Source organism: Ruminococcus sp. YE282 (genome assembly GCA_900101355.1).
In the GTDB taxonomy this organism is placed as follows: domain Bacteria; phylum Bacillota; class Clostridia; order Oscillospirales; family Acutalibacteraceae; genus Ruminococcoides; species Ruminococcoides bromii_A.
Window position 1 is genome coordinate 1 of record FMUV01000011.1, and the last position, 57,671, is coordinate 57,671.

At 40.7% G+C, this 57,671-nt stretch carries 43 protein-coding genes and 2 other annotated features; of the genes, 21 read left to right on the forward strand and 22 right to left on the reverse strand.

The window, feature by feature from the left end:
- Window positions 1-257, reverse strand: a 257-nt coding sequence (locus BLP46_RS13295; protein ID WP_318259481.1) for a helix-turn-helix domain-containing protein, incomplete at its 3' end; no start/stop codon positions are given.
- A 217-nt stretch (window positions 258-474) separates the two neighbouring features.
- The gene (locus BLP46_RS05190; protein WP_092976677.1) at window positions 475-888 is read right to left on the reverse strand and encodes a response regulator; all 414 of its coding nucleotides are present in this window, start codon (window positions 886-888) and stop codon (window positions 475-477) included.
- A 308-nt stretch (window positions 889-1,196) separates the two neighbouring features.
- Here BLP46_RS05190 and BLP46_RS13005 point away from each other — a divergent pair, with 308 nt between their 5' ends.
- From BLP46_RS13005 to BLP46_RS05210, 5 genes are all read left to right on the forward strand, one after another.
- Window positions 1,197-1,346 (forward strand): hypothetical protein, encoded by a 150-nt coding sequence (locus tag BLP46_RS13005; RefSeq protein WP_167669187.1) that lies wholly within the window; start codon window positions 1,197-1,199, stop codon window positions 1,344-1,346.
- A gap of 20 nt (window positions 1,347-1,366) precedes the next feature.
- A complete protein-coding gene (locus tag BLP46_RS05195) occupies window positions 1,367-1,915 on the forward strand; it encodes a LytR/AlgR family response regulator transcription factor (protein ID WP_143000455.1) in 549 nt (182 codons plus the stop codon).
- Window positions 1,908-3,227, forward strand: a complete 1,320-nt coding sequence (locus BLP46_RS05200) for a sensor histidine kinase (RefSeq protein ID WP_092976680.1) — start codon at window positions 1,908-1,910, stop codon at window positions 3,225-3,227. The genes BLP46_RS05195 and BLP46_RS05200 overlap by 8 nt, the downstream gene beginning before the upstream one ends.
- A gap of 119 nt (window positions 3,228-3,346) precedes the next feature.
- Entirely contained in the window at window positions 3,347-4,639 is a 1,293-nt protein-coding gene (locus BLP46_RS05205; protein ID WP_092976683.1) for an FAD-dependent oxidoreductase, read from the forward strand.
- Window positions 4,632-5,447, forward strand: coding sequence for a tocopherol cyclase family protein (locus BLP46_RS05210; protein WP_167669188.1), 816 nt, complete (start codon window positions 4,632-4,634; stop codon window positions 5,445-5,447). Before BLP46_RS05205 ends, BLP46_RS05210 begins: the two co-directional genes overlap by 8 nt.
- A gap of 252 nt (window positions 5,448-5,699) precedes the next feature.
- On the opposite strand, the gene BLP46_RS05215 is transcribed toward BLP46_RS05210, so the two are convergent.
- Both BLP46_RS05215 and alaS read right to left on the reverse strand, forming a co-directional pair.
- Window positions 5,700-6,770: an LPXTG cell wall anchor domain-containing protein gene (locus BLP46_RS05215; protein ID WP_092976689.1), complete on the reverse strand. Its 1,071-nt coding sequence runs from the start codon at window positions 6,768-6,770 to the stop codon at window positions 5,700-5,702.
- Window positions 6,771-7,031: 261 nt separating this feature from the next.
- Window positions 7,032-9,665, reverse strand: a complete 2,634-nt coding sequence (gene alaS / locus BLP46_RS05220; RefSeq protein WP_092976692.1) for an alanine--tRNA ligase — start codon at window positions 9,663-9,665, stop codon at window positions 7,032-7,034.
- Between the two features lie 99 nt (window positions 9,666-9,764).
- Window positions 9,765-9,977: a binding site (T-box leader), on the reverse strand.
- A gap of 145 nt (window positions 9,978-10,122) precedes the next feature.
- Window positions 10,123-10,335, forward strand: a binding site (T-box leader).
- 47 nt (window positions 10,336-10,382) lie between these two features.
- On the opposite strand from alaS, the gene pheS reads away from it, so the two are divergent.
- The 6 genes from pheS (at window position 10,383) to BLP46_RS05250 (ending at window position 17,289) form a co-directional block, all read left to right on the forward strand.
- Window positions 10,383-11,435: a phenylalanine--tRNA ligase subunit alpha gene (gene pheS / locus BLP46_RS05225; protein ID WP_092976696.1), complete on the forward strand. Its 1,053-nt coding sequence runs from the start codon at window positions 10,383-10,385 to the stop codon at window positions 11,433-11,435.
- 11 nt (window positions 11,436-11,446) lie between these two features.
- The gene (gene pheT, locus BLP46_RS05230; RefSeq protein WP_092976699.1) at window positions 11,447-13,819 is read left to right on the forward strand and encodes a phenylalanine--tRNA ligase subunit beta; all 2,373 of its coding nucleotides are present in this window, start codon (window positions 11,447-11,449) and stop codon (window positions 13,817-13,819) included.
- A gap of 63 nt (window positions 13,820-13,882) precedes the next feature.
- Window positions 13,883-14,128, forward strand: coding sequence for an IreB family regulatory phosphoprotein (locus BLP46_RS05235; RefSeq protein WP_015523616.1), 246 nt, complete (start codon window positions 13,883-13,885; stop codon window positions 14,126-14,128).
- Window positions 14,129-14,143: 15 nt separating this feature from the next.
- Entirely contained in the window at window positions 14,144-14,449 is a 306-nt protein-coding gene (locus BLP46_RS05240) for a hypothetical protein (RefSeq protein ID WP_092976702.1), read from the forward strand.
- A gap of 218 nt (window positions 14,450-14,667) precedes the next feature.
- Window positions 14,668-16,125, forward strand: a complete 1,458-nt coding sequence (locus BLP46_RS05245; protein ID WP_092976706.1) for a GHKL domain-containing protein — start codon at window positions 14,668-14,670, stop codon at window positions 16,123-16,125.
- A 39-nt stretch (window positions 16,126-16,164) separates the two neighbouring features.
- On the forward strand, window positions 16,165-17,289 hold the full coding sequence (locus BLP46_RS05250) for a hypothetical protein (protein WP_092976709.1): 1,125 nt from the start codon (window positions 16,165-16,167) through the stop codon (window positions 17,287-17,289).
- A gap of 217 nt (window positions 17,290-17,506) precedes the next feature.
- Here the strand turns inward: BLP46_RS05250 and BLP46_RS05255 are convergent, their stop codons facing one another.
- The 14 genes from BLP46_RS05255 to BLP46_RS05325 form a co-directional block, all read right to left on the reverse strand.
- The gene (locus BLP46_RS05255) at window positions 17,507-18,646 is read right to left on the reverse strand and encodes a cation diffusion facilitator family transporter (RefSeq protein ID WP_092976712.1); all 1,140 of its coding nucleotides are present in this window, start codon (window positions 18,644-18,646) and stop codon (window positions 17,507-17,509) included.
- Window positions 18,647-18,876: 230 nt separating this feature from the next.
- Window positions 18,877-20,289, reverse strand: coding sequence for an aminopeptidase (locus tag BLP46_RS05260; protein ID WP_092976715.1), 1,413 nt, complete (start codon window positions 20,287-20,289; stop codon window positions 18,877-18,879).
- Between the two features lie 29 nt (window positions 20,290-20,318).
- Window positions 20,319-20,921, reverse strand: a complete 603-nt coding sequence (locus BLP46_RS05265) for a lytic transglycosylase domain-containing protein (RefSeq protein ID WP_092976718.1) — start codon at window positions 20,919-20,921, stop codon at window positions 20,319-20,321.
- A gap of 5 nt (window positions 20,922-20,926) precedes the next feature.
- Window positions 20,927-21,532, reverse strand: coding sequence for a dephospho-CoA kinase (gene coaE, locus BLP46_RS05270; protein WP_167669189.1), 606 nt, complete (start codon window positions 21,530-21,532; stop codon window positions 20,927-20,929).
- Window positions 21,519-22,562, reverse strand: a complete 1,044-nt coding sequence (locus BLP46_RS05275) for an L-threonylcarbamoyladenylate synthase (protein WP_318259479.1) — start codon at window positions 22,560-22,562, stop codon at window positions 21,519-21,521. Before BLP46_RS05275 ends, coaE begins: the two co-directional genes overlap by 14 nt.
- Before the next feature lie 4 nt (window positions 22,563-22,566).
- A complete protein-coding gene (prfA, locus tag BLP46_RS05280; protein ID WP_092976727.1) occupies window positions 22,567-23,640 on the reverse strand; it encodes a peptide chain release factor 1 in 1,074 nt (357 codons plus the stop codon).
- A 9-nt stretch (window positions 23,641-23,649) separates the two neighbouring features.
- Window positions 23,650-23,829: a DUF951 domain-containing protein gene (locus BLP46_RS05285; RefSeq protein ID WP_092976730.1), complete on the reverse strand. Its 180-nt coding sequence runs from the start codon at window positions 23,827-23,829 to the stop codon at window positions 23,650-23,652.
- A 388-nt stretch (window positions 23,830-24,217) separates the two neighbouring features.
- Window positions 24,218-25,402, reverse strand: a complete 1,185-nt coding sequence (locus BLP46_RS05295; protein WP_092976736.1) for an LL-diaminopimelate aminotransferase — start codon at window positions 25,400-25,402, stop codon at window positions 24,218-24,220.
- Between the two features lie 37 nt (window positions 25,403-25,439).
- Window positions 25,440-27,065, reverse strand: coding sequence for a CTP synthase (gene pyrG, locus BLP46_RS05300; RefSeq protein WP_318259480.1), 1,626 nt, complete (start codon window positions 27,063-27,065; stop codon window positions 25,440-25,442).
- A 2-nt stretch (window positions 27,066-27,067) separates the two neighbouring features.
- Window positions 27,068-31,123, reverse strand: a complete 4,056-nt coding sequence (gene carB / locus BLP46_RS05305; RefSeq protein ID WP_092976739.1) for a carbamoyl-phosphate synthase large subunit — start codon at window positions 31,121-31,123, stop codon at window positions 27,068-27,070.
- A 36-nt stretch (window positions 31,124-31,159) separates the two neighbouring features.
- On the reverse strand, window positions 31,160-32,239 hold the full coding sequence (locus BLP46_RS05310; protein ID WP_092976742.1) for a carbamoyl phosphate synthase small subunit: 1,080 nt from the start codon (window positions 32,237-32,239) through the stop codon (window positions 31,160-31,162).
- A 35-nt stretch (window positions 32,240-32,274) separates the two neighbouring features.
- Window positions 32,275-32,844, reverse strand: a complete 570-nt coding sequence (locus BLP46_RS05315; RefSeq protein ID WP_092976745.1) for an ANTAR domain-containing response regulator — start codon at window positions 32,842-32,844, stop codon at window positions 32,275-32,277.
- A 430-nt stretch (window positions 32,845-33,274) separates the two neighbouring features.
- A complete protein-coding gene (locus BLP46_RS05320) occupies window positions 33,275-34,975 on the reverse strand; it encodes an ammonium transporter (RefSeq protein ID WP_092976748.1) in 1,701 nt (566 codons plus the stop codon).
- Window positions 34,976-35,093: 118 nt separating this feature from the next.
- Entirely contained in the window at window positions 35,094-37,187 is a 2,094-nt protein-coding gene (locus BLP46_RS05325; protein WP_092976751.1) for a glutamine synthetase III family protein, read from the reverse strand.
- A 682-nt stretch (window positions 37,188-37,869) separates the two neighbouring features.
- Between BLP46_RS05325 and gltB the strand changes: the two genes are divergently transcribed.
- From gltB to BLP46_RS05355, 5 genes are all read left to right on the forward strand, one after another.
- Entirely contained in the window at window positions 37,870-42,414 is a 4,545-nt protein-coding gene (gene gltB / locus BLP46_RS05335; RefSeq protein ID WP_092976812.1) for a glutamate synthase large subunit, read from the forward strand.
- A gap of 14 nt (window positions 42,415-42,428) precedes the next feature.
- Window positions 42,429-43,913: a glutamate synthase subunit beta gene (locus BLP46_RS05340; protein ID WP_092976757.1), complete on the forward strand. Its 1,485-nt coding sequence runs from the start codon at window positions 42,429-42,431 to the stop codon at window positions 43,911-43,913.
- Between the two features lie 174 nt (window positions 43,914-44,087).
- Window positions 44,088-45,539 carry a 23S rRNA (uracil(1939)-C(5))-methyltransferase RlmD gene (gene rlmD / locus BLP46_RS05345; RefSeq protein ID WP_092976760.1) on the forward strand — a complete coding sequence of 484 codons (1,452 nt, stop codon included), beginning with the start codon at window positions 44,088-44,090 and terminating at the stop codon, window positions 45,537-45,539.
- Between the two features lie 123 nt (window positions 45,540-45,662).
- A complete protein-coding gene (locus tag BLP46_RS05350) occupies window positions 45,663-46,034 on the forward strand; it encodes a TnpV protein (protein WP_092976764.1) in 372 nt (123 codons plus the stop codon).
- Complete coding sequence (locus BLP46_RS05355) at window positions 46,031-46,672, forward strand: hypothetical protein (RefSeq protein WP_092976767.1); 642 nt, start codon at window positions 46,031-46,033, stop codon at window positions 46,670-46,672. Before BLP46_RS05350 ends, BLP46_RS05355 begins: the two co-directional genes overlap by 4 nt.
- A gap of 351 nt (window positions 46,673-47,023) precedes the next feature.
- Here BLP46_RS05355 and BLP46_RS05360 read toward each other — a convergent pair whose 3' ends face one another.
- From BLP46_RS05360 to BLP46_RS05375, 4 genes are all read right to left on the reverse strand, one after another.
- Window positions 47,024-47,560 (reverse strand): hypothetical protein, encoded by a 537-nt coding sequence (locus BLP46_RS05360; RefSeq protein WP_092976770.1) that lies wholly within the window; start codon window positions 47,558-47,560, stop codon window positions 47,024-47,026.
- An 81-nt stretch (window positions 47,561-47,641) separates the two neighbouring features.
- Entirely contained in the window at window positions 47,642-50,230 is a 2,589-nt protein-coding gene (locus BLP46_RS05365; protein ID WP_092976773.1) for a DEAD/DEAH box helicase family protein, read from the reverse strand.
- 3 nt (window positions 50,231-50,233) lie between these two features.
- On the reverse strand, window positions 50,234-51,982 hold the full coding sequence (locus BLP46_RS05370) for a DNA methyltransferase (RefSeq protein ID WP_092976776.1): 1,749 nt from the start codon (window positions 51,980-51,982) through the stop codon (window positions 50,234-50,236).
- 233 nt (window positions 51,983-52,215) lie between these two features.
- On the reverse strand, window positions 52,216-53,409 hold the full coding sequence (locus BLP46_RS05375) for an ATP-binding protein (protein WP_092976779.1): 1,194 nt from the start codon (window positions 53,407-53,409) through the stop codon (window positions 52,216-52,218).
- Between the two features lie 307 nt (window positions 53,410-53,716).
- Here BLP46_RS05375 and BLP46_RS05380 point away from each other — a divergent pair, with 307 nt between their 5' ends.
- The 5 genes from BLP46_RS05380 to BLP46_RS05400 all read left to right on the forward strand — a co-directional run bounded on the left by BLP46_RS05380 (window position 53,717) and on the right by BLP46_RS05400 (window position 57,208).
- Window positions 53,717-53,926, forward strand: coding sequence for a hypothetical protein (locus BLP46_RS05380; protein ID WP_092976782.1), 210 nt, complete (start codon window positions 53,717-53,719; stop codon window positions 53,924-53,926).
- A 201-nt stretch (window positions 53,927-54,127) separates the two neighbouring features.
- Window positions 54,128-54,430, forward strand: a complete 303-nt coding sequence (locus tag BLP46_RS05385; RefSeq protein WP_092976785.1) for a hypothetical protein — start codon at window positions 54,128-54,130, stop codon at window positions 54,428-54,430.
- Window positions 54,431-54,442: 12 nt separating this feature from the next.
- Window positions 54,443-55,285, forward strand: coding sequence for a ParB/RepB/Spo0J family partition protein (locus BLP46_RS05390; RefSeq protein ID WP_092976788.1), 843 nt, complete (start codon window positions 54,443-54,445; stop codon window positions 55,283-55,285).
- Complete coding sequence (locus BLP46_RS05395; protein WP_092976791.1) at window positions 55,282-55,461, forward strand: hypothetical protein; 180 nt, start codon at window positions 55,282-55,284, stop codon at window positions 55,459-55,461. Before BLP46_RS05390 ends, BLP46_RS05395 begins: the two co-directional genes overlap by 4 nt.
- Window positions 55,462-55,534: 73 nt before the next feature.
- On the forward strand, window positions 55,535-57,208 hold the full coding sequence (locus BLP46_RS05400) for a recombinase family protein (protein ID WP_092976794.1): 1,674 nt from the start codon (window positions 55,535-55,537) through the stop codon (window positions 57,206-57,208).
- The last annotated feature ends 463 nt before the right edge of the window (window positions 57,209-57,671 follow it).

Genomic DNA, 57,671 nt, shown 5'->3' on the forward strand with positions numbered 1-57,671 from the left:
AAATCAAATATTCTGATAACAGTACTAACGGAGAGGTTAACCTCTCTTGCAATGCCGGAAAACGAGGTTACATCTGTTAATCGGTCAATGATATATGCCGAAAGTCTGTTAGTCATACGGTGATAACGAGGAAGAAACGAATTATTTTCAGCAAAGCGCTTACCGCAGGAACAACGGTATCTTCTCTTTTTAAGATGAATAAAACATTTCTTTCCAAAAGCAGGAATGTCTTTAATAACTTGTAGAGACCGCCGAATGTCTCAGTAACTTCGCAGGCAACACGCATTCCGATATCATACAACTTGTCATAAAGTTTATCTGTTAAAAATCCGGCAGATACACTAAAGAGCGAAACCGAAAATACAGACACCGTTATACACAATACGAGTACAACTGAAATCAAACTCTTAGATACTTTTTTAAACATTTGATTCATCACCTTCTAATTTATTTTGCAATTTTGGACGGTTCTAATCAAAGTAATTCCCGTTTTTCAGAACTAAATGTTCTTTTGAACCGTGCTTTTCCGTGTTTTATCCAAACAGACAATCCGTCGCACAAATTACTTGTTGTCGGCGGATATTCAAAAAAGTAATCCGCTCGCAGCCGATAAGCTTGCAACGAAAAATCCAAATCGCTGTACCATATTAATCCACAGTTTGGGCAAAGCAGCCGCAGACGTTCTGATGCATTAAGTCCTGCAACCCCGGGCAATGCAATGATTACACCTGTCGGTTTCTCCGTCTTCAGCGCATTGCAAAATTCCTCTGAATTTTCAAACTGCCTTAATATCGGAAAACTTCCGTTTTGTTCGCAATATTTTTTCGTGTACAACCCCAGTTGCTGTCCAAGCTTCGTATCATCCGTAAGGATAAAAATACGGTACATATTTACACCTCCCTTGTGTCACAGCCATTACCGATAAACCTCTGTGCTGACTGTTTACATCATTATATTGGATTATGACTTTTAATTCCATAGGTTTTGCACAAACTGTAAAAATCCGTCACGAATTGTCGATATATGTAATGATTTTTCTGATTATTTGTGATATAATACATAGTATCAATAAACATATTTTAAATTTTAGTAAAATTATACTACAACTAATAGTATAAGCGGCACAATTTATAATCACCGACTTGTTCAGCGATGTTTAGAGTATGCAAAATTAATTCTATATCGGAGGTGTTCATATGCGTATTGCTATTGTTGATGATAATGTTCGGGAACGCAATGAGCTTGACAAAAGAATAAAAATATTGCTCAGCCGCTCTGCGCTAAACGCCGAGACAGTTGAGTTTGGCGGCGTAAAGGAGTTTATTGCCGAAGCAAAACAACTTTGAAGTAGTATTTTTGGATATATATGGAAGACGAAAACGGTGTTGAAGTGGCAAAGGAACTGCGAAGTTTTGACCGAAACTGCATATTGGTCTTTACCACTACCTCTACCGACCATGCACTTGACGGATTTAAGGTAAGGGCACTTCAATACCTTGTAAAGCCGTACGCCGATGAAGAATTAAATGCCGTATTCAAAGAAATTATTGAAAAAATTCCGACGCCTGACAAATATATTGACGTAAACGTGGTTGGAGGAGATGTACGAATAAGGCTTTGCGAAATTATTTTTGCGGAACATTTTCAGCATTGCATACATATTCACACTTCCGACGGTCAGACAACGATTACACGCAAAACATTTTCGGGCTTTATGATTGAACTTGAAGGTGACGAAAGATTTTTTATGTGCAGCAGGGGTGTTCTGATAAACCTTGAATACGCAAAAGATTTTAACGGCTCTGTTTTTACATTAAAAAACGGTACTGAAATTCCTGTAAGCAGAAGCCTTGCAAAATCTGCCCGTGTTGCTTTCGGAGATTTTTTGTTTAGGAGGGGACAAAACAATGCCTGATATTATAAATCCGATTATTCAATTTTCAGTTTACATTCCCGGCGCATTGCTTGCATACTGTCCAATGAAACATCATTTGCGAATATCAAGCCGAAAATTGGCACTCATAGGTATCCCTCTTTTGATACTTTTGTGCATTGGTTGCGGCAGTTTATGTTACATTTTAAGAATTAAAACTCTATGGATTTCCACTCCCTTGATTATTGCGTTTACTGCGGTTTATTGCAGTACAATTAATGTAAGTAAATGGAAATCAATAAGCGTTATTCTGGCAATATGCGGGGTTTTTGCCTGTCTGGACAGCATCGCAAAGGCAACCAATTCTATGCTGTCAGACAACAGCTCTGCTCCTTGGTACTGCTTTGAATCTGCGGCGATATACAGCATAATGTGCTGGGTGTTTTTCTTATTTGCCCTGTATCCTGCAACACACGCCGCACGCGAATTGCTTGACGACGAGGGAATCGCTCAAACCTGGTACGTGTTCTGGCTTTTGCCCGTCGTATCCATCGGTGTAAATTTATTTATTATACCTTTTGACCCAGAAATTTTACTTCAAGGAAGATTATTGCAGGGATATATTGTAATAAGCTGCACACTTTTGCTCTTGCTTTTGTTGTCATATGCTTTTTTATATTTTATAGCAAGAAGTCTCAGCCGAAATGACCGACTGAGACAGGAAAATCGGTTTTTGTCAATGCAGCAATCTCAATATGAAAGACTGTGCAAAGCAATTGAGGAAACAAGACAGGCAAGACACGATATGAGACATCACTTTTCGGTTCTTTCCGCATTGGCGGAACGTAAGGAATGGGAGGAACTAAAGGACTATCTGGGAAATGCTTGGGAAAGCATACCGAATGTTGAGCTTAACCTTTGCGATAACCAAGCTGTTGACGGCGTGGCAGGACATTTTTGCCTTAGGTTTAAGGAAAATCAAATTCCGTTTTCAATTGACATTGACCTTCCGCGCAAACTTCCCGTTTCTGAAATTGATATGTGCTTGATTATGTCTAACCTGCTTGAAAACGCACTTGAAGCAAGCCTGCGTACCGAAAAAACAAAGCGCTATATAAAATTTCAGGCATATCTTCACTCTGACAACGTTGTTCTTATAACAGTTGAAAACAAGTTTGACGGTATAATAAAAGAAAAAAACGGAGTATTTCAGTCGTCAAAACGCAAAGGCGACGGAGTGGGGCTTCAATCGGTGCGGAGTATGGCTGAAAAAAACGGCGGTTATTGCAGATTTACGCAATCGAACGGAGTGTTCTGCGCAAACGTTATGCTCAGAGGTGAAAAAGCGGATTAACAAAATATCGCATTTTTTAACAGTCGGAATATAAACAAATATGCATATCTTTTCCAATTCGGCTGATAATAAGTAAATACCGATATCTACTTATTACTGCCGAAAGGAGCATAACTGATATGAATTACTTGTGGACCGAGGGTGTACATCCTGCAACACATAAAAAACTTGAGGGCGAAATCAGCACGGAAGTTTGTGTTATAGGCGGCGGAATGGCCGGGATACTCTGCGCAGCCCGACTTACGGAATGCGGAATTGACAACATACTTGTTGAAGCCAAAGAAATTGGCAGAGGAATAACCAAGGGAACAACTGCGGTGCTTACTGCACAGCACGATTTGCCATATGTTGAGCTTGCAAAAAAGTATGATGAAGAACGTGCAAAACAATATTTAAATGCAAATCTTGAGGCAGTCGAAAAATTCCGAAAATCGGCTGAAAAAATTGACTGCGATATGGAAACCTGTCCGTCGGTTATGTATTCTCTGACAGGAGAGGACAACCTCAGAGAAGAAGCGGAATTTGTAAACAGTCTGGGATTTCCCGCTGTTTACACCTCAAATCCAAAACTGCCTTTTGCCGTTGCCGACGCAGTAATATACCCCGATATGGCGCAATTTCACCCTCTTAAGTTTCTTAATGCAGCGGCAAAAAATCTGAATATTTATTCAAATACGTTTGTAAATAAAATTGACGGAAAAACCGCATTTACCGATGACGGAAGAATAAATGCAAATAAATATATAATTGCCACACATTTTCCATTTATTAACCAACACGGTATGTTTTTTATGAAACAATACCAAAAATGTTCCTATGTTATTGCCTACAAAAATGCACCGCAGATTCATTGCACGGCAAATATGCGAGGTGGATTTTACTTTCGCAACTACAAGGACCTTTTGCTCATTGGCGGAGGCGACCACAGAACGGGCAAAAAAGGCGGCGGATATGAGGCTGTTGAGGAATTTGCATTAAGTCATTTTCAGGGTGCAAAAGAAGCATATCGCTGGTCAAGCCAAGATTGTATGACGCTTGACAACATCCCGTACATCGGAATTTACAGCAAATCTCTCCCAGATGTTTATGTGGCAACAGGATTTAATCATTGGGGAATGACAACATCAATGGCAGCTGCCGATATTCTGTGCGACATGGTGCAGGGAAAAAGCAACCCCTATTCAAAAGCTTTTGCACCTGACAGAAGCGTTATGCATCCGCAGCTTTTCTGCAACTTGGGCGCAACCGTTGCAGACTTTGTTATTCCCACGACAAAACGATGCTCGCACCTTGGCTGTGCGCTTAGATACAACAAGGCTGAACACAGTTGGGACTGCCCCTGTCACGGTTCAAGATTTGACGAAAACGGTTCTCTTATAGATAATCCTGCAATGAGGAATGCCAATGTATAACAAACATTTTGAGGGTTGGTATTATAAGCAGCGCAGTGAAAATTATATGTTGGCATTTATCCCGGGCAGGGCGGAAAGCGGCGCGTTTGTACAAATGATAGACAACAGCGGCACCAAAAACTTTGAAATGCCCGATTTTTATGTAAACGGAAACACCGTACGCACAGGAAATTGCATTTTCTCACCGTCAGGTGCAATAGTACAGCTCCCTGGAGTTGTCGGAACATTAAGCTACGGCAACACAACACCGCTTTGCTCAGATATTATGGGTCCGTTTGCTCATCTGCCTATGCAGTGCAAACACGGTGTTGTAAGTATGTATCACACGGTTAACGGCAGCATAATTATAGACGGAGAAAAGCACATTTTTAACGGCGGAAGCGGATACACAGAAAAGGACTGCGGACGTTCGTTTCCTAAATCATATATTTGGCTTCAATGCAACGACTTTCCCATTCCGTGCTCGGTTATGCTGTCAATTGCGCACATACCGTTTCTCGGCTTTTCATTTAGCGGATGTATCTGCGCTATAATATATCAAGGGCAGGAATACCGTTTTGCAACTTATAATGGAGTAAAAATATTAAAAGCGGAAAATAATAAAATTTGCTTGAAACAAGGAGACCTTGTATTAAAGATTAAAATCCGCCCCAACAACAGCGGTCACAGCCTTTTTGCACCCAAGAACGGAAAAATGTCTCAAGTAATACGTGAAAGTTGTGATGCATATATCAGTCTTCATCTTACACGTTCAGGACAAACCATTGTTAAATGCGAAAGTCAATATGCCACTTACGAAAAACGCTAAAATGCGCCGTATCATACTTGAAGGGCAAGATACGGCGCATTTCTATGTTGCTTTTTGCAAATAAAAAGATTACTTACAGTAAAGCAAAGACAGTATTATTTCGTTATAAGGAAATTATAATAAATAACAAATACTTTTGAGTCTACAAATTTGGGTTTCTGTGATAAACACAAAACAATTGGAAAAAAGCACAAAAATAAGCGCTGCAAAACGACAGCGCTTAAAATTTGAAATTTAAGTTTTAACTTAAAATTAGTCCATCTTTCTCTTTCTTGAAAGGAATACTACACCGGCAGCTGCTGCCATAACACCGCCAAGAACAAAGAAGATTGTTGTTTCCTGACCTGAGCTTACAGACTTTGAGCCTGATGATGAGCTACCTGATGAACTTGATGAACCTGAACTTGATGAACCGGAACTTGATGAACCTGAACCTGAGCTTGATGAACCGCCGCTTGTTGTGCCGTTTGCACTTGTCTTAGCGCTGGAATCAGAAGTCTTAGAAGCTGATGATTTAGCAGCTGTCCAAGAAGCTTCTACGCCGGCTTCCTTGATTGCCTCAGGAATGAGGTCCTGACCAAGGCCAAGAGCCTTAGCTGTGTCATCGATAAGAGTCTGATCGTCTTTGCCTGAGAACTGTCTTGCATTGTTAAGAGTATCCTTAAGGAACTTAACAAACATGCCGTATGCTGAATCAGCAGGGCAAATCTGCTCACCAACTATGTTACCGATACTTGTAACAAGCTTCATCGGCTGGCAGTCAGTATTTGATTTCCAATAAGCAACGTTAGAAGACTTATTTGAGTCTGATGTATTCTCATATTTCTGGCTCTGGTCCTTAACATAAGCTGTATCGCCAAAGCACTTTGTTGTTAAAAGAAGGTCAGCAGTCTGCATACCAACGTCATTTGAGAAAAGAACGCCGTAATATTTGCTGCTGTCAAGAGTAATGCCTGCTTTATCAAGGTCGTATGTCCATACGCCGTCGCCGTCATCATCTTTCATACGAGTAGCCTTTACGCCCCAATCTTTGAAAGCGTCTCCGGCATATTCATAGATGTAGCACATACAATACTTAAAGTTTTTCCAGCCTGTGCTGTTTGCATCAAAGTTAATTACGTTACCTGAACCAACTTCTGATGAACTGTCAGCACCTACTGATGAATCGTCTGCTCCGACTGATGAATCATCTGCACCGACTGCTGCCTGCTCAGTAGCTGCAACTGCTGCGTCGTCTGTTGTTTCAGCGGCACTTGCTGCGATAGCTGCTGTACCTGTCAGCATTGTTGCTGCAAGAGCAATGCTTGCTAATTTTTTAAACATTTTAGTTTCCTCCTAAGATTATCGTTCAGCCGAGAAATATAATTCTCAGTGAACTAATTATACAATAATTGTTACAAAAATTCAATGGTTTTTAATGATTTGTGACTTTACTAATTGCACAAGGATTTCACAAAAGTTTGTAAGTTATGCACAATTTTGTAAGTTATTGGAATAATATGCCGATGATTTAACATTCCAAAATGCTCTTTTTATCCTCAAATATGTTTTTCTCAACATATTAAGAATATATCACGGAAAGCATTATTTCAACATTGAATATACTGTATCTTTAACAATAGAAAGAGCCTTTTCTACCTTATCGGGGTCCTTTGCACCTGCCATTGCAAGGTCAGGCTTTCCGCCGCCGTTGCCGCCTGCTGCCTGTGCAACAGTCTTGACAATCTTGCCTGCGTTTGCGCCCTTTTCAAGAGCAGCCTTTCCGCAAGCTGCGGCAAATGTAACTTTATTATCGTTTACTGCTGCAAGCACGATTACAGCGTTTGGCGCCTTATCTTTGCCGCGTTCACACATTGAGCGAAGAACATCGGCGTTAACGTCGCTGAGCGAACCTGTAACGATTCTTACACCGTTTTCAACCTCTGTGTTTGCAAAAAACTCCGCAAGCTTATTAACGGCAAGTTTTGAGTTAAGCTCTGCAATTTCTTTTTGCTGAGCCTTGATAATCTCGCTTGCCTTTTGTGCTCCCTCAACAACGGCCTTCGGATTTGCTATCTTCAAAGCAGTGCAGGCACCGACAATTGCGGCATTTACCTTGTTGATATAATTAAGCACTCCGTAACCTGTCAAAGCTTCGATTCTTCTTACACCCGCTGCAACCGAACCTTCCTGTCTTATCTTGAAAAGTCCGAGATTTGAAGTGTTCTTTACGTGAGTACCTCCGCAAAATTCAACCGAAAAATCTCCTGCGCTTACAACACGTACAACGTCGCCGTATTTTTCGCCGAACAAAGCCATTGCACCAAGCTTTTTGGCTTCTTCAATCGGCATTTCACGTGTGTTGACCTCGATAGCCTCAAATATTTTTTGGTTAACAAGGTTTTCAACCTCAATCAGCTCTTTTGCGGTCATTGCTTCAAAATGTGTGAAGTCAAAACGCAAAGTTGTGTCTGAAACAAGCTGACCTGCCTGTTGAACGTGATTGCCCAGCACTTGTCTGAGAGCAGCCTGAAGCAAGTGAGCGGCTGTGTGATTACGGGTTATGTCTGCACGGCGTTCCTTATCAATAACGCAATTAACCTCTGAGCCGACATTGACTGAACCGCTCTTGATTGAGCACTCATGCAGGAAGAGCTTACCCGAAGTATCTTTGGTTGTGTCAAATACATCGGCTGAAAAGCTTCCGCTTTCAATTACGCCTGTGTCGCCAACCTGTCCGCCGCTCTCGGCATAAAACGGAGTTTTGTCAAGCACAAGCACAACACTTTCGCCCTCTCCTGCGCTTTCAATTCTGATTCCGTCCTTTACAATTGCAAGTACCTTTGACTTACATTCAAGGTCTGTATAACCGACAAATTCTGTCTTTTCAACATCCGACAAATCTGTGGAATCTGAAATCCAAGCGTCTGCACCTGCATTTTTGCGGGCGTCACGAGAACGCTTTTTCTGTTCTTTCAAAAGTTCACGGAAGCGGTCAACATCAACCTTTATGCCCTTTTCCTCAAGAATTTCTCTTGTAAGGTCAATCGGGAAACCGTAGGTATCGTTGAGCTTAAACGCATCTTCGCCGCTGAGGGTTTTAACGTCTGCGTCTTCAATAATATTTTGAAGCATTTTAAAGCCTTGGTCAATTGTTTTTGCAAAGCTCTCTTCCTCAACTCTGATAACCTTTGTAATAAATTCCTGCTTTTCCTTTAATTCAGGATATGCGGTAAGGTTCTCTTTGATGACTGTATCACAAACTTTATAAAGGAAAGGTTCTGTGTATCCGAGAAGTCTGCCGTGGCGTGCAGCACGTCTGAGAAGACGGCGAAGAACATAACCCTTGCCTTCGTTTGAAGGCAATACACCGTCGCCAATCATAAATGTTGTACTGCGGATATGGTCTGTAATTACACGCAGGGAAATATCTTTTTTGTCATCCGTGCCGTACTCTACGCCTGTAATCTCAGATATTTTCTTCATAATATTCTGAATTGTATCAACCAAGAACAGGTTGTCAACTCCCTGCATTACGCAGGCAAGACGTTCAAGTCCCATTCCTGTATCAATATTAGGATGGTCAAGCGGAGTATAGTTACCCTTGCCGTCACTTTCAAACTGAGTAAATACGAGGTTCCAAACCTCAACATATCTGTCACATTCACAGCCAACGTGACAATCGGGCTTTCCGCAGCCTTTTTCGGGACCGCGGTCAAAATAAATCTCAGAACACGGACCGCACGGACCCGAGCCGTGCTCCCAGAAGTTATCTTCCTTGCCAAGGCGAACCATATGCGACGGGTCAACGCCTACTTCTTCGGTCCAAATCTTGTATGCCTCGTCATCGTCCTGATAAATAGAAACATAAAGCTTGTCGGCAGGCATTTCAAGAACCTTTGTGAAAAATTCCCAAGCCCAAGCGGTTGCTTCGTGTTTGAAGTAATCGCCAAAAGAGAAGTTACCGAGCATCTCAAAGAATGTGCCGTGACGTGCAGTAATACCTACACGCTCAATATCCGGAGTACGGATACATTTTTGACAGGTAGTAACACGCTTGCGCGGCGGAGTTACCTCTCCGGTAAAATACTTTTTCATAGGTGCCATACCGCTGTTGATAAGCAAAAGGCTGTTATCATCCTTTGGAACAAGCGAAAAGCTCGGAAGTCTGAGACATCCCTTTGATTCAAAGAACGATAGGAATTTTTCTCTTAATTCATTAAGTCCTGTCCATTCCATAATTATTCTCCTTAATTTCGATTTAGCATCAATCTGATATTCGGTTAAGATTGATTGCTTTCGGCAAAAATTACTGCAAAAATAAAACCTGCCCCATAAAAATGGGACAGGATAATTCCTGCGGTACCACCCAAATTGACGTAAAACGTCCGCTTTGAGTAATCATCAGATTACAAGTCATTAACGCTGACAAACGTTGTGCTTAATCACACAAAGCTCCGGGGCAGCACGCTGAAACCTCACCCAAAGTCTTTCACCGACCGACTTCTCTCTGAAGGGCTTAAAATCAGCTCATCCCATCATTGCCGAATTTATATTACGTATAAATTATAAGACTGTTTTTTAAGATTGTCAACTGTTTTTTAGCACAGTTTTTCAGCCCATTATTCAGCCCATTATTATAATAACATTATTAAAAAACTTGCAAAATCAATTGTTTAGTGTTAAGATATTAAAAGATAACGCTGTGACAAAGAGAGTAGCGTATGATTTGTTCCAAAGAGAGATGTGTCGAGGCTGAAAGCACGTTGTGCAATCTTGCGTGAAGTTCGCTTTTGAGCGGTGAGGCTGAACTTTTAAGTAGGCTTCAACGGCAGACACCGTTATATGTCAAACGAGAGTCCGCTTTGTGCGGAAATCAGGGTGGTACCGCGGAATTTTCGCCCCTGCGCAGCATTTTGCCTGTGCAGGGGTTTATTTTATATTACGGAGGTTTTTATGGACAACAAAATTAATGTCATTAAAGATGAAATTAAGCAAAAACTTGCAAACACCACAGATCTTGTTGACCTTGATAAAATAAGGGTTGCTTACCTTGGCAAAAAGGGCAGCATAACAGCCTTGCTCAAAGGTATGAAAGAACTGTCAAACGAAGAAAGAAAATCATTTGGTGCAGAAGTAAACCAGCTTAAAGCTGAAACCGCAAAAAAAATTGAAGAGCGAATTGCCGAGCTTAAAGAAAAAGAGATTGAACGTGAAATCTCGGCAATGCCTCAGTTTGATATAACTGTACTGCCTGAACTTGCAAGAGGTTCATATCACCCGATTACCCTTGTGCAAAGACAGTGCGAGTCGATTTTTAAATCAATGGGATTTACCGTTGAGGATTATCCCGAAGTTGTTACCGACTATGAATGTTTTGAGGCGGTAAATATTCCGAAAGACCACCCTGCAAGAGATATGCAGGACACCTATTACCTTGAAAACGGTCAGCTGTTAAAATCACAAACTTCTGCCGCTCAGAACGCAATTCTTAAAAAATATGCAAAAGACCTTGAAAACGGTATTCCGATAAAGTCAATTTTCCCGGGAAGATGTTTCAGAAACGAGGCAACTGACGCAAGCCACGAAAACACTTTCTTCCAGATGGAGGGAATAATGGTTGACAAAGATATATCTATCTCCAACCTGATTTTCTTTATGAAAACCATGCTTTCCGAAGTTTTCCAAAGAGATATAAAGGTAAGACTTCGCCCGGGCTTCTTCCCATTTGTGGAACCGGGATTCGAGCTTGACATAAGCTGCCTTATCTGCGGCGGCGAAGGCTGCGCTTCCTGCAAGCACAGCGGCTGGCTTGAGCTGTGTCCGTGCGGTATGATTCACCCCAACGTATTACGTGAGGGCGGAATTGACCCAGACAAATACACAGGCTTTGCATTCGGACTCGGACTCACACGTCTTGCTATGATGAAATATAAGATTAAAGACATCCGAGACCTTAACAGCGGCAGCCTTAAGGCTCTTGCCCAGTTTACAGATGACGACGAATAAGGAGGGTTTATATGTTTTTATCAATGAATTGGATTGAGGATTTTGTTGATTTATCAGGTCTTGACAAAATTGAACTCATACAGAAATTTTCTCTTTCAACTGCCGAAGTTGAAAATGATATTTTTCACAAAGGCTCAGACATAAGCGGCGTTGTTGTTGCTGAAATAAAATCGGTTGAAAAACATCCGGATTCAAAAAAGCTTCATCTTCTAAAGGTTGACGCAGGCGACGGAAAGCTGACGGATGTTGTTTGCGGCGCACCGAACGTTCGTGTCGGAATGAAAACGGCCTTCGCTAAGGTTGGCGCCAAAATCGGCGAAATAACAATTGCTCCGCGCGACCTTGCAGGCTACACATCATACGGTATGTGCTGCGGCGAAAGCGAAATAGGCATAAGCGACGATAACTCGGGCATTATGGAAATTACCGACGATATTCCGAACGGTACAGACCTGAAACAGGCTTATGAAATTGAAGATATAGTATTTGAAGTTGACAACAAATCTCTTACCAACCGCCCTGACCTTTGGGGACATTACGGAATTGCAAGAGAATTTGCCGCTATTGCAGGCAGAGAGCTTAAACCTCTTGAAGTTGAAAACTTGGAGCAATATGCAAATCTTGCAAAGATAGATATGAAAATCGAGGACAAGCTGTGCCAGCGTTACAGTTGTATGCAGGTTGAAAATATCGACAGAAACGTAAGTCCTGTAAATATGCGCATAAGACTGTACTACTGCGGAATGAGAGCAATTAATTATCTTGCCGACCTCACAAACTACCTTATGCTTGAGATGGGACAGCCCATGCACGCATTTGATTCACGCAAGGTAGAAAAAATCAGAATTAAACGTTTTGACAAGCCGTTTGTTTTCAAAACTCTCGACGGAGTTGAACGAAACGTTGACGAAAACACATTGATGATTTGCAACGGAGATAAGCCTGTTGCCATCGCCGGCATTATGGGCGGTCTTGATTCCGAAATTGTTGACGACACAACGACACTTACACTTGAATCCGCAACATTTGACGCCGCTTCAATTCGCAAATCGACCGTCAGACTTTCACACAGAACCGACGCATCTATGCGCTACGAAAAATGTCTTGACCCCGAGATGACCGACGTTGCAATTGCAAGATTTATATATCTGCTTAAAAAGTACGACAACGATATTAAGGTGGTTTCGGCATTAACGGACGAATACGCATTCCACTATGACAAAGTTGAACTTACATTTGACAAGAACTTCGTAAACCGCTATACAGGTATTGAAATTTCAAATGACGCAATTGTAAAAACTCTTAAGAGCCTCGGCTTTGAAGTACAGCTTGCAAATGATGTGTTTGACGTTGTTGTTCCGTCGTGGAGAGCCACAAAGGACGTTACAATCAAGGCGGATATAATTGAGGAAATCACGAGAATTTACGGTTATGATAATTTTGAGATTCACACCACACGTTCTCCCCTCTACCCTGTCAGAGCAACCGTTGAAAAGAGCAACGAGGACAAAATCAAGGATATTCTCGTTAAGAAATACAATCTTCACGAACTTCAGTCTTATGTATGGGCATATTATGACGAGTTAAAGGCAATTAATATTCCTGTGGAGAATAATATTAAACTTGCAAACGCCACAAACCCAAATATTGAAACCTTGAGAAATTCAATGATACCCACCCAGCTTTGCCAGGTTAAGGTAAACACTTCCTACGCTCCCGACTTTGGAATTTTTGAAATAGGCAGAGTCGTAAACGGCGTTGACGATAACAAACTTTGCATTGAGCGCAAAAAACTTGCCGTTACACTTTTCAGTAAGACCAAAAACGTTAAAACTCTTTACTTTGAACTCAGAGATATGCTTGCCGTTATTGCCGATGACCTAAAGCATAAGCCCCTCACCTATAAAAAGGCTGAACCCAAGCACAGCTATGAGCACCCCGTAAACCTTAATACAATAGTGCTTGACGGCAAGGAAATCGGAACAATCGGCATTGTTCATCCGATTGTGGGCAAAAAAATCGATAAAAAGGCAAACATAGTATTTGCCGAAATTGATATGGACACCTTTGCTTCGGTTGAAAATGCTTCAATAGTATACGAAGAACCTTCAAAATTCCCGCCGATTGATTATGATATAAGCGTTATAATTCCAAAGGGAATGTTCTTTGAAAAGCTTTCCGAGTGTTGGAAAGACGAAGGAAAAGAAATACTGAAAAACACAAAAATCGTTGACACATATGATACCGATTTGATTCACAGCATAACCATAAGATTTGAATTTTCGTCAAACGAAAGAACTCTTGCTTCTTCCGAGGTTCAGCAAATTATGGACAGGGTTATTGATAATCTGAAAAAAATCGGCATTACGCTGAGAAATAATTAATACTTGAAATTTAAATTGTATTATAGTATAATATAATAATAAAGTATTAGGAGGTGTTTCAGTATGTTGGATAAAACAATGATTTTTTCACTTGGTGAAGAAAAGGATGATCAGATAAAGGCGGGACTTACAATCGTTTATGATGCGTTAAGGCAAAAGGGTTACAACCCTATTAATCAAATTGTGGGTTATATTCTCAGTGAGGATCCTACTTACATCACAACCTACAACAATGCCAGAAATATTATCAGCAAAATAGACCGTGACGACCTACTTGAAGCACTTGTTAAATCATACCTCAATGTATAGAAAGGATGATGCCTTGTGGCAGATACCAAAAAGGCAGCTCAGGAGTTTTTGACCTATAAGGGTAAGCCTCTTGTTCGTTGCGGCGATGAAATTTATTACGGCAGTATGGAAGACCCATATGTTATAAGGATGCAGATAAAGTCAAAAAAGAACGTGAACGGCGTTGAGCTTGCCGATAAGGTTACAGTTCAGCTTATGGCAACGGATCCTTATCTTTCTCCGCGTAAGCAGCTTGTTAAGTCAAGCGAAAAAAACGGTTTGTACCTTGCAATGGACATTGCAGATATTTGGCTTGAAAGAGCTCTTGCAAACAAAGTTTAAGAATCAGCCCCCTTGTCTTTCGGCAAGGGGGTTTGTGCTTGAATAATTAAGAATAAAGTACGGTTGGTTAAAACAACCGTTTTATTTTTATATATATTTATTTTTAAAACAAAAGTCTTATAAAGCGCATATTTTGTTGCAATATGTTGTTGGCTATGATAATATATTATTAATATAATTTATGTATTAGCTTCCATTATCAAAGGAGATACAGATATATGATTTTCAGCATCATCAAGCACTTTTCAATCATCCTCTGTACATTTTTTATATATGCCAAAATCATTGACTATAAGCCGAAAGAAAAGGCAAAAGAAACTGTCTTTATCATTGCATATTCCGCGCTGATTTCGTCGGCAGAATACTTTTTGCGTGCACATTTTGCGCCGCTGAATTTGGCAATGGGGTTTGTTTCGGTATTTTTAATAACAATGTTTATGTACAAAAGCCGTACAAACGATTCATTTTGTCTTACAACAATTTCCTATGTTGTAAGCTATGCGGCGTATTACATAGCCACGCTAATTTGCACACCGCTTTTATATTTCCTCTTTAGGTACATCAACAGCGTTAACGTACTTAATTTTATTGCGGTAATGCTGTCGGGTATTTTTCAATTTGCAATGTGTATTCCAATATTCAAAATAAAACTTCTTAAAAACGGCATTTCCATGGTACGCAAAATATCAAAGGATGAAATAACATCTTATATTTGCTTTATGGTTTTGTTTCTTGTAGCATTGGCATATTCAAGGCAAGCCGGCCACGTTGTTTTTACAATAATTTTGCTCACGATAGTTTTTTGCGGCGTGGTTGTGGCAATTCTTCTCACAAAACATATTAAAAATATTTATATTGAAAAGGTAAACCTGAGAAATCAGGAGGTAATGAACAATCTTGTTGAAGAAAAGGAAAACGCAATAAGAGAATTAGAGGAAGATAATAAAAAATACTCTGAAATTTTGCTTAAAGACAATAAAATTATTCCTGAGATGCAGCGAGCAATTGAGAAATTGCTAAAATACAAGTCATTTGACGAACAAAGGCAAAAATCCAAACCTCTGCTAAAACAGCTTAATGAACTTACCGATGAAAGAGACGGTATGGTTGCAAATTCAAAGGTAGCGGATAAGCTGTCGGAAAGCGGACTTTCATCGACAGACGCATGCATAAAATATATTTTTAAAGAGTGCAAAGAGTCCGACATTAACTTTGTGTTTGAGGTACATAAAAACTTAAAAGAATTTGCAAATTCTCCGAAAGCGGAAAACGACTTGAATACTGTCCTGCTCGACCTGGCAGAAAATGCTGTAAGTGCCGTAAAAGAGGCAGAAACTAAAAACATTAAAATATCCTTTGAATCCGCAAACAATGTTTTGAGCATAAATGTTTACGACAGCGGCAGTATGTTTGAGCCGAACACAATTAAAAACTTGGGATTAAGAAGAATAACCACACACAAAGACGACGGCGGATACGGCAACGGTCTTATGAACACAATGGAGTTTTGTCATAGGTATGAAGCAAGCCTTTTGATAAATGAGCTGAATGACAACAAGGACTACACAAAATCTGTTTCGGTCAGCTTTGATTATCTTAACAAAATTAAAATTCACTCTCAAAATCAGGATATTATTCGGGCAATAAAGGGACGAAACGACGTAGTGTTGTTTTAACATACTGTACGCTTAATTACGAAAGCAAAAGAGGTAAAAATGGACGGAATTGAACAAATGCTTAATATTCCCACAATAAGCGACACAACAAATTTTTGGATGGTAAGAACAAAACGCGGATTCTTTTTTGACGAATTTCTTAAAGAGGAATACATAGCCATAGGCTGGAATCTTGTGCGAAAAGCTATGATAAGCGATGAGCTTTCCCCTACTCAATCCAAAGAGCTGAAAACTTCCTTAAAAAAAATATATGATGAGAGCAAGGCTGGAACTGCATTAAATAAATGTATCCGCTTTTGCTGTGAATTAAAAGCAGGCGATATTGCGGTTATTGTTGACAATGACCGCATAGCATTTGCAACTATCGGTGAATACTATGAGGAAAACTCGCCTGACCTGACGATTGAACACGAAAAAGAAGTCAGCAAGGAAATTGAAAAAGCAAATAAATACGTTGACTCGTTTAAGTGTCCCTACATAAAAAGAAGAAAAATTTCTTTAATCAAGGTGTTGGGTGAAAACGACACCGTGAGTCCGTATCTTGAAAGTGCCATTGCAAAGAACTGGCACAGCCTCAGCGACCTCAACGACTATGATGAATTGGTACTGAGCAACTGTTATGATACTTTCATTTACAAAGGAAAGTTAACCGTTACATTCCGAGTAAACAAAAAGCAGGATATAAATGTTCTTGACTTAACCAATTTTGTCCTGTGCTCTGCAAGGTTACTGTCAAACGACCACCCGGAAAATGTTCACGTTAAAACTGCGCTTCACTCTCCCGGTGATGTTATACTTCAAATTTGGAACACTCTTCAGGCAAGCGCATTGCCGCTCTTAGTGTGCTATATGGCTGTGTTTGGCGGAAAAATCGGTAAATGCGAGTTTAATTCATTGCTCAGCACAATTAAAGGATTGATTAATTCAAAATATGATAAAGAGAAAAAGAATATTGAATTAAGAAAGCTCTCAGCCGAGGCGGATTTGGCTGAACAGGAGGCACTTGAAAAGAAGCTGAAAAACATTGAAAAGTCCCGTGCACTTAACATTTCCACTGCCGAATTCTGCGTAAAACCGTTAGTCAGCGCAGCCGAAAGCCTTGAAATCAAACCCGATGATTCCACAATCATTGATATTAAAAATGTTCTTGAATCGGCAGAATAAAACGGAAACATAGCGAATAATTCTTTGTAACACAAAACGACCACCCACTTACGGATGGTCGTTGTTTTTTATTGAAAATACGCTCTGAATAAAGCTTGCTACGAACTGCAAACAGTAAAAAAGTTAGCCCCAAGAAATTCAATATGGGATTATAACTCCTGCCAAAATCCTGATGTATTCCCTATCGCCTTAGAGGCGATAATTATCAGAACTTAGGTTATATATCAATATCCATATCAATTTTCAGCGAAAAGTCGGGATAATGACTTTGAATTTCATTGTAAATATGTGAATACATTTTATCTCTGTCGTTGGAGTCGTAATCAATAATTATATCAAAGCAAATTGATTTTTCTTTTAAATTCACATAGAAACCATGGATTTGAAGCACATTGTCGTGTGACATTACAATATGAGAAATATCGGTTCTCATCTTCTTTATCTCATCATTGGTCGTATTCATCGAATAAATTCCGATGCTTGCAAGTATAACCCCGTGCTTTTTATAAACTTTGTCGGCAATCCGCCTCTCCATTGTATCAATTTCATCTGCAGTCATAACGTCGGGAATTTCAACGTTGACCGAGCCTATGTAATTGTCGGTTCCGTAGCAATGCAAAATCAAATCATATGCGCCGAAAACGCAGTCATCCTCGCAAATGGTCTGCTTAATTTCTGACAAAAGATCCCTGCTTATGCGCTTGCCCAAAATTTCATTAAGAGTGCTTTTCATCAGTTTGTAGCCGGGTCTGATTACAAATGCGGAAATTACAATGCCAAGATATGCCTCAAGGCAAACCCCTGTCAGCAAATATATTATAGCCGACAAAAGAACCGAAGCAGAAATAACGGCGTCAAACAGGGCGTCTATGCCTGAAGCGGTGAGTGTGGTTGAATTTACCTTTTTGCCGTTTCTCTGCACGAACAATCCAAGGATTATTTTTACAATAACAGCAGAAGTGACAACTATTAAAGTCATAGGTGAGTAATCGGGCTGCACAGGGTTAAATATCTTTTTGACGGATTCAACAAACGCCGTAAATCCCGCATAAAGAACAATTGCGGCAACCATCATTGCGCTTATGTACTCTATTCTTCCGTGACCGAGCGGGTGCCCCTTGTCGGGCATTCTGCCGGCAAGTTTTGCCCCCACAATCGTTATAAGAGAGGAAAGCACATCACTCAGGTTGTTGACTGCATCAAGAACGATTGCAATTGAGTTTGACAGCAATCCTACCGCCGATTTAAAAACCACAAGCAAAACATTTGTAACAATGCCGACAATGCTGGTGCGAACTATTACCTTTTCTCTGCTGAACTGCGGAGTGACTATGTCGGTTGTTTTCTTGTCAGCCATATTAAACGCCTCACAAACAAAATTATATTAACTAATGATTAATCTAAGTGTAATATTTCGCAAGCTCTGTTCCCTGCTAATAAAGAAGAGCTTTGCTTAAATTTAAAAAAATGCAGAGAACGGGTGAAAGTTTTAATCCAAACATCATACATATTCAGAAACTGTCAAGCCGTTCTCCGCAAATCATTTATTGAATTGACAAACACATTATAAAGCACAAAGTTTATTAATTACTTCTTTTCATCAAAGAAAGCAAAGAATGCTTTGTATGCCATATAAACGTCGGTTTTGGATATAATTTCAAACGGAGCGTGCATTGAAAGCACAGGAACGCCAAGGTCAACAACATCAACATTCATATTTGCAACATACTTTGCAATTGTTCCGCCGCCGCCAAGGTCAACCCTGCCAAGCTCGCCAATCTGCCACAAAATGTGATTGCTCTCAAGCAATGAACGGACTTTGCCCATATACTCTGCCGAAGCGTCCGATGTGTCATATTTTCCGCCGTGACCTGTATATTTAGAGATTACCACACCGTTGTTCAGGTATGAGCAGTTTCTTGCCTCAAACGCAGAAGCATAGGTTGGGTCAAATGCGGCATTTACATCGGCAGAAAGGCAAGTACTCTTTGACAATGCCCTGTATCCCTCAACGCCGTCTTGACTTGCAAGGTCATAGATAAAGTAACGTAAAAAGTCACTCTGCATACCTGTATTACCGTCGCTTCCGATTTCTTCTTTGTCGGTAAGATAGGTAACGCAGGTGCTCTCGGGTGTTTCAACGTCAATAGCTGCCATAAGTGCAGGATATGCACAAACCTTGTCGTCGTGACCGTAACCGCCGATAAGACTTGAATCAAAGCCAACGTCTCTTGTTTTAAATGCAGGAATAAGGCAAAGCTCTGCCGAAAGGAAATCGCCCTCGGTAATTCCGTACTTTTTGTTGAGGATATTCATCACATTTAATTTTACAAGGTCTTTTTCATTATCTTCGGTATCATATGGACGTGAGCCGACAAGAACGTTTAAATCTTCGCCTGTAAATGCCTTTGCCATCGGCTTGGTAACCTGTTCCTGGGCAAGGTGCGGAAGAATATCGCTTATGCAGAAGCAGGACTCATCCTCGCTGTCGCCCCAGCTAACGTTGATAACCGTACCGTCAAGCTTTATAATTGAGCCGTGAAGTGCAAGCGGAATTGTTGTCCATTGATATTTCTTAAGACCTCCATAATAATGGGTCTTAAAAAGAGCCAGGTTGTTTGATTCATAAAGCGGGTTGGGCTTTAAGTCAATTCTTGGTGAGTCAATGTGTGCAATTGCAAGTCTTGCGCCGTTCTTTACGCCGTTTTTTCCGATTACGGCAAGAGCAAGTGCCTTTCCACGGTTGCTGTAATAAACTTTGTCGCCTGCCTTGTAGCTTGCTTCGGGGGCATATTCAACAAATCCTGCTTTTTTTACAAGTTCAATTGAATAGCGAACCGCTTCACGCTCAATCGGTGAATTGTTAAGAAATTTTTTGTAACCTACGCAAAAGTCATCAGCCTTGGCAATATCTTCTTTTGAAAGTGATTTTACGCCTTCCGGCTCTTTCATCATAATTTGTTCTTTAAGTTCTGCTGTTTTTGATTTTTCTTCAGCCATTATAATCTTCCTTTCGCATTTTGATTATTTTATGAATAATACAATTCGATATACATATTTTTTGCTTCTTCAACCTTATCAACATAATCGCTGGTTTCAGGATAAGGAATTGAATATAACGTTTTTCCGTCGTTGCTGTAATCGCTGTCACCAAGCCAGTCGCTTACAACAAATCCGGCATTATAAGCGGCAATGGCACATCTTTCGTCATCATATACATCATAGAAATATCTCAAAAGATAGCTTCCGTAATCAATGCAAATTGCCGGGTCAAACAAATCGTCCGCCGTATATTGTCCGGTTGTTCCCCGTCTTTCCATAAGCCATTCAAACGATGACGGCATAACCTGCATAATTCCGCGTGCCCCTGCTGTTGACACTGCGTTGGGGTCAAATGCACTTTCGGTGCGTATTATCGCATAAATTAAGGCCGGGTCAAGATTGTAATCACTTGCCGCCTTTTCAACGTAATCGCTGTAATCTTCGGGATAACTGGTTTTCTTAAAATTGTCAGTTGTGTTTTTTTGAAAACTCACTACAAAAATTGCTATCGCACCGATAAATACAAACACAACTATTATCCACACAAGTAGATTTTTTGAATTTTTAGAAGAATCATTGCTGTCTGCCATCAATATCACCTCGGACAAATTTGTTTTAAAACCGTTTCGGCTGCAAGCGTCAAATCGTTTAAACCCTTATTATTTTCTATTATATAATCAGAATTTTTTCTGAAGTATTCTTCGTTAAGCTGAGCGTTAATCCTCGCTTCGGCAGCTTCGGGAGCAATTCCGTCACGACTGCAAATTCTTTGCATACGGACGCTTTTTTCAGCAACAACACTGACAATAACATCACAAATCAAGTCCGAGTTACTCTCAAAAAGCTGGGGTGCGTCATATGCTACTGTTTCTGTTCCTTTGGCAATTTCAGATTTAATCTGCAAAAGCAATTCATACATAACAAACGGATGCACAATTGAATTTAGAAGCGCCAAATTTTCTTTTGAAGAAAACGCAGCTTTTGCAAGCCGAGGTCTGTTGGGAGTTCCGTCTAAATTAAGGACCTCATTGCCGAATGCGGCAGCCAATGTTTTTGGACAAACGGAAGCACTGCTGTAAATCTTATGTACAATGCTGTCAGCGTCAATAATCTTAATATTATACTCTGCAAACAATTTCGCAACCGTGCTTTTGCCTGCGCCTGTCTGCCCCGTCAAACCTATTATCTTACACTTTTTCAAGGTCAACCACCTCAAATCCTGCGGCTCTGATAAGTCGGTTATAAACTGCCATTCCAACGCCTTCGGTAGACGGCAGCCTTGAGTATGCGGTGTTGATTTTTCCGCTTTCGTCAATTTTTCTCAGCTCGTCAAAAAGGTTGTGAGCCTGAGAAATATAATCATTTCGCTTTCCAAGCGTAAACGTCTTGACTTTAAGGCTCGGAATGTCCTCATCACAGCAAAGCGCCGCTACATTCTCTGCGGCGTGCGAGTTTACATAATCAATATACTCATCATCACTGCATTTAAGAAGTATTACATTTGCCTTTGGAGCATAATGCTTATACTTCATTCCCGGGCTTGCCGCCTTTGCGCCGTTTGCAAGCTTATGCAGCACGGCGTTGTCAACTTCGACTTCGCCCAATACATCTTTTAACATCTCAACGGTTATTCCGCCCGGTCTTAACACTCGGGAAACTTCCCCTGCCAAGGTAATTACCGTGCTTTCAAGTCCTACGCTGCACGCTCCGCCGTCAAACACAGCCTCAATTCTTCCGTTCATATCATTCATAACGTGTTCGGCTGTTGTCGGACTTGGCGAACCCGAAAGGTTTGCGGACGGCGCCGCAAGCGGTATATCAGCCGCCTTGATTATCGCCTGAGCTGCGGGGTGGCTTGGAAAACGCACTGCAACAGTGTCCAAGCCTGCCGACACTTCATCGGGAATTATGTCTGATTTTTTCATTATCATTGTGAGCGGTCCCGGCCAAAAAGCCTTGGCAAGTTTTTTTGCATTTTCGGGAATTTCACGCACAAGATTAAAACGTTCTATATCATTAAAATCAGCGATATGTACAATTAACGGATTGTCCATCGGTCTGCCTTTTGCGGCGAATATTTTCGCAACCGCTTTGCCGTTGAGCGCATTTGCCGCAAGGCCATAAACCGTTTCGGTCGGAATGCCGACAAGACCGCCGTTTTTAAGAATTTCGGCGGCTTTATTAATATTTTCGGCAGTATTTGTTAGTAAAAGTGTTTTCAAAAGTTTCACCCGATTACTGAGTCATATTTTCTTTTAGCTTTTCGGCACGTTCAGCCGTTATCAAAGCGTCTATAACTTCGTCCAAATTACCGTTCAGAATATCTTCAAGCTTATATAGGGTAAGACCTATTCTGTGGTCGGTCAGTCTGCCCTGGGGATAATTATAGGTACGAATACGCTCGCTTCTGTCGCCCGTTCCCACCTGAGATTTTCTGTCAGCTGCAATCTCGCTCGCCTGCTTATCCTGCTTTTCTTTAAGAAGACGGCTTTTAAGGACTTTGAGCGCCTTGTCCTTGTTCTTATACTGGCTGCGCTCGTCCTGACACTCAACCACCGTTCCTGTCGGAATATGGGTAATTCTGATTGCCGAACTTGTTTTGTTTATGTGCTGACCGCCGGCACCGCTTGAACGGAAGGTATCGATTTTCAAATCATTTGGGTCAATTTCAAGCTCAACGTCCTCAGCCTCCGGCAGTACGGCAACCGTAGTTGTTGAGGTATGCACTCTGCCCTGACTTTCGGTTTCGGGAACACGCTGAACTCGGTGAACGCCGCTCTCATACTTAAAACGAGAGTATGCGCCCTCTCCCTCAACCATAAATGAAATTTCTTTATATCCGCCAAGCTCAGTTTCGTTTGCATTCAGCACTTCAACCTTAAAGTTATGCTTTTCGGCGTACATTGAGTACATTCTGAAAAGCACAGCACTGAACAGGGCGGATTCCTCGCCGCCTGCTCCGCCTCTTATCTCAATAATAACGTTTCTCTCGTCATTCGGGTCTTTTGGCAAAAGCAAAATCTTTAGTTTTTCCGAGAGCTCTTCAATATTTGACTTGGCTTCGTCAAGTTCGGCTTGTGCAAGCTCTTTGAGTTCTTGATCCGAAGTCTCATTCAAAATTTCAAGGCTTTCCTGCTGTGAGGCAAGTGCCTTTTTGTAATCACGGTAAGTAAGCACGATTTCTTCAATCGACTTAATCTCTTTCATTGTTTTTTGATACTCGTCGGGATTTGCCGCAACAGACGGCTCATACAGCCTTTGGGAAAGCTCGCTGTATCTTTTGTCAAAAATCTCTATCTTTTCAAACATAATTTATCCTTAATCAATCAAGATTTTTTTGATGTTTTTCTCAATCTTATTACGCGGAGCCATAACTTCTCTGCCGCATTTTTCGCACTTTATTTTAAAGTCCATACCGATGCGCAAAATACGAAATGTTTTTCCGCCGCAGGGGTGCGGTTTTTTCATTTCAACACGGTCGCCCACGTTTACGTTCAAGCAAAACACCTCCGAAAGTTCAACACATTTTAATTATATTTAAATCGGAGCAACACTCTGCTTTGTCTAAAAAACAAGAGCCTGCAACCGATGCAAGCAGTGCAAAGGAGCCGCAATTTCTTGGGATTCAACGAAAGATTAACTCCTGCCGAAAGATTGTAATATTCTTCGCCTCTAAAGCAGAGGGTAAATCTGCACTTAAGATTATATTATACTACAAAAATCACCAAATATCAACAGCGCAAAATGCGTAAAAAGTGTATTGATTTCATATACCGTAAAATAATTAAGACATTGTTTTATATTTTTGATTTCATACTAATCTCAACTACAAGTCACACGCTGCAACAAACAAAACGCCCCTCCGTTTTGGAGAGGCGTTTGACCATTAAAGGCTCTTTATAAGCTTCTTTAAACGTTCAACAGCTTCTATTGTGTTTTCTCTGTCGCCGAATGAGGTAAGACGGAAGTAGCCTGCGCCATTTTCGCCGAAGCCCTCGCCCGGAGTGCCGACAACATTAGCTTCTTTCAAAAGCAGGTCAAAGAATTCCCAGCTTCCCATATTATTGGGGCACTTTAACCAAACGTACGGTGAATTTTTGCCGCCTGTATAATAAATTCCGAGTTCATCAAGAGCAGAAGAAATAATTCTTGCGTTCTCCTGATAATACTCAATATTTTTCTTAATCTGTTTCTGACCCTCTTCGCTGAATACAGCCGCAGCCGCACACTGTACAGGCCATGAAACGCCGTTAAACTTGGTTGCCTGACGGCGATACCAAATTGAATACAGGTTGTGTCCATCACGCTCAAGCTCTTTCGGAATAATTGTATAGCCGCAACGTGTGCCTGTAAATCCTGCTGTCTTTGAAAGTGAGCATATCTCTATTGCGCACTTTCTTGCACCCTCAACGGCAAAGATTGAACGAGGCAAATCCTCGGTAATAAATGCTTCATAAGCACTGTCATAAAGAATAATCGCATCGTTTTTGTTTGCATAGTCAACCCAAGCCTTGAGCTGTTCGTAATTATATGCCGCACCGGTAGGATTGTTTGGAGAACAAAGGTAGATTATGTCTGCCTTTACGCTGTCATCGGGCATAGCCGCAAATCCGTTTGATTCATCGGAAGAAGCATACACAATCTTTCTGCCGGCCATAATGTTGGAGTCAACATATACCGGATATACGGGGTCTGTAACAAGAACGGTGTTGTCTTTATCAAATATATCACCGATGTTGCCGCAATCGGATTTTGCACCGTCAGAAACAAAGATTTCATCGGCAGAAACAGTAACGCCAAAACCCTTGTAATAATTTGCAATAGCTTCTCTCAAAAACGCATAGCCCTCATAGTCGGGATAGCCCTTGAATGTTTCTTTGTGGGCAAGGTCCTCTGCTCCCTTTTTCATAGCCTCTACTACAACAGGAGCAAGCGGCAATGTTACATCGCCGATGCCGAGCTTGATTATCTTCTTATCCGGATTTGCCTTTGCAAATTCAGCTGTTTTTTTTGCAACGTCGGCAAACAAATAGTTTGGCACAAGGTTGTCGAAATTCTTATTTATCTTCATATGCAAAATTCCTTTCAAAAAATTTCGTTACGCAAGTTTATTTTTCAAGCGAAGCCTTGATAAATTCCCTGAAAAGCGGATGAGCACGGTTAGGACGGGACTTAAACTCCGGATGATACTGTACTCCTACAAAGAATCTGTTTTCGGGGATTTCAACGGCTTCAACCAAAAGTCCGTTTGGTGAAGTACCGGTTATTTTCATTCCGGCCTTTTCTATTTCTTCTCTGTAATCATTATTAAATTCATAACGGTGGCGATGACGTTCGGAAACTTCTTCTTTTCCGTAAGCCTTTGCCATCATTGAATCTTTCTTAATAACACAAGGATATGCGCCGAGACGCATTGTTCCGCCCATATCTTCAACGCCAAGCTGTTCAGGCATAAGGTCGATTACATTGTGCTTGCCGTCAGGCGCAAACTCGCCGCTGTTAGCGTCTTCATAGCCGAGGACGTGTCTTGCATACTCAATAACAGCAGTCTGCATACCGAGGCAAATTCCAAGATACGGAATATTATGCTCTCTTGCATATTTTGCAGCCATAACTTTGCCCTCAACGCCTCTGTTGCCAAAGCCGCCCGGTACAAGGATACCGTCAACATCGCCCAAAAGCTCGTCTGCCTTATATTTTGTTATAAGCTCGCAGTCAACCCACTTTATATCAACGTCGGCTGAATTTTCAAAGCCCGCATGGCGAAGAGCCTCGGCAACGGACAGATATGCGTCGTGAAGTGCAACGTATTTTCCGCAAAGTGCAATTGTACACTTCTTTGTGCGGTTATTTATGCGCTCAAGCATTTCTTTCCATTCAGTCAGGTCAGGCTTCTTATCAACGGCAATATTAAGCTCACGGCAAACAACGTTTGAAAAATTGCTTTCTTCAAGCATGAGCGGAGCCTGATAAAGCGTTGGCAGCGTGATATTTTCTATTACGCAATCGGGCTTTACATTGCAGAAAAGTGCGATTTTTTCAAAAATGCTCTTTTCAAGCGGTTCATCACATCTGAGAACAATAATGTCAGGATTGATTCCAAGTGAACGAAGTTCTTTAACGGAATGTTGAGTAGGCTTTGACTTATGTTCCTCACTGCCCTTAATGTACGGAACAAGGGTTACGTGAATAAAGATGCTGTTTTCTCTGCCTACTTCAAGTGAAACCTGGCGAATTGCTTCAAGGAAAGGCTGGCTTTCAATATCGCCTACTGTGCCGCCGATTTCCGTGATAACAACGTCGGCGTTTGTCTTTTCGCCAACATTATATATAAATGACTTAATTTCGTTGGTGATGTGAGGAATAACCTGAACGGTTTTTCCCAAATAATCTCCGTGGCGCTCCTTTTCAAGAACGTTTGAATAAACCTTGCCTGTTGTAAGGTTTGAATACTTGTTTAAATCTTCGTCAATAAAGCGCTCATAGTGTCCAAGGTCAAGGTCGGTCTCTGCGCCGTCTTCGGTAACATAAACCTCACCGTGCTGATACGGGCTCATAGTTCCCGGGTCAACGTTAATATAGGGGTCAAGTTTTTGAGCAACGATTTTTAAACCTCTTGCCTTGAGAAGACGACCGAGGGACGCAGCGGTAATACCCTTGCCGAGTCCCGAAACAACGCCGCCGGTTACAAAAATATATTTAGTATTCTTTTTAATATTATTGTTTATCTCCACTTTTACACCTCAATCTCGCCGTCAAATACCTTTTCGGCATTTCCCGTCATATAAACAGTATCGTTGGTATAATTTATTATAAGATCTCCGCCGATAAGCTTTATCTTGATGTCTTCGCCCTTTTTGCAGAAGCCGTTTTCACAAGCAGCAACGGCAACAGCGCATGCTCCTGTTCCGCAAGCCCAAGTCTCGCCCGAACCGCGTTCCCAAACACGCATTTTAATTGTGTGTTCGTCAAGAACGGTAACGAACTCGGTATTTACACGTTCGGGGAACAAAGGATTAAATTCAAACTCCGGACCAACCTTTTCAATTTCAAGGTTATCAATATCGTCCATAAATACTACGCAGTGAGGGTTACCCATTGAAACGCAGGTAATATTGTACTGCTTGTCACCTATTGTAACAGGCTCGTTTACAACCTTTTCTTTGCCGTCAATAGCAACAGGAATGTCCTTTGGATTGAGAACAGCCTTGCCCATATCAACACGCAAACGTGTAACCTCGCCGTTTGTTGTGTATGCCTTTAACGACTTAATTCCGCTGAGGGTTTCAACAGTAATTTCATCTTTCTGATTGTAATCAATCATACCGTGGTCATAGAGGAACTTGCCTACGCAGCGGATACCGTTTCCGCACATCTTGCCCTCTGAACCGTCACGGTTATACATCTTCATCTTTGCGTCGGCAACCTTTGACGGGCAAACAAGAATTACGCCGTCGCCGCCGATTCCAAAATGTCTGTCGGAAAGTCTTACCGCAAGTGCTTCGGGATTGTTGATTTCCTGGTCAAAAGTGCTGAAGTATATATAGTCGTTTCCTATACCCTGCATTTTTGTAAATTTAAGCATTTCCTTTGCCTCCCTCATATCGTTTATGTTTACAAGCTCGGTGCTGTGCTGTGAATAATGGCTCTTAAGGCAGTCTGCCAAAGCATTTGCCGTATCAAGCGAAGTAAGACACGGAATGTTTCTTTCAACCGTTTTTCTGCGGATTTTAACAGAATCTCTCGAAGGTATTCTGCCCTTTGCGGAAGTTGAAATAACATACTGAATTTTACCCGATTCAATAAGTGTGAGTGTATTGCGGTTTTTGGACTCGTGGATTTTCTTAACGCATACTGCGTCAATGCCGAATTTTCTCAAAACTTCAGCCGTACCCTCGGTAGCATATATTGTAAAGCCAAGGTCATAATACTTCTTTGCGATTTCTCCGATTTCCACCTTATCGGAATTGCGGACGGTTATGAACACGCCGCCCTTTTTCTTCATCTTATAACCTGCTGCAATAAGTCCCTTATACAAAGCCTCTTCAAGAGTGCTTGCAATACCGAGAACCTCACCGGTTGATTTCATCTCGGGTCCGAGGTGGTTATCAACATTTATAAGTTTTTCAAAGCTGAATACAGGTACCTTTACGGCAATGTAAGGACTTCTGCGGTAAAGACCCGTGCCGTAACCCATATCCTTAAGCTTTTCGCCAAGCATAGCGCGGGTTGCAAGGTCAACCATCGGCACGCCCGTAACCTTGCTGATATAAGGAATTGTTCTTGAAGAACGCGGATTAACTTCAATTACATAAAGCTCGTTTTTGTAAATAAGATACTGAATGTTGACAAGACCCTTTGTTCTTAGCTCAATTGCAAGATTGCGTGAGCTTTCGATAATGGTTTTTGTCATTTCATCAGAAATATTCCATGCGGGATAAACTGCAATTGAGTCGCCCGAATGTACTCCGGCACGCTCGATATGCTCCATAATACCCGGAATCAAAATATCGTCGCCGTCACAGATTGCGTCAACTTCAAGCTCTGTTCCCTGCAAATACTTATCAATAAGTATCGGGTTTTCTATATTCTGAGCAAGGATAATTGCCATATATTCCTTAACGTCGTCCTCGTTAAACGCAATAATCATATTCTGACCGCCAAGAACATAGGACGGACGAAGAAGTACAGGATATCCGATATTTTTAGCAACCGAAAGAGCTTCTTCGGTTGTCATAACCGTAACGCCTCTCGGACGTTTGATGTGGTATTTTTCAAGCAATTCGTCAAAACGCTCTCTGTCTTCTGCCATATCAATAGCGTCGTAAGAAGTTCCGAGAATATTAACACCGTTATCGCTTAGGAATTTTGTCAGTTTAATAGCTGTCTGTCCGCCGAAAGCAACCACAACGCCGTATGGATTTTCGGTTTTGATAATTCCCATAACGTCCTCGGTTGTCAGAGGCTCAAAATAAAGTCTGTCAGCCGTATCAAAGTCGGTTGAAACGGTTTCTGGGTTATTATTTACAATTACAACGTCATATCCTGCTTTTTTAAGAGCCCATACACAGTGAACCGAAGCATAGTCAAATTCAATACCCTGTCCGATTCTGATAGGACCAGAACCGAATACGATAACTGTCTTTTTGCCGTCGGCACGCTCCTTAATAAATTCGTCAGCCTCGTTCTCTTTATCGAATGTGGAGTAAAAATACGGAGTTTCGGCTTCAAATTCGGCAGCGCAGGTATCAACCATTTTATAAACCGGGACAAGCGGATTTTCTATCTTTTTGCCTGTAATCTGTTCAATTGTCTTGTCAAGGAAGCCCTTGTTCTTTGCACGAACGTAAAGGTCCTCTGTAAGCTCGCCGTTTTTAAGCTCGTTTTCAACTGCGATAATATTTTTTAACTTTTCAAGGAACCATTCGTCAATTAATGTTATATTATGAATGTCAGCAACGGAAATTCCTCGTTTTAACGCTTCATACACACAGAAAATTCTTCTGTCGTCGCACACGCTGAGTCTGTCGTAAACAGAAGCATTTGAAAGTTCTGCAAATTCCTTGTCATCAAGTGTGTTATGTGAAATTTCAGCACCTCTGACAGCTTTCATAATTGCCTGTTCAAAGGTCGGGGCAATAGCCATAACCTCACCGGTAGCCTTCATCTGAGTACCGAGGGTGCGCTTTGCATAAACAAATTTATCAAACGGCCATTTTGGGAACTTTACAACAACATAGTCAAGGGCAGGCTCAAAGCAAGCATATGTTGAACCCGTAACGGCATTCTTAATTTCATTAAGTGTATAGCCGATTGCAATTTTTGCGGCAACCTTTGCTATCGGGTATCCAGTTGCCTTTGAAGCAAGTGCAGATGAACGTGATACACGTGGGTTAACCTCAATTACAGCGTATTCAAAAGTTTCGGGATTCAGCGCAAACTGACAGTTGCAGCCGCCCTCTACTTTTAATGCAGAAATAATGTTAAGCGCCGCACTTCTGAGCATCTGATATTCTTTATCGGCAAGGGTTACAGTCGGGGCAATTACAATTGAGTCGCCTGTATGAACTCCGACAGGGTCGAAGTTTTCCATAGAGCAAACGGTGATAACGTTGCCGTCGTGGTCACGCATAACCTCAAACTCAATTTCTTTCCAACCTGAAATACATTTTTCAACCAATACCTGTGTAATCGGAGAAAGCTCAAGACCGTTAGAAGTAATCTCTCTGAGCTCTTCCTCATCATTTACAATACCGCCGCCGGTACCGCCAAGCGTAAATGCCGGACGAATAATTACCGGATAGCCGATTTCATTTGCAAAATCAACAGCGGATTCAACGTCGTTTACTACAAGCGACGGAATTACAGGCTGATTGATTTCAAGCATTGTATCCTTAAAGAGCTGTCTGTCCTCAGCCTTATCGATTGTCTCAGGATTTGCTCCGAGAAGTTTTACGTTATATTTATCAAGGAAGCCCTCTTTTGCAAGCTGCATTGAGAGCGTAAGTCCTGTCTGGCCGCCCAAGGTTGACAACAAACTGTCAGGACGCTCCTTTTTGATTATTCTTTTAACTGTTTCAAGCGTAAGCGGCTCAATATAAACCTTATCCGCCATAGCATTGTCGGTCATAATTGTTGCAGGGTTTGAGTTGACCAAAATAACCTCAAGTCCCTCTTCTTTAAGAGCACGACACGCCTGTGTGCCCGCATAGTCAAATTCGGCAGCCTGTCCGATTACAATAGGACCGGAACCGATTACCATAACTCTTTTTATATCCTGTTTGAGTGGCATACAATCATTCCTTATACAATATATTTCGGTTATGTATTACTTATTATCTTTCATCAATTTAATAAAACGGTCAAACAAAAATGCAGTGTCGTGCGGGCCGCCGCAAGCTTCGGGGTGGAACTGAACCGAAAATGCAGGCATATCGGTGTATGTAACGCCCTCGCAGGTGTTATCGTTTCCGTTTGCAAAGCTTACTTTGCCGTTTGCAGGCATACTGTCGCTTACAACGGCATATCCGTGGTTCTGAGAAGTAATGTAAACACGGCCTGTTTCAATTTCCTTGGCAGGCTGGTTTGCACCACGGTGACCGTACTTAAGTTTTTCTGTTTTTGCTCCCTGCGAAAGAGCAAGAAGCTGATGACCCAGACAAATTCCAAATGTCGGAATCTTATATTCACAAAGCTTTTTAAGCTGTGCTATAATTTCCGTATTGCTGCTTGGGTCTCCCGGGCCGTTTGAAAGCATAATTCCGTCAGGATTCATCGACTTAATTTCTTCGGCAGAAGTATCGGCAGGAACAACGGTTACATTGCATCCTCTCTTTACAAGTTCTCGGCAAATATTATGCTTTGCGCCAAAGTCCATAAGCACAACGTCAAGAGTTCCGTTATCAGCCTTAAACTCCTTTTTCTCTTTAATAGTTGTATTTTCAACAGCTTCTGTAATTACGTAGTTTTTGATTTCTTCAAGAAGCTTTTCGTCAACTTCGTCGGAATAAGCAATCTTACAGTTCAGCACGCCGTATTCACGCACGATTCTTGTAAGTGCACGTGTGTCAATTCCGTAAATTCCGGGAATATCGGACTCTTTTAAAAAGGTGTCAAGGTCACCCTCACAGCGAAAGTTTGAGGGAGCTTGGCACCATTCTCTTACAATATATCCTTTTAATGACGGTGAGTCACTCTCAAAATCAGAGGGAATAACCCCGTAGTTACCAATCAAAGGGAATGTCTGAATAACCACCTGACCGTAATAGCTGGGGTCGGTGAGTGTTTCAAGATAACCTGTCATCGCCGTTGTGAAAACAAGCTCTCCCATAGTTTCTTTTTCGGCACCAAAGGCTTTGCCTTCAAACACAGTACCGTTTTCAAGAATTAAGTACGCCGTGCGGCTCATAAAAACACTTTCCTTTCAGAAATTTAATGTGAAAATCAGTTTTCGTAGGTTTTAATAACCTGCATAGCAATTTGCAGCTTGCTGACGCGCAAATCCATCGCCTGCTTTTCAAGATAGCGGTGCGCCTGTTCTTCGGACATATTGAGGCAGGTAACAAGCAAAAGTTTTGCTCGGTTTATTACCTTCATATCCTCAACCATATGCTTCAGACGTTCATTTTCTTCAGCCACACGGAACATTCTCATTCTGAAACAATCCGTAAACTGAAGATAATGGTGAAAAAGGTGTCGGTTTATCGGCTTTGCAATTACCAAAACACCGTGTTTTGTCAACAAATCGTTTACATCGTCGGCGTTCTTTTGAGGAACAATAATCACAACGCTTGAACGTGTTGAATTGGCAAATTCCTCGGAAAGTTTTATCCCGTTTTCATCGGGAAGCGGCGCGTTTATGCAGATAAGGTCAAACTCATCGTCCAAAACATTTTTGCGTGCCGAATCGGCGGTATATGAAGCAGAAATCTTGGCATAACCCTCGTTTCTAAGCAATTCGGCAAGCGAAACTGCGCTTTGCTCCGAGTGGGAAACCAGTAAAGCTTTTTTCATACTACCACCACCGCTATATGAAATATATATTTTCAATCTCCATATTATTGTACAGGATTTAGTACTGTTGATATTTACATAAAGGAATTATAAAAAGATTTTTTGTCGTCGCTTCGTCGAAAATTGTCATCAAAAAAGTGCCGCTAAAATTAAATTTTAATCATTATACAATTATAATGCAGATATTCCCGCCTCTAAAGGCGACGGGCGTTATTCAAGATTTCAACGAAAACACATAATCTCCAACTGAGGTTCTGAGAAGCTGACGATTCTTTGCAAAGCTTACAATCTGTCGTAAGCTTTGCCACCTGCAAACAGGACAGAACGTTCTGCAATTTAAAATTTCCGCACAAAAAAGAACACTGCGCACAGCCAAACAAATGACCGTGCGCAGCATTCTTTATGTGAATTAAAAGGATAGGTAAATTAATTATTCTACATCCTGCATAGCGTCGTAGCCGGTTTCTCCGGTTCTGACTTTTACTACATCTTCAACATTGTAGATGAATATCTTGCCGTCGCCGATGTGTCCAGTGTAAAGTGCCTTTACGGCTGCGTCAACAACGTCCTTAACAGGAACCTTGCATACAACGACCTCAACCTTCATCTTAGGAAGCAGGTTGCTTTCAACTGCAACACCACGATAATATTCGGGTTTGCCCTTTTGAGCACCGCAGCCAAGTACCTGAGATACTGTCATACCGGTAATGCCGAGTTTATCCATTTCTTCTTTAAGAGCTTCAAGCTTTGACTGCTTGAGGATGATGTCGATTTTTGTAATTTTTACGCCGTCGGTAGCAACATCATATTTGCCTGCAAGCTGAACAGGAACAGCCTGTGTTACAGGAACGTTGCCCTGAACGTCAAATGTTTCGTCAAGAGAAGCGGTTGAAACGCCGATTGGCATAAAGTCTGCATAAGCGCTTACAAGACCGTGTTCGGAAATATCAAGTCCCTGCATTTCTTCTTCCTTGGTTACACGAAGACCGATTGTCTTTTTGATGATAAAGAATACGATTGTCATACAAACAACTGTCCAAGCAATGATGCAAAGGATTGCAAGAGCCTGTTTTCCGAGCTGAGCAAGACCGCCGCCGTAGAAAAGACCTGTTATGCCGTTCTGTCCTTCACCTGTTGCGAAAAGACCTACTGCAAGACCGCCCCAAAAACCGTTTACACCGTGAACGGCAAATGCGCCGACAGGGTCATCTATTCTGAGTTTAATATCAACAAATTCAACAGCAAGTACTACGATTATACCTGAAACAAGACCGATAACAGCCGAACCGATTGCATCAACGTCTGCACAACCGGCAGTTACTGCAACAAGACCTGCAAGAGAGCCGTTAAGTGACATTGAAACATCAGGCTTACCGTTTTTAACCCATGTGAATATCATTGTTGTGATTGTTGCAACCGCAGGAGCAATTGTTGTTGTAAGAAGAATTTGACCGAGTCTTGCGCCGTCTTCTGCTGCCGCACCGTTAAATCCATACCAAGCAAACCAAAGAATGAATACACCGAGTGCGCCGAGTGTTATGCTGTGACCCGGGATAGCGTTGACTTTTCCGTCTTTGCCGTATTTACCGACACGGGGACCAAGAATCATTGCACCGATAAGAGCGGTAACACCGCCGACCATATGAATTACGATTGAACCTGCAAAGTCGATTGCACCAAGCTGTGCAAGCCAGCCCTGTGAATTCCACATCCAACCTGCTTCAATCGGATAAATAACAAGAGAGATAACTGCACTGTATACACAGTATGCAGAAAACTTAGTACGTTCTGCCATTGAGCCCGAAACGATTGTTGCAGTCGTTGCACAGAATACAAGCTGGAATACAAAGCTGTTCCAATCAAAGTTTGCCCAATCGGTAAACATATTTAAGTTAGGAATACCGATGAATCCCGCAACATAATCTTCAGACATCATAAGTCCAAAACCAAGTACGGAAAATACTACTGTACCGATACAAAAGTCCAGCAGGTTTTTCATTATAATGTTACCTGCGTTCTTGGCTCTTGTAAAGCCTGTTTCTACCATTGCGAAGCCGCACTGCATAAAGAACACCAACAATGCGCCTATCATAAACCACACGCCTGTGCTGCCAAAAATTAATTCTGACATAAAAATTTCCCCCTTAACACAATCTCTCAAAAAAAGCGGCGTATACACAGAATTACTCTGTATACACGCCGTTGTGTTAACCGTTTTTTATTTGATTATAATTTATTACTGTACGTTATTATACGTTAAAAAGCATTTCGCCGTAAGACGGATAAGGCCAATATTCAGATGAAGTTTCTGTCTCCATGGAATCGCCTACCGCACGAAGCTCCTGCATAAGTGCGAATACTGTTTCACGATAGTATGTTGCATAAGCAAGATTATCGTCGCTGTAATCGTTTGCCTTAATAACTGCTTCTTCAAGCTCGGCAGTTTTCTTTGTGAAGCAAACCAATTTGTTTGAAAGGCTTGTGATAAGGTCTTCTTCAACAACTGTCGGAATAGCTTCGGAAAGCGACTTCTTTGCAAGTGCAGTCTCTGTAAGTTCTCTGACAAATGATGTTACGGCAGGAGTGATATTCTTCTTAGCCATCTCAATCATTGTAAGAGCCTCAATGTTAATCTGCTTTGCATAATTTTCAAGCTCAATTTCATATCTTGCACGAAGTTCCTGTTCGGTCATAATCTTGTTATTAACAAACAAGTCAACGTTCTTCTTATCCATAAAGTGAGCCTCAGCTTCAGGAAGTGACTTAAGATTAAGAAGTCCTCTTCTTTCAGCCTCTTCAACCCATTCGGGAGCATAGTTATCGCCGTTAAAGATAATGGCCTGATGCTCTGTAAATACTTTCTTAATAAGAACCTTAACAGCTTCATCAAGATTATCGGCATCTTTAAGCTCATCATAGAACTGTGAAAGTTCCTCTGCAACCATTGTGTTGAGCATGTAGTTCGGGCAAGCAATGTTGAGTGAAGAACCGAGAGCTCTGAACTCAAACTTATTACCTGTAAATGCAAACGGAGATGTACGGTTACGGTCTGATGTATCTTTCTTGAAATCAGCAAGAACATCAACGCCTGTCATCATCTTAACCTTGCCCTTGCTTACATATTCTTTATCATTAATAATAGATTCAACAAGTGCGCCCAAATCATCGCCAAGATACATTGAGATGATTGCCGGAGGTGCTTCGTTAGCTCCGAGACGGTGGTCGTTACCTGCAGAAGCAACTGTAATTCTGAGCAAATCCTGATATTCGTGAACAGCCTTTACGATTGCTGCAAGGAACAAAAGGAACTGAGTGTTATTTTCAGGATTCTTGCCGGGGTCAAGCAGGTTTTCGCCGGTGTTGGTTGAAATTGACCAGTTGTTGTGCTTACCTGAACCGTTTACTCCGGCAAACGGCTTTTCGTGGAGCAAGCAAACAAGTCCGTGCTTCTCTGCAATCTTCTTCATAATCTCCATTGTAAGCTCGTTATGGTCTGTTGCCACATTTGCTGTTGAGAATATAGGAGCAAGCTCGTGCTGTGACGGAGCAACTTCGTTGTGCTTTGTCTTTGCAAGAATACCGAGTTTCCAGAGCTCTTCATCGAGGTCTTTCATATAAGCGGCAACTCTTGTTTTGATTGAGCCGAAGTAATGGTCGTCAAGTTCCTGTCCCTTTGGAGCCTTTGCACCGAAAAGTGTTCTTCCGGTAAAGATAAGGTCTTCACGCTGGTCATACATTTCCTTATCAATAAGGAAGTATTCCTGTTCGGGACCTACTGTTGTTGTTACTCTTGTAACGTCATTCTTGCCAAGCAGGTGAAGAACCTTTACAGCTTCTGTACTCAATCTTTCCATTGAACGAAGCAAAGGAGTTTTTTTATCAAGAATTTCGCCTGTGTATGAACAGAATGCGGTAGGAATGTAAAGGGAGCCGTCTCTTACAAAAGCATATGAAGTTGGGTCCCATGTTGTATAGCCTCTTGCCTCAAAAGTAGCACGAATACCGCCGCTTGGGAACGAAGAAGCATCAGGCTCGCCCTTGATAAGCTCTTTGCCCGAAAATTCCATAATTACCTGACCGTCCCCGCTCGGAGCAATAAAGCTGTCATGCTTTTCTGCCGTAACGCCTGTCATCGGCTGGAACCAGTGAGTGTAATGAGTACATCCAAGCTCAATAGCCCAATCCTTCATTGCGTTTGCAACAACATTGGCTACGCTCAAATCAAGCGGCTCACCGTTTTGAATTGTTTTCTTCAAAGCCTTGTAGGTAGCCTTTGGAAGTCTTTCCTGCATTTTCTGGTCATTAAAAACCATGCTGCCGAAAATCTCGGGTACATTTGCCATAAGTATTCTCTCCTATCCAAAATATAAAGTAAAATAAACAAAAAGACGCTGCAAGCCCGTAAAGCTCACAGCGCCTTTGCTGTTGTTGCTAACAGTATATGCCTTATTTGCGGGTTTGTCAATAGTTTTTTGAAAAAAATCTGAATTTTTGCAAGTTTTATTTATTTTCCTGCAAAGTTTATGCATCAGCAGCCAAACATTTGTGTATATTCTGCCAACGATTGAATTAGCATAATTAAAAAGTTGCAAAAAATCTTAATTTTCTATTGACATACGTCATTTATCGGTTATATAATACAGTTATGCGCTTTGATTTAAGAGCCTAAAACAAAATTATGCAGGATTTAAGATTTAAAGTTGCAAAAGCGTTATATATGCTTTCATATTTATGTAATGACAGCATTATTACATTATACTTATTATTTAATTTTAATTCACGTTATCTTCTGAACATCACTTAAGTTCTATATTTTAAATTGAAGCAACACTCTGCTCTGATTGCAAAAGTCAGGGTGTACGACAGATTACAATCAGTGCAAAAGAGCTCAGCTCATTAATTTTTCAGCGGGTAATAAACGCCCCAAACGAAAGATTAATTGTCTCAGCTGCTTTTACAGGCAGCAAAAGACATATGCACTATGATTATATTATATTTGAATTATCAGGAAAGGATGATTATCAAATGGGACAGACTGAAAAACCAAATGCTCAAAGCAAGCTGTACTCCCCCATGTTTGAGCACGACAACTGCGGTATCGGAGCGGTTGTAAACATTAAAGGCGAAAAATCACACGACACAGTGGCAAATGCTCTTACTATTGTAGAAACACTTGAACACCGTGCAGGAAAAGACGCCGAGGGCAAAACAGGTGACGGTGTTGGTATTCTGCTCCAGATTTCTCACAAATTCTTTAAAAAGGCTGCAAAAGAAATCGGAATTAATCTTCTTTCCGAGCGTGACTACGCTGTGGGAATGTTTTTCTTCCCGCAAAATGAACTTGCAAGAAACCAAGCTAAAAAGATGTTTGAGATTATTGCGGAAAAAGAAGGGCTTGAAGTTCTCGGCTGGCGTGAGGTGCCGTCCGATACAACAGTAATCGGGAAACGTGCGCTTGACTGTATGCCTTTTATTATGCAGTGTTTCATCCAACGTCCCGAGGGCGTTAAAAAGGGCATCAGCTTTGACCGCAAGCTCTATGTTGCAAGACGTGTTTTTGAGCAGAGCAACGAGGATACATATGTAGTATCTCTTTCAAGCCGAACCATTGTATATAAAGGTATGTTCCTTGTCGGCGACCTGAGAAGATTTTTCCTTGACCTTCAAAGTCCCGACTATGAATCGGCAATCGCTATGGTTCACTCAAGATTCTCAACCAACACAAATCCAAGCTGGCAGAGAGCTCATCCAAACAGAATGATTGTTCACAACGGTGAGATTAACACTATCCGCGGCAACGCAGACAAGATGCTCGCCCGTGAAGAAACAATGCGCAGCGAACACCTGAAAGGTGATTTGGACAAGGTTATCCCTGTTGTAAACACCGAGGGTTCCGACTCTGCAATGCTTGATAACACACTTGAATTTTTGGTTATGAGCGGTATGGAACTTCCGCTTGCCGTTATGATAACAATCCCGGAACCTTGGGACAGAAACGGCACAATGAGTCAGAAGAAAAAAGATTTCTATCAGTATTATGCAACAATGATGGAGCCTTGGGACGGACCTGCTTCAATTCTTTTCTCAGATGGCGACATTATGGGAGCTGTTCTTGACCGTAACGGATTGCGTCCGTCAAGATACTATATCACAAGCGACGGCAACCTTATTCTTTCTTCTGAAGTCGGCGCACTTCCGATTGATGCGGACAAAATCGTTGTTAAAGAGAGACTGCGCCCGGGCAAAATGCTTCTTGTTGACACAGTAAAGGGCAAACTTATTGACGACGACGAACTTAAAGAATACTATGCTTCAAAGCAGCCGTACGGCGAATGGCTTGACAGCAACCTTGTAAGCCTTAAGGATTTAAAAATTCCTAACGCCAAGGTTGAAGAACATCACCACGATGAAAGAAAGCGTTTGCAAAAAGCATTCGGCTACACATATGAGGATGTAATGACCTCAATTTTACCAATGGCTAAAAACGGAACAGAGTCAATCTCGGCAATGGGTACCGACAGTCCGCTTGCAGTTCTTTCAAAAGAACCCCAGCCGTTGTTTAACTACTTTAAACAGCTTTTTGCACAGGTTACAAACCCGCCTATTGACGCAATTCGTGAGGAAATCGTAACATCAACAACCGTTTATATCGGTGAGGACGGCAACATTCTTGAAGAAAAGCCCGAAAACTGTAAGGTTATGAAAATCAACAATCCGATTTTGACCTCTACCGATATTCTTAAACTTAAAAATATGAAAATCAGCGGCTTTAAGGTTGCTGTAATTCCTATACTGTATTATAAAAACACACGCCTTTCAAAGGCTGTAAAAAGATTATTTATCGAAGCCGACAAGGCATACAGTGAGGGTGCGAACATTCTCATTCTCTCTGACAGAGGCGTTGACGAAAACCACCTTGCAATTCCGTCGCTTCTTGCGGTTTCGGCACTTCACCAGCACCTTGTCGTAACCAAGAGAAGAACATCTCTTGCAATAGTTCTTGAAAGCGGCGAGCCGCGTGAAGTTCATCACTTTGCAACTCTTCTCGGCTACGGCGCAAGTGCAATCAACCCTTATCTTGCTCAGGAAACAATCCATGAATTAATTCACGATGACCTTCTTGACAAAGACTACTATGCGGCTATTGACGACTACAACAGCGCAGTTCTGCACGGTATTGTTAAAATTGCTTCAAAAATGGGTATTTCTACAATCCAGTCATACCAGGGCTCACAGATTTTTGAGGCTATCGGTATAAGCCGTGAAGTAATTGACGAATACTTTACAGACACAGTAAGCAGAATCGGCGGAATAACACTTAAAGATATTGAAGAAAATGTTGACAGACTTCACACCGCAGCATTTGACCCGTTGGGACTAAGCTGTTCAACAGAACTTGAATCACGAGGAAGCCACAAGTTCAGAAGCGGAAAAGAGGAACATCTTTATAACCCTCAGACAATCCACACCCTGCAAATGGCAACCCGCACAAACGACTACTCGCTGTACAAAAAATACTCTCATTTGATTACAGAAGAAATGGAACCTGTAAATATCCGCGGATTGTTTGACTTCAATTATGCAGAGAAGCCTGTTCCGCTTGATGAAGTTGAAAGCGTAGATTCAATTGTAAAACGCTTTAAGACAGGTGCGATGTCATATGGTTCAATATCTCAGGAAGCCCACGAAACCCTTGCACTCGCAATGAACAAGCTTCACGGAAAGTCAAACTCAGGTGAGGGCGGCGAAAGTCTTGAAAGACTTCTTACCAAGGGCAAAAAAGATGACAGATGTTCTGCAATTAAGCAGGTTGCTTCGGGACGTTTCGGCGTAACATCAAGATACCTTACATCAGCCGATGAAATTCAGATTAAAATGGCTCAGGGTGCAAAACCCGGCGAGGGCGGACATCTTCCGGGCAAAAAGGTTTATCCGTGGATTGCAAAAACACGTCACTCAACACCGGGCGTTTCGCTCATCTCCCCTCCTCCTCATCACGATATTTACTCAATCGAGGATTTGGCTCAGCTTATCTATGACCTTAAAAATGCCAACAAAGACGCAAGAATTTCGGTTAAGCTTGTATCGGAATGTGGAGTCGGAACGGTTGCGGCAGGTGTTGCAAAAGCAGGTGCAGGCGTAATCCTTATTTCGGGTTATGACGGCGGTACAGGTGCCGCTCCGAGAAACTCTATCTACAATGCAGGTTTGCCTTGGGAGCTCGGTCTTGCGGAAGCTCATCAGACCCTTATTATGAACGACTTGCGTGACAGAGTTGTAATTGAAACAGACGGTAAGCTTATGACAGGCCGTGACGTTGCGATTGCCGCAATGCTCGGTGCAGAAGAATTCGGTTTTGCAACCGCTCCGCTTGTTACACTCGGCTGCGCTATGATGCGTGTATGTAACCTTGACACATGTCCGTTCGGCGTTGCTACCCAGAACCCCGAACTCAGAAAGCGTTTCTGCGGCAAGCCTGAATATGTAATCAACTTTATGAAGTTTGTTGCAAGCGAACTTCGTGAATATATGTCAAAATTAGGCGTAAAAACCGTTGACGAACTGGTCGGCAGAATTGACCTCATAAAACCAAAAGAAAACCTTACCGACCGTGAAAAAGAAATTGACCTTTCAAATATCCTTAACCGTGACTTTGCAAGCAACAAGGTTGAATACAACAAGAAGAGCCAGTACGACTTTAAGCTTGATTCAACACTTGACGAAAAGGTATTTGCAAAAGAATTTAAGACGGCATTTGCAAAAGGCACACCAAAAACAATTACGGTAGACGTAAAGAATACAGACAGAACTCTCGGTACTATCTTCGGTTCTGAAATCACAAAGAAATTTGACGACAAACTTGAAGATGACACATTCAAAATCATCTGTAACGGTTCAGGCGGACAGAGCTTCGGCGCATTCATTCCAAAAGGACTTACACTTGAGCTTGTCGGCGACAGCAACGACTACTTCGGCAAGGGACTTTCAGGCGGTAAATTGGTTGTATATCCGCCAAAGGGTTCAAAGTTTAAGCCTGAAGAAAACATCATCATCGGCAACGTTGCACTTTACGGCGCAACAAGCGGCAAGGCGTTCATCAATGGTGTTGCAGGCGAACGTTTCTGCGTCCGCAACTCAGGCGCAACAGCAGTTGTTGAGGGCGTTGGCGACCACGGATGTGAATATATGACAGGCGGACGTGTTGTTGTAATCGGCAAAACCGGCAAAAACTTTGCGGCAGGTATGTCAGGCGGCGTAGCTTATGTTCTTGATGAAAACCGCGACCTATATACAAAGCTCAACAAAGAAATGGTTCTCTTCTCTGAAGTTACCGAGAAATATGATATTCTTGAGCTTAAGGGATTGATTGAAGAACACGTAAGGGCTACCAATTCCGAAAAAGGTAAAGAAATCCTCGATAACTTTGAAGAATATTTGCCGAAATTCAAGAGAATTATTCCTCACGATTACAAAGAGATGATGACTGCGATTGCTCTTAACGAAGAAAAAGGAATGAGCAACGAACAGGCTAAAATCGAAGCATTCTATCAAATCATTAACAACAAATAAGGAGGAGAAACGCAATGGGAAAGCCAACAGGATTTATGGAATATAAACGAGAGGACGCTCCCGCATTCTCCGTAAAAGAACGTATAAAGAATTACAATGAATTTCACACTCCGCTTTCACAGGAGGAGCAAAAGAAGCAGGGCGCAAGATGTATGGAATGCGGCGTTCCGTTCTGCCAGGCAGGAATGGTTGTGGGCAATATGGTTTCGGGCTGTCCGCTCAACAACCTTATTCCCGAATGGAATGACCTTATTTTTAAGGGCGCATGGGAACAGGCATACAACAGACTTAAAATCACGAGTAATTTTCCTGAATTTACATCAAGAGTTTGCCCTGCGCTTTGTGAAAAAGCCTGCACCTGCGGAGCAAACGGAGACCCTGTAACCGTTAAAGCCAACGAATACAGCATTGTAGAAAATGCGTATGTTCAGGGCTATGCCTGCGCCAAGCCTCCAAAGGTTCGCACAGGCAAAAATATTGCCATCATCGGTTCGGGTCCGTCCGGACTTGCCGCAGCTGACCAGCTTAACCTCAGGGGTCACTCGGTAACCGTATTTGAAAGAAGCGACCGTGTGGGCGGACTGCTTATGTACGGTATTCCCAATATGAAGCTTGAAAAAAGTGTTATTGACCGCAAAATCAACATTATGAAAGAAGAGGGCGTTGAATTTAAAACCAACGTAAACGTCGGCAAAGACGTCAAGGCTTCGGAGCTTCTTAAAAACTATGACAGAGTTATTCTTGCCTGCGGCGCCTCTCACCCACGTGACATCACGGTTGAGGGCAGAGATGCAAACGGAATCTATTTTGCGGTAGATTTTCTTAAGTCAACAACAAAGTCACTTCTTGACAACGACCTTAAGGACGGAACATATATTTCAGCCAAGGGCAAAAACGTTATGGTTATCGGCGGCGGCGACACAGGAAACGACTGCGTCGGAACAAGCATAAGACACGGCGCAAAGTCTGTTCTTCAGCTTGAGATGATGCCGAAACTGCCCGACGAAAGAACAGCCGACAATCCGTGGCCGCAATGGCCGAGAGTCTGCAAGACAGACTACGGTCAGGAAGAGGCAATTGAAGTATTCGGTCATGACCCAAGAGTTTATCAGACTACCGTAAAAGAGTTTTTGAAGGATAAAAACGGAAACGTAAAGGGTGCAATCCTTGTGAAGCTCTCGCCTGAGAAGGACAAAAAAACAGGCAGAATGATTATGACTCCTGTTGCAGGTTCAGAATACAAGGTTGACGTTGAGCTTGTACTTATCGCCGCAGGATTCCTTGGTAGTGAAAGCTACGTTACAAATGCATTCGGAGTTGAAACAAACGCAAGAACAAATGTTGCAACCCAACCGAACTCATTCAAAACAAATGTTGACAGAGTATTCACCGCAGGTGATATGCACAGAGGTCAGTCGCTTGTAGTATGGGCTATTCGCGAGGGCAGAGACGCCGCACGTGAAGTTGACGAAAGTCTTATGGGTTACACAAACCTCTGATTAGGCACTTACTCTGCTTAAAAATAAACCTATTTAATATTATTTACAGAAATCGGGACTGTACTTTAAACGGTACAGTCCCGATATTTTGTTACAATGACGATGTTTTGTATTGATTAATTTTGTCTAAAATGATAGAATGTAATTAAATAAAAAATAAAAAGCAGGAAAATTATGAGTAACAGTAAAAATAACATAAAAAACGGAAGTTGCCCCGTATACAAAAAATGCGGAGGCTGCCAGCTTCAAAATCTTTCGTACCAAAAGCAGCTTGAATTTAAGCAAAACAAGGTTGAAAAGCTTTTAAAACACTTTGCCAAGGTTGAACCTATTATCGGAATGGAAAATCCATATCATTACCGCAACAAAGTTCAGGCGGCTTTTTACACAGACCGCAGAGGCAAGATAATTTCGGGCGTGTATCAGTCGGGAACTCACCACGTTGTAGGAATTGACAGCTGCCAGACCGAAGACATTACCGCCGACAAAATCATAGTTGCGGTGCGAAAGCTTCTCCCCTCTTTTAAGCTCACAACATACAACGAGGACACCCACAAGGGATTTTTGCGGCACGTACTTGTAAAAAGAGGATTTGCCACAAACCAGGTTATGCTTGTGCTTGTAACGGGCACACCTGTATTTCCGTCTAAAAACAACTTTGTAAAGGCAATAACAAAGCAATTTCCGGAAATTACAACCGTGGTTCAGAATGTGAATCCGTACAACACAAATCTTGTGCTCGGCGACAACGAAAAGGTGCTTTACGGCAAAGGATATATTGAGGATATTCTGTGCGGATGCAGGTTCAGAATTTCGCCAAAAAGTTTTTATCAAATCAACCCTGTTCAGACCGAGGTGCTCTACGGCAAAGCAATTGAGTTTGCCGACCTTAAGGGCAACGAAACAGTGCTTGACACATACTGCGGCATCGGCACAATAGGAATCATAGCCGCAAAAAGCGGAGCGGGAAAGGTCATCGGAGTTGAACTGAACGGCAACGCTGTGCGTGACGCAATTGTAAACGCCAAGGCTAACAATTTAAAAAACATACGCTTCTACAAAGGCGACGCAGGTGAATTTATGTTTGAGGTGTCTCAGGAAAGCGAAAAACCTGACGTTGTGTTTATGGACCCGCCGAGAGCAGGCAGCAGTGAAAAATTCTTAAAATCACTTATTAAAATGTCGCCCAAAAAGGTTGTGTATGTTTCGTGCAACCCCGAAACGCTTTCAAGAGACCTTGAATTTCTCTTGGCAAACAGCAAATATAAGGCAGAAAAAATTCAGCCCGTAGATATGTTCCCGCATACGGCGCATATTGAGACGGTAGTTCAGTTGGTTAGAAAAAAGCCGGATACATATATCGACATTACCGTTGATATGGACGAGCTGGATTTAACATCATCCGAAGCAAAGGCAACTTATGATGAAATAAAAGATTACATATTCGATAAACATTGTATAAAAGTATCTTCGCTTTATGTTGCTCAGGTAAAGCAAAAGCACGGTATTATCGAAAGAGACTGCTACAACAATTCTAAGAAAGATAACCTAAAGCAACCTCAATGCCCGCCGGAAAAAGTAAAGTTGATTGAGGAAGCACTACGACACTTTAAAATGATACCTTAATTGCATAGCGGAAAGACATCAATCGAAAGGTTGGTGTCTTTTTCTATGCTTAAAAATCCGCACATTCGACAAAACAAAGACCTCCTTGTAAAATTGTTTTACCAAATACAAGGAGGTTTTCTTATGAGCAAAGAACTTGAAAATCAAAAATTAAATTATGTAACACAGGGCGATTATTGCTTGCCTTGCATTAGAACGAAAGAGCAAAAGGAACTGCATATCGGCGTGTGGGCAAACCGACACAGACAGTATCTTAAACAACATCATCGTATCAGATACTATAATCTGTTAACATCGGAAAATCTGTACCCTTACCTTGCGGACATCGAAGAACAGGCACAAACAATATTTTCACAACTTGTCAAATCATTTGCCGAAAAAGAAAATGTTACCGAAAAATTGAAAGCTAATAACCCTATGCTATGGGTGCTAAAGATGAACAACATTCGTAACAGAGCGATGGAAATTGTGAATAGCGAGGTGATTTTTGTATGAGAAAAATCGTAATATTTACTATGATATTGACCGTCATTTTTGCTATGGCAGGTTGTACTGTACATAGCGAGCTGGGCAAAAAAGCTGTTGAAAGTTCATCGAGTAATGCTGTATTTGACATAGCGCAAGCGGAAGAATTAACCGAGAAAACTATAACCGAAACCGTTGAGAAAAGGGCATTTACGGAAGAACCAACACTGACGACTACCGCTGAAACCGGTACAGAAAAGGTGCCAAATGAGACGATTTTTTCTCAAACAACAACAGCAAATACCGAGCCTAAGCAAGATACTCATACACAAAAAGAAATGCCAAAAAGCGAAAAATCTGAGCCTGAAATCACAACAAATACTGTTTCGGAAGTCACAACAGCAGTTGAACAAGGTGAAAAATTTGATATATCGTATTGGATTTCTTATGCTCAGAATTACGCTAAAAGTATTGGCTTGATTATTGATGAAACTGCAACAGAATGTTGGGACAACCCCATATCTGCTAATGCAAACAACAAAAATATCGGCTTTGATATTGAAAGCAGATTGAATAGATATAGGAATGATGAAGGCTTTATATCGGTTTGGATATGGGCAGAAAAAATATCCGATACACAGTATGAACTCTACATCGGATACGCATAAAGAATTGAGCACGGATTGCAGAAATACTCTGTTGTCCGTGCTTATTTTTTGTTTGATATTTAATTTTGAATGTAAAATTACCTGAGATAAAAAGGTATGTGCAATCTTAGCGAGCAGACCAGTTGGATAACCAAACGGTAATCTGCCCGCTTTCTGCACATACTGAGCGAGCAGACCGGTTGGATAACCAAACGGTAATCTGCCCGCTTTCTGCACATACTGAGCGAGCAGACCATTTATGGACAGGTTGTCCAAAACGGTGCTGTCGCTCGTGCTTTCAGCGAGCAGTGTATTTATGGATACATTCCATAAATGCCTCGTTAGGGTGACACCCTAAGACCTAATTTAGTTTTAGTTATCTTTTTTAGGAAGCATATCACTTAATAGTTCTGTCGCTGTCTTATTGGTTAACACATAATGTTTTTTAGTAGTGCTATCAGAAACATAAAATCTTATTTTTTTGTTTTCTTTGAGCTTTCCTTTTTTTATACAATCTGAAAGGGCATTATAAAAGAGCGTTTTTTCATAAACCAGAGTGGTTCCTTCTTCAATTTGCAATCTGTGCGGTAATTTAACTTGTAATATGCGACCAAGGGGAGAAGTGTCGGGAACAATTAACATCTGTGAGCCATCGTCAAGTTCAAATCCCCAGTTTTGGATTACGACATCTCGGTTGCCTATGTTAGTAATGGTAACGCCAATATAATGGCGAAATGTATTTCCGTTTTCCGGTACAATAGTTATATTATCGGTAAAAGATAATTGCACTTTTTTCTTATAGTTTAGTTTAGTTTGCCATAATGCAACAATAACTGCAACAAATGTTGCAAGAGCTCCTAAAGTTCCGCCTATTGCTCCAAAAGCAGTCCAAAACAAATTCCAATCCATAGAGACATTCCTCGATTTTCTCATTAATAATACATCTGATTTTGTCTAAAAAACAACCAACATATCGGTGACAATTATGATTTATAATTTCTTCATATCACTATCAAATTCCACCGTACGCACATCTCTGTTAAAGAAATGGAATCCCCAAATCTTATATTTGTTGTCATCAGCAAACTTTGTAACAGGTATTGCTTTTGATTCAATCTGTAAAAGGAAATCCTCTTTCCAACTATCTTTTTCTACAAGATGTGTTCCTTTTGGTTCAATGAATATTTGCAATTGTTCATAACCATCTTGCTTCGGCAGATGCAGGAACAAAAGATAGTCCGGTTCAAAGCGCTCGCCGCCATCAAAAGAATATATGGCAAGTTGGCGCTCGTTACGAACAAGATATACTTTATCGTATTTATCCTTTAATTCTTTCACATACTCTTTAAAGTAAGCGACAAATGCTTTTTCCTCACTTGTACCGTAATTATCCTCGAAAACAAACCAGTCCTCTTTTGAAAGATCCATTTTCCAAGCAATAGGAACGCTGTTGTCGTTTTGGGATATACCGAGCCCGCCATCGTGCGGGTCAATATAATTGCAACGCTTGTTCTTAAAAATGTCGTGAATGTACTGTGCCGTAAATTCACTACTGCCCTCATATATTTCTTCAATGCCGGAGATACTCTCGGCAATCTTTCCAAGAGCTTTTACACAAGCAGAGTATAAAATATCAGTAGGAGGCGTCTCATATTTTGATGTAATGTGAAGTCGTATATATCCTAAATAGTTTTTGTCATAAACAAATTCCTTTGTTGATTTTAAGTTTGGAAAATACGATTTCAACACATTAAATTTGAAAACACTGTATTTACATAATGCCTTATAAATGATTGCATAATTTATATCCGCAATATCACCTATTGTAGTTCTGTATGTATAAGTATTCGGATTGCTGTCTTGCGACGAATTATCTTCCATAATAACATCCTCGCCTGAACGGCCCGTAGCGATAGAAATATTGAATATCATATCACGGACAGACGGCAGCAAGCCCACAACTTCATTACGACTTTTCAAAAGACGTTCGTTTACAAAAACATATCCGCTCTTGTAAATGTCATCCTCTTTAAATTCGTCTTTTAATACATAATTTCTTGTAACCGTCTTATCAAGGTCAATACCGATTTCACGCAAAGCAGTATGTAACTCGCTGATATAACGAGGCTCATTCCAACAATGGTAATACAATTCTTCACATATACGGAGAGGGTTATCAATATCATTGTCGTATTTGCGCTGATATTTTTCCTGTTCTTCTGTAATTTTGAAAGGACAATAACGGGCACCACGACCGATAAGCTGGGCTTCTTTCATTGTCGTCTTTCCGGGAATACCGTTTTTTCCGTCACGGGTTTCATAAAGACGCACAATATCAAAAAGGTTAAGTACATCCCATCCCTCATTTAACTTATCTACTGCAAAAACAGCACGGTAAGGATTTGTTTTATCCTCTAATGAATTAAGCATTATTTGTTTATTTTCAACATCTTGATTGTCATTTGCTGAAATGCAATGTTCTTCTGAAAAATCATCTTTCAATTCACTTGCTAATTCATCATAGGAAATACCGTTTTTAACAAAGTATTTATGTGCCTCTGCAAGCGTTTCACTCGTTGATTGTTCAAAAAGATTCTTTATACGCTCACCGGATAAAGACTTCACCATATCGATAATTTTTGCCATATTTGCGGCATTTTCTTTTACCAATCTTGACTGAAAAAATACAACCGGCTTTATATTTTGGCGGTAATCCTGAAACACTTTATAGCGATACTGACTTAATATTAAAGCCTGTAAAGCACGGTCTTCAACATCTAAGTCCGAACGCAAGGTCTTTATTTCTTTTGAATATCTGTCCGCACGGAATTTGTAGAGTGGGTAATCAAAGACTATTTTATTCTCGTATTCTGCTTTTATTAACGGGTTTTTAATATCACAGGTCGCCGTAAATTCAAGCAGAACATTATCACGGTTAGCACCGAAAATGCGATGAACAGTGTATTCCCAGCTTTTATAGTTTGCTTCTTCATCCTTGCTCATCTTTTTTGTATCAGCGTTTAAGTGATGTGCTTCATCAGAAATAAGTACCACTTTCCTGTTTGCAAAATCGTCAACAGACAAAGAGTTTTCTTTGACACTCCACATATCCGAATGAAGCCCCTGGGTGGTAGTGAAGCAAATATTGATAGCAGTATCATCACTATATTGGAAGTTGGATACTTCCTTAATCTTTATCTTTTCGCCGTCAATAGTTATTTCATCGGCAAAAAGATATTTGCTTGATAAGCTGTTTAGAAAATTTTCCTTTGTCTTTTGAACAATGTTCGATAGATTTACAAAGAACAGAAAATTGCGATAGCCCTGCTTATAAAGATACAGCATAAGCCCTGCCATAATAAGTGTTTTGCCGGAGCCTGTTGCCATATGAAAAAGCGTTTGTGTAGGCTTTTGACAAAGCTTATCATTTTCAAAATATGTAATGAAATTTTCAAAAGCCGATATCTGATATGGGCGCAATTCAAAGTTCGGGTTCAAATTGTCCGGGATATATTGCACAAGTTCTTTTGAAACGCCGACTTCACGCAAAGTATCGATTTTTTCATAAAGGAACGGCATTGCTTATACCTCCCCGTAAAAGCTTCTTGTAAATGCTTTATCTTCTTCTGAAACTCCGAATGTTTCATCGTCCATGTCGCAGTAATTTACATAGAGCTGATTTTTGTCCAGAAGTTCCATAAGCAATCTTTTCTTGTCACCGATTGATAATTTGATATATTCGTCTGAATTTACATCAATATCCTTCGGATTGACTTTGTAACTGATAAAGCCCGTTTCGAGTATATCGGCATATAGCTTTGTCAATTCTTCATCCGTCGTTGCTTTCTCAATGGCATCAACATAGTTTTGATTTAGTTTAGCAAGCTCGCAATATACAAATGAGCCACCGCCTTGCCAATTCACTTCTTTGGAAACACCTGCAGTTTCGCCACCAATAACATTTTGCATCCTTTTCAAGATGATTTCAATTTGCGATTGCATTTGTTCAACACCAATATATTTTCGGTGCATTTTATGAGCCGTAGCACCTGTTGTGCCTGTTCCAAAATGAAAATCTAAAACAATATCTCCCTCATCTGTAGACATTTCAATAATTCTTTTAATCAATGCTTCAGGTTTTTGTCCACCCTTAAACTCCTTGATAACCTCTACATCTGCGGTGTTACCTTCTTTATACGCTCTTGGATCTGCATAGACCTGATGTATATCCGCCCAAACTGTTGAAAGCGGAACGCCTTTGCTTTCATCTAAGTATTGTTTTTCCCATATTACATTTCCATTTTCATCTTTTCCTCGTTGTCTACGTCGATATCTACGTCCGTCTTCATCAGTATATTTGAACCAATCGTTAATGTACTTTTGTGAATAAGGCACATAAACTCTGTTTTGCTTGCGGTTATTATAATCGGAAGCATAATGCAAAATGTAATCGTGAATGTTTACCGGTTTAGGTGTTGCTGCTCGCCCTCCCGATGGGGAACCATAAGACCAAATAAGTTCTTCGACAAAGTTTTCTTCCCCAAACACTTCATCTGCTAAGACTTTGAGATAATGCGATTGATTAATATCTATGTGTATAAAAATATTTCCATCTCGCGTTAATAATTTTTTTGCTATAGAAAGTCTATTCTTCATAAATGCAAGCCAAGAGGAACGGCTGAACCTATCATTATAGTTAAAACTATCTGAGCCAGTATTAAACGGCGGGTCAATATAAATCAATTTGATTTTTCCCTCATACACTTTGAGCAGTGATGAAATCGCAAGCAAATTATTACCCTTAATAATCAAGTTATCGTTTTCCGAAATATCGGTAATACTTTGCACACCGTCCGCAGTATATCTTTTTGCATTTGTAAAAACTTTCGGATAAAGAAGTCTGTCCACTTCGTCCGGAGCAAGTGTTTCATTATAAAAAATCTCGCTTCGTTTTTGGTCTTCCTTTGTCTGTCCGCCCTCTAACACACAATCTTTGTATGGGAAAACAAGCTCTACATCATTAGATGCAGAAATGTACTCACCTTTGTTGTTTACAAGCCCGATTTTGTTTTTGTAACGGGTATAGCTATCCGGCAAAAATTCGCGGTTATTGATTACCCAACCGAAACCGACTTTATCAAAAACGGCAATGCCGTCTACATCTGTAAAAAAGTGTTTTCTTGTTTCTTCATTATCATAAAGTGCTTTTATAAGTTTTGCATCCATCTGCATTGCGGCTTCGTAAACGGCATTGCGTAGCAATTGCCCGTCGTCAGAAAAGAAACGTTCGTCACTTTTTAATACATCTAAAACCTCATTGTAGAAATTCATAATATTTCCTCCTAAACTACATCCACTCGCCATTGGCGGCAGACCATTTTCCGGTAAATTCTTTGTCTCTGACTGCCACTGTAAACGGCTTTTTAAAATGTTTTTATCGTTCTAAACACTCATTGTTTTGGTTTTCATATATTCCTGCAAATTACGCACATAGTATTGAAGAAAAGATATACGCAAAAAGTATTGTTATCCAAAACATAATATTTTTCATTTTTGGGAAACGGTTATTTATCAAGCAGCCAATCTGCCACATCAACAATTTTTACGCCTTCATATTGATATTCAGGATTTCTCGTTCGTGCGATTACCATTTTAGGATAGGCGTCTTTTATTTTGAGCAGAGGCTCAACTTCTCGTTTGAATGTTTCCGGCAAAGAGATATTATCCGAAACCTGAATATATATCTTCTCGCTTCTTTTAAGCGCTACAAAGTCAATCTCTTTTTTATACAACACGCCGGCATATACTTCATATCCGCGCCTGAGTAATTCCATTGCAACGATGTTTTCAATAACTCTGCCAGTATCCAAGTTTTTTGTGCCGAGCTTTGCATAACGGAAAGTATGGTCGCTCAAATAATATTTATCGTTCGTCGTCAGATACTTTTTGCCTTTAATATCATATCTGCGTACTTTGTAAAAAGCAAAAGCATTGCACAGATACTGAAGATAATTACCGACTGTTTTATGGTTGATTTTATCTTTATTTGATGCGAGTGTATCTGTGATACTTCTTGCGGAAGTTAAGTTTGATACATTGTCCATCAAAAACTGAGAGATTCTGTCCATCAAGGCGGGATTTTTGATGTTATATTTTTGCCTAATATCTCTTAAAATCAAGGTATCAAAAACATTTTCGATATAATCAAATTTGTCTTCCTGTTCTTTATACAAATAAGAGCCGGACATGCCGCCTTCAAGCATATATCTATCGAAAGCTGTATATTTGTCGGACAGACTGAAGTATTGAACATACTCTGCAAAAGAGAATGGGTACACTTTGATTTCAAAGGTCCTTCCGGTAAACAGGGTTGCCAAGTCCGAGCTGAGCAAAAAAGCATTTGAGCCGGTGATATAAATATCATACTTCTCGGTTGCATGCAGATTGTTTATACACAGCTCAAAGCCGTTGCACATTTGAATTTCGTCGATTAAAACGAAATTTTCCTTATCCTCTGCATAATTGCTTTCGATATGTTCGTTAAGGGCCTCATACTCTTTCAAATTGTCATATTTAGACAGGTTAAAATTGATGTGAATTATATTAGCGTTCGGAATGTTTTCCTGAACATAAGATTTGAAAGCTTCCAACAGTTTTGATTTGCCTGAGCGTCTTACACCGGTCAGCACTTTAATATCCGGGGTGCCGATAACGCCTATCATTTTATCTAAATATTGTTTTCTTTCAATCAGCTTCATACAAAATCACCTCGCAAATTTATTATATCGCATTTATTTCCCAAAATCAATATATTTTTAATTTTGGGAAGTCAATACTGTAAAGTTTACAATTTGATAATTCCAAACCATTCTCTCCTCTCGGTTCGATGAATTGAGAGGAGATTTTTGTTTTTTCAAAAAATTTTTCAAAAACACCCCCCAAGAATCGTTTCCCATTTCAAACAAGTGAAGGGGTAAATTTTCTCAAAAAAATTTTTGAAAAATCGGTTAATTTGGGTGTGCATTTTTACCCCCTTTGTCCAAATGAGTGAAAGGAGTTTTTTCTATGGCAAGATTATCAAAGAAATTAAAACAGGAATGGGCTTTTTTCTTAAGCCCCAAAACAGGCAGAAGAACATACAACGACCTGTGCCGCAAATGCCGGTACGACTGTAAACAAAGCTTTCGGGCAATCGTTATGTGTTGTCCGATGTATTGTTCCAAAAGAAGTGTCAAATCCGTACCAAACAGCAACGATTTCAACGATTCGGGATAAGAGGATAACTTATATTCTTTTCAAAATAAAACGGCTTACAGAGAAAAATTTTGATAATTTCGGCACCTTTTCTGTACAGAAAAACGGCTGTTGTAATTATCATTTCCACTCGCCGTTCAAAACAATTCAAATAGCAGGTAACCGTATAAATATATAAATAAATATATATTTCTTACCTGCCGTAAAAGAAAGGACTTAAATATGATAGCAAATAAAGTATACACAAGAGACGAAATGAGAGAAGAACACATCATAACTACCGATTATCACTTCATAGACAAAGAGGGCGAATACTTCGCAAAACTGATAATGAGAGCAGAAGCAAGTAAAAATATGATGCGCCTTTTCTTTCAGTTAAGTGACGGAAGAAAGATTATCACGCCCGTATTCTGGTGGCAGAGTTATCTCGGTTTTTACGAAATAGATAACGGTACGAATTTGAGATTGATTTATGAGAAAAACGGCAAAGGCATCGCACTGAAAAAAATAGAAATATTGGATTAAGGAGAAATTGAAATGCAGGAAACCATAAAGAACATCAACATAGATTTACTTATTCCATTTGAAAACCATCCGTTTAAGAAAAGAGACGGAATTGAAAAAGAAGAACTGACAGAGAGCGTAAAAGAAAACGGTTTGCTCCAGCCGATAATCGTCCGTTCTTTTTCCGCCGGTACTTACGAGATTATCAGCGGACACAGGAGAGTTGAGGCTTGCAAGGAATTGGGAATACAAACCGTTCCCGCCATAGTCAGAGATATGACAAAAGATGAAGCAATTATTACAATGGTGGATTCAAATTTACAGAGAGAACACCTACTGCCAAGCGAAAAAGCCTTTGCCTACAAGATGAAATTAGAAGCGTTGAAGCATCAGGGGAAAACTTCGTGCCAAATTGGCGCAAAGTCAAGAACAGATGAACAAATCGCCGAAACAGTAAATGACAGTGCAAGGCAAGTCCAAAGATATATTCGCTTAACATACTTAGTACCCGAACTGTTAAAACTCGTTGACGAAGAAAGGATAGCCTTCACTCCTGCTGTTGAGCTTTCGTATCTGCCCGAAAACGAGCAGAAAATGTTAGCCGAAGAAATAGAATACACAGACGCCACGCCGTCGCTTTCACAGGCACAGCGATTACGCAAATTCAGCGAGCAAGGCAGATTGTCCATAGACACGATATTTGCCGTGTTAAGTGAAGAAAAGCCAAATCAAAAAGAACAGGTCAAATTCAAAACCGAGGATATACGCAAATATTTCCCCAAAAGTTATACAAGCCTTGATATGCAAAAGACAATTATCAGCCTGCTTGAAAAATGGCAGAGACAGAGAGAAAGAAACAGAGGTGATGCAAGATGATGACACTAAAAAGCGATAAAACCGGGCAAGCCGAATACGATAGGTTTTTAGACTTAATGGCAAAGATGTACTTAAAATATGGGGATAAATATCGTTTGGTAACAACGGAAGATATTTTGAGACAATTTCCAAACCGCCAATGCAAGAATCGTAATGGCACGCAGAAAGGGGCTTAGCCCCTTCTGCCGTACATTGGAGTATTTATTTAGACGGCAATATAATGTAAGCAAATCAGAAAGGAGTTATCGTATGAAAAGGAAAAATTGCTATATATACACCCGTGTATCAACCTCTATGCAGGTCGACGGGTTCAGCCTTGATGCACAGAAAGAAAAGTTAAGAAGGTATGCCGAATTTCAGGACTTTATGATTGCCGGAGAATATTCCGATGAAGGTAAGTCCGGTAAAAATATTGAAGGCAGGCCTGAATTCCAAACTATGCTTAACGACATATCCGAAGGAAAAGATAATGTACAATATGTGCTGGTGTTCAAGTTGTCCCGATTTGGCAGGAATGCAGCCGATGTTCTTAATTCTTTACAACTGATGCAGGATTACGGGGTTAACCTTATCTGTGTTGAGGACGGTATTGACAGTTCAAAGGACAGCGGCAAACTGATGATTTCAGTGCTGTCTGCCGTTGCGGAAATTGAACGAGAAAATATTCTTGTTCAAACAATGGAAGGCAGAAAACAGAAGGCTCGTGAAGGCAAATGGAACGGAGGGTTTGCCCCATACGGTTATGAACTTATTGACGGCGAGTTAAAAATAGCCGAAGATGAGGCAGAAATTATTCGCATTATTTATGATAAATTCATTCATACCACAATGGGTGCCGGTACTGTTGCAAAATATCTGAATCGCCAAGGCTATATTAAAAAGAAACGCCAAAACGGAACTTTAGATGCATTTACGGCACATTTTGTAAAGCTTGTGCTGGACAACCCTATTTATTGCGGAAAAATTGCTTTCGGGCGAAGAAAAACGGAAAAAATACAGGGTAGCCGTAATGAATATCACGTGGTAAAGCAAGAAGAATATCCTATTTATGACGGTATTCATGATGCGATTATCAGCGAAGAAGATTGGCTTTTAGCTCAAGATAAGAGAAAAAAGACCGGTATAAAGAATGAAAAAATATACAGTACAGAACATCAGCATTTATTGACCGGTATAATTAAATGTCCCATATGCGGTGCCGGGTTATACGGAAGTGTCAACCGCAAACGCAAAAAAGACGGAAGTTTTTACAGAGATTATTGGTATTACGCCTGCAAACACAGATTGGAATATGACGGACATAAATGTACTTTCAAAAAGCAAATTCATCAGGAAAAGATAAATGAAGCGGTTGTGGAAGTAATAAGGAATATCGTTAAAAACTCAAAGTTTGATTCTGCAATAAAAGAAAAATTAGATGCAAGCGTGGATTTATCTAAGTATGAAAAAGAAGAAGCATATTTAATGACACAGATAAGACAGCTTAATGCCGCAAAGGAACGACTCGGCTTTCAAATTGACAGGCTCGACTGTTCCGACAGGCATTATGAGCAAAAATATACCGATATGCAAAATCGTATAAATTCATTATATGACGAGATTGCAGAGGCAAACGAAAATCTTGAAACTGTGCAAACACAAATCAAGGCTATTAAAGAACAAAAAATCTCTCAAAAACGAATATTTGAATTTTTAGAATTATTTGATATAATATATAATGAATTTACCGAATTTGAGAAGAAAGAATTTCTTCACAGCTTTATAAAGAAAATCGAGATATATCCCGAACCGTTGGAAAACGGCCAGATATTAAAGAGCATACAATTTCGTTTCCCGGTATATTATCAAGGGAACGAAGCCGATATGTTTATTCCGAATTTTGAAAACACAGTTGAAACGGTAGTATTGATGTCAAGAAAATAATTAAACAACCGAAATACCGGCTTGTTTGCTGACTTTTTCAGAAGTGTAAATTATACACACAACTACTGCAAATACCCGGATATATCTTACGGAAACATATCCACCACAAAATTTCATTCAGGTTGTAACCTCGGATTAGATAACACAAATTGAGTGAATGGATTATATGTCAGTTATTCCAGTGGTATGGATAACACGAGACAAATAACAACCTCATCAGCACAATACTCAAATACTTTTCAAGTGACTGATTATATGTTGACAAAGGTGGCCATTTGAATAAAAATTATTTTAGTTTATTGGGATAAAAATAGCGAAAAAGCAACAAAAATACGGGAGAAAATCCGTGTACAATTAATGAATAGATCGTTGAATAAAGTCAAAAAATGATATCTTTCTCTAAAATCAAGGACCACCCATTTTTCTTGGGTGGTCCTTGATTTTAGAGAAATTTTATTTTTAA

Coding starts and splice junctions, on each gene's coding strand:
- BLP46_RS05190 (WP_092976677.1), bottom strand. CDS start 888: ATGTACCGTATTTTTATCCTTACGGATGATACGAAGCTTGGACAGCAA.
- BLP46_RS13005 (WP_167669187.1), top strand. CDS start 1,197: ATGCGTATTGCTATTGTTGATGATAATGTTCGGGAACGCAATGAGCTT.
- BLP46_RS05195 (WP_143000455.1), top strand. CDS start 1,367: ATGGAAGACGAAAACGGTGTTGAAGTGGCAAAGGAACTGCGAAGTTTT.
- BLP46_RS05200 (WP_092976680.1), top strand. CDS start 1,908: ATGCCTGATATTATAAATCCGATTATTCAATTTTCAGTTTACATTCCC.
- BLP46_RS05205 (WP_092976683.1), top strand. CDS start 3,347: ATGAATTACTTGTGGACCGAGGGTGTACATCCTGCAACACATAAAAAA.
- BLP46_RS05210 (WP_167669188.1), top strand. CDS start 4,632: ATGTATAACAAACATTTTGAGGGTTGGTATTATAAGCAGCGCAGTGAA.
- BLP46_RS05215 (WP_092976689.1), bottom strand. CDS start 6,770: ATGTTTAAAAAATTAGCAAGCATTGCTCTTGCAGCAACAATGCTGACA.
- alaS (WP_092976692.1), bottom strand. CDS start 9,665: ATGGAATGGACAGGACTTAATGAATTAAGAGAAAAATTCCTATCGTTC.
- pheS (WP_092976696.1), top strand. CDS start 10,383: ATGGACAACAAAATTAATGTCATTAAAGATGAAATTAAGCAAAAACTT.
- pheT (WP_092976699.1), top strand. CDS start 11,447: ATGTTTTTATCAATGAATTGGATTGAGGATTTTGTTGATTTATCAGGT.
- BLP46_RS05235 (WP_015523616.1), top strand. CDS start 13,883: ATGTTGGATAAAACAATGATTTTTTCACTTGGTGAAGAAAAGGATGAT.
- BLP46_RS05245 (WP_092976706.1), top strand. CDS start 14,668: ATGATTTTCAGCATCATCAAGCACTTTTCAATCATCCTCTGTACATTT.
- BLP46_RS05250 (WP_092976709.1), top strand. CDS start 16,165: ATGGACGGAATTGAACAAATGCTTAATATTCCCACAATAAGCGACACA.
- BLP46_RS05255 (WP_092976712.1), bottom strand. CDS start 18,646: ATGGCTGACAAGAAAACAACCGACATAGTCACTCCGCAGTTCAGCAGA.
- BLP46_RS05260 (WP_092976715.1), bottom strand. CDS start 20,289: ATGGCTGAAGAAAAATCAAAAACAGCAGAACTTAAAGAACAAATTATG.
- BLP46_RS05265 (WP_092976718.1), bottom strand. CDS start 20,921: ATGGCAGACAGCAATGATTCTTCTAAAAATTCAAAAAATCTACTTGTG.
- prfA (WP_092976727.1), bottom strand. CDS start 23,640: ATGTTTGAAAAGATAGAGATTTTTGACAAAAGATACAGCGAGCTTTCC.
- BLP46_RS05295 (WP_092976736.1), bottom strand. CDS start 25,402: ATGAAGATAAATAAGAATTTCGACAACCTTGTGCCAAACTATTTGTTT.
- carB (WP_092976739.1), bottom strand. CDS start 31,123: ATGCCACTCAAACAGGATATAAAAAGAGTTATGGTAATCGGTTCCGGT.
- BLP46_RS05310 (WP_092976742.1), bottom strand. CDS start 32,239: ATGAGCCGCACGGCGTACTTAATTCTTGAAAACGGTACTGTGTTTGAA.
- BLP46_RS05315 (WP_092976745.1), bottom strand. CDS start 32,844: ATGAAAAAAGCTTTACTGGTTTCCCACTCGGAGCAAAGCGCAGTTTCG.
- BLP46_RS05320 (WP_092976748.1), bottom strand. CDS start 34,975: ATGTCAGAATTAATTTTTGGCAGCACAGGCGTGTGGTTTATGATAGGC.
- BLP46_RS05325 (WP_092976751.1), bottom strand. CDS start 37,187: ATGGCAAATGTACCCGAGATTTTCGGCAGCATGGTTTTTAATGACCAG.
- gltB (WP_092976812.1), top strand. CDS start 37,870: ATGGGACAGACTGAAAAACCAAATGCTCAAAGCAAGCTGTACTCCCCC.
- BLP46_RS05340 (WP_092976757.1), top strand. CDS start 42,429: ATGGGAAAGCCAACAGGATTTATGGAATATAAACGAGAGGACGCTCCC.
- rlmD (WP_092976760.1), top strand. CDS start 44,088: ATGAGTAACAGTAAAAATAACATAAAAAACGGAAGTTGCCCCGTATAC.
- BLP46_RS05350 (WP_092976764.1), top strand. CDS start 45,663: ATGAGCAAAGAACTTGAAAATCAAAAATTAAATTATGTAACACAGGGC.
- BLP46_RS05355 (WP_092976767.1), top strand. CDS start 46,031: ATGAGAAAAATCGTAATATTTACTATGATATTGACCGTCATTTTTGCT.
- BLP46_RS05360 (WP_092976770.1), bottom strand. CDS start 47,560: ATGGATTGGAATTTGTTTTGGACTGCTTTTGGAGCAATAGGCGGAACT.
- BLP46_RS05365 (WP_092976773.1), bottom strand. CDS start 50,230: ATGCCGTTCCTTTATGAAAAAATCGATACTTTGCGTGAAGTCGGCGTT.
- BLP46_RS05370 (WP_092976776.1), bottom strand. CDS start 51,982: ATGAATTTCTACAATGAGGTTTTAGATGTATTAAAAAGTGACGAACGT.
- BLP46_RS05375 (WP_092976779.1), bottom strand. CDS start 53,409: ATGAAGCTGATTGAAAGAAAACAATATTTAGATAAAATGATAGGCGTT.
- BLP46_RS05380 (WP_092976782.1), top strand. CDS start 53,717: ATGGCAAGATTATCAAAGAAATTAAAACAGGAATGGGCTTTTTTCTTA.
- BLP46_RS05385 (WP_092976785.1), top strand. CDS start 54,128: ATGATAGCAAATAAAGTATACACAAGAGACGAAATGAGAGAAGAACAC.
- BLP46_RS05390 (WP_092976788.1), top strand. CDS start 54,443: ATGCAGGAAACCATAAAGAACATCAACATAGATTTACTTATTCCATTT.
- BLP46_RS05395 (WP_092976791.1), top strand. CDS start 55,282: ATGATGACACTAAAAAGCGATAAAACCGGGCAAGCCGAATACGATAGG.
- BLP46_RS05400 (WP_092976794.1), top strand. CDS start 55,535: ATGAAAAGGAAAAATTGCTATATATACACCCGTGTATCAACCTCTATG.